A 56784-nucleotide genomic window follows, 5' to 3' on the forward strand; every position below is an offset into this window, starting at 1 on the left:
TCGGCGTCCACAACCGGGTGGAGCTGGCGCTGGTCTGGGAGTCGCGGGACGAAGGTTGAGGAATGCGGCGCGGAGCGCGGACACCACAGGGTCGCGGCGTCCGCGCTCGGCATCGCGTCCTCAGTGCCGTTGCAGCGGGCTCTTCGTCTTCGGAAGCGCCTCGACCAGCTCGCGCGGCACGTTGATCGTGTCCGCGACCACCTCCGGCGGGATGTTCGCCAGCCACTGCGCGAGGGACACGTCCTCGAACTTCGCGGTCCGGAACAGCTCCAGGTAGACGAAGGGCTTGTCACCGATGTTCTCGATGTAGTGACCCATCGAGATCGGCACGTAGCCGACGTCGCCGGTCTCCATGTTGAAGGTGCGCGCGGTGCCGTGGTTGGCGAAGACGCCCATGCGTCCCTTGCCCGAGATCACGTACTGCATCTCCGCGCCGTTGGGGTGCCAGTGCAGTTCCCGCATCGCGCCGGGTTCGATCTCCACCATGGCGACCGTGGTGGTGATCGCCGCGGCGAAGTTGCTCGAGTCGGCGATGCGTACGCTGCCGCCCTCGAACTTCTCCGGCGTCTGGGCGAGCAGGCTGTGCTTGAACGTCCGGGGCACGTCGCCGGTGGGGCTGAAGACCCGGTCCTCGGCCAGCGGCGGCGGGCTCTGCCCCGGGAAGATGTACCGCTCGGACTCGGGCGGGAAGTTGGCCATCTGCTGCATCGTCCAGCCGAAGTTCTTGGCGATGACCTCCTTCGGCACGTGCGAGAAGAAGTCCGTGAGCTGGAACGTGGCGTCCTCGGAGTAGCAGCCGTCGTCGAAGACGAGCAGGAACTCCACGCCCTCGTCGTGCGCCTGGATGTGGTGCGGGATGCCGGCCGGGAAGTACCAGAGGTCACCGGCCTTGACGTCCTCCAGGAAGTTGCGGCCCTCCTGGTCCACGGCGGCGATCCGGCAGCTTCCGGTGAGGACGAAGGCCCACTCGGACTGGATGTGCCAGTGCAGTTCCCGGTACGCCCCGGGGTTCAGCTTCATGTTCACGATCGCCAGGTCGTGGGCGATCGGCAGGAGAAGGTTGGTGACCTCCCGGGTCCAGCCGCCGCTCTCCTGCCGGGTGTGCGCCAGCGAGAACGGGAACACCAGGTTCGGCATGAGCCCGTTGTCCGTCGACGGCGGATGCACCAGGTCGGGGTGTGACTGGTCGATCGCCGGATTCCGCGGAACCGTGCCGACCATCTGGTGGTCCTTGGGCGATCCCATTCCGGCACGGTCATTGGATCGGGGCATGACGTATTTCCTTCCGGGTGTGGACCGCCGATTCGGCGGCCCGGGACGGGACGAACAACGCCCGCAGGTGTTCCGGGCCCTGGAAGGCCACCGCGAGCGGAATCGCGACACAGAGGAACAGCGACGCCGCGATGCTCCAGACCGGAGCATTCGTGGCGATCCCGGCGACGGCCAGCGCCGCGATCGAGTAGAACGTGACGCGGATTCTGGCGACGGGGAGCACGAACATGCGCTCGGCCTCCTTCGACTTCGGGTCTCGCCGTCGAGACGCAATTTCGATGCTGCCGAACCGGATCCCCCAGGTGAATAACGCGATCGCGCCATTCACCGGAAAGGACGGGAAACCATTTTCCCGGCACTTCTGCGCATCGCGCGCCGTACCCGTTTCACGGGCGCAGCCAGGGGTAGGGAGGGCGATGTCCAACAACGCGGAGGATCGCTGGCGGGTGGGGGAATACGACTTCCACATGCCCTTTCTGGCACTTGCGCTCTCCACCGGCCTCGCCGGCGTGGTCGACGCCTTCTCGTTCCTCAAGTACAAGGTTTTCGTGGGTATTCAGACCGGCAACGTGGCGTTCGTCGGAATGGGTGCCGCCGATCACTTTCCGCCCTGGCCGGCCGCGGTGGCGTCACTTGTCGCGTTCGGCCTCGGCGGCCTGCTCGGCGCCGGGATCCGCCGCGTGCGCCCGGCCGGCCCGCTCACCCCGCCGGGCATGGAACTGCTCGCCATGCTGGCGCTGCTCGTGCTCTGGGGGCTGGTGGACCGGTCCCTCGACTCGGGACGCGACTCGCTGACCGAGCGCACGATCCTGACCGCGCTGCTGGCGTTCCCGGTCGGCATCCTCGGCGGGCTCGTCGTCCGCACGTTCGGCGTGCAGACCGCCACGTCGTACCAGACCGGCACCGTGCTGCGCACCACGAAGGGCATCGCCGACTGGGTGTTCGAGCCGGAGGGCCGCAGCGCGGCCGGGCGGCTCGCCGCGACCGGCCTGCTCTGCCTGGTCAGCTACGCGATCGGCGGGTTCGTCGGCGCGGCCACCGAGACCCGCCCGATCTGGACGATGATCGTCACCTGGGCGCTGGCCGTGGTGCTCATCGCGTTCACCTGGGGCAAGCGGCCACCGGCGACGGCGACCCGGCGCCGCTGACGCGCAGCGGCGTCACCCGGCCTCGCGGCGGGCCTTGGCACGGCGCTTGCCCTCGTGCATCGCCTGCACCCGGGCCACCGGGATGGTCCGCCCCTGCTCGACCAGGTCCGCCGGCAGGCGCTGCGGCGCGGGCAGCGCCTCCGCCCAGGGATCCCGGTCCCCCAGCAGGCCCGGCACGGTACGCACGGTGAAGTCGGCCGGCCTCGCGCTCTCCAGGTCGGTCCAGCCCACCGGGTACGACACCGGGGCGCCGGGCCGGATCCGAGGGCTGTACGCGGCCACCACCATCGCGCCGTACGCCCGGGTGGAGTCGACGAAGACGCGGCCGCCGCGGTCGGCGACGATGAACGCGGTGGTCGCGGCCGCCGGGTCGAGCCGTTCGGTACGGGCGGCGAGCGCCCGGGTCGCGGCGGCGGCCTCCTCCGCCGTGGTGGCCGGATCCACCGGCACGATCACGTGCAGCCCCTTGGCGCCGCTCGTCTTCACCGCGCCTGCGAGCCCGGCGTCGGCGAGTGCCTGCCGCACCAGCAGCGCGACCCGCACCACGGCGCCGAACGCGTCCCCCTCCGGCGGGTCCAGGTCGAGCACCAGGTGGGAAGGGTGCTCGGGCGCACCGGCGCGGGCCAGCGTCGGGTGGTACTCCACCGCACGCTGGTTGGCGAACCAGAGCAGCGTCCGCCGGTCGTCGCAGAGCGCGTACGAGATGCGCCGGTGCGAAGCCTCCGCCCACACCTCGGTGCGGCGCACCCAGTCGGGCGTGTACTTCGGCAGGTTCTTCTGCATGAACGGTTCCTGGCCGGGCCGCACCCGCAGCACCGACAGCGGCCGGTCCCGCAGTTCCGGCAGGATCCGGTCAGCCATCGCGTCGAGGTAGTCGACCAGGTCGCGTTTGGTCGCCCCGGCGCCGTCGAACAGCGGCTGGTCGAGGTTGGTCAGCGACACTCCGGCCCGGGTCTCGTCGGCGGCGCCCATCGGACCACCATCCCGGGCCGGGCCCGGCTCGGCAACCCCGACATGGCGCCCGGCGCGCCGCACCGGCCGGCACCTGGGACGATCGGGGCGTGGGTGAGGCGGAGGCGGACCGGTGCGGACCGGACGCGGCGGGGCAGGCGAGCGCCTGCACCGTGCGGGAGGCGCTGGACCGGGTCGGCGGCAAGTGGGCCATCGGCATCCTGATCGCCGCCTCGGCCGGCCCGGTCCGCTTCACCGAGCTGGAGCGCCGGGTGGAGGGGATCAGCCGGCGGATGCTCACGCTGACGCTGCGCAACCTGGAGCGGGACGGGCTGCTGGACCGGCACGTGCATCCCACGGTGCCGCCGAAGGTCGAGTACACGGCCACGCCGATGGCCCGGGAGCTGTACGAGTCGCTGGTGGCGCTGACGAGCTGGGCGGAGCGGCACCGCGAGGCGATCAGCGCGGCCCGGGCCGAGTACGACCGCAGGCACGGTGGCCCACCGGCCTGACTCAGTCCCGTACCCGCCCGGCCCAGTTGCTCCGCGCCGAGCTGGACTGGGTACGCGGACTCGTCGCCGACCTGCACTCCGGCGCGCTCACCTGGTCCGGGGAATGGCTTGCCGACTGGACCGGGACATCGGCCTGACCTGCGGAGACAGGAAGTTGTGGCGAACGCCACGCGGCGGATCTGACCGATCGGTCAGCACCTGACCGATCGGTCAGGCATGCTGGAGGACATGGCGCGACCCACCACCGCCACCCACGACGAGCTGCTGGCCGCCGCCGCTCGCCGCTTCGCCGTCACCGGGTACAAGGGCACCTCGCTGCAGGACATCGCCCGCGACGTCGGCTGCTCCAAGGCCACGGTGCTCTACCACTTCGCCAGTAAGGACGCCCTGCTCTGCGAGCTGATGGCCCCGGCCATCACGATGCTGGAGGAGCTGGACGTCCGCATCGCCGCGCACACCGGCGCCGAGGCCCAACGCGTCGCGGCGGAGGGCTTCGTCGACCTGGCGGTCCGCTTCCGCCGGGAGATCGCGTTGCTGCGGGGAGAGTTCCCCGACCTGCTCCAGCAGCCCGCGTTCGCCCACATCCAGCAGATCTCCGAACAACTCATCGCCGCCTTCTCCGGCTTCTCCGACCGTCCGGAGGCACGCGTCGCGGCGCTCGTCGTGCTCGCCGGCATCGCCGAGACCTGCGGCGAGTTCCTGGACATCCCCGACGAACAGCTGCGGCCCGCGCTGCTCGCCGTGGCGTACCGCGCGCTCGAAGTCACCACCTGAACCGAACCTGCGAGGACAAGGAAGGTCCATGGCGACCCTGCTGTACCGGCTCGGCCGGGCATCCCTGCGCCGGCGGCGACTCGTCGCCGTCGTCTGGCTCGTCGTACTCGTCGGACTCGGCCTGGCCGCGGCCACGCTGAAGGGCCCGACGGCGAGCAACTTCACCATGCCGGGCACCGAGTCGCAGAAGGCGATCGACCTGCTCGCCGACCGCTTCCCGGCGGCCAGCGGCGCGACCGGCACCATCGCGATCAAGGCGCCGCAGGACGGCGCGCTGACCTCACCCGCCGGACAGGCGGTGGTCAAGCAGGTCACCGAGGAGGCGGCCACGCTGCCCGGCGTGGTCGGCGCAGTCGACCCGTACCAGGCGCAGGCGCTCACCCCGGACGGCCGGTACGCGCTGATCCAGGTGCAGTTCGCCGGCGGCGCGGACGAGGTCACCGACGAGCAGCGCGACGCGTACGAGAAGGTCGGCGCGCAGGCCGAGGCGCAGGGCTGGCAGATCGCCCCCGGCGGCGAGGTACTGAACGGTGAGCCGGAGGTCGGCTCGACCGAGGCGATCGGCGTGCTGGTCGCGGCGATCGTCCTGGTGATCACGTTCGGTTCGCTCGTGGCGGCCGGGATGACCATGCTGAACGCGCTGATCGGCGTCGGCGTCGGCATGGCCGGTCTGTTCGCGCTCAGCGGCGCGGTCGAACTGACCAGCACCGCGCCGATCCTGGCGCTGATGCTCGGCCTCGCGGTCGGCATCGACTACTCGCTGTTCATCACCTCCCGGCACCGGCAGAACCTGCTCGACGGGCTCTCCCCGGAGGAGGCGGTCGGCCGCGCGGTCGGCACCGCCGGCTCGGCAGTCGTCTTCGCCGGCGCGACGGTCGTGGTGGCGCTCGCCGGCCTGGCCGTGGTGGGCATCCCGTTCCTCACCGTGATGGGTCTGGCCGCCGCCGGCACCGTGACGGTGGCCGTGCTGGTGGCGATCACGCTGGCCCCGGCGCTGCTCGGCTTCGCCGGCCACAAGGTGCTGCCGCGCAAGCTGCGTGACCGCAAGGCGGTCGAGGATCCGACCACCGGCTCGGAGGACCGCTCCGGCTTCGGCTTCCGCTGGGCGCGGTGGGTGACCAAGCTGCGCGTCCCGGTGATCCTGGTCGGCCTGCTCGGCCTCGGCCTGCTCGCGATCCCGGCCCAGGACATGCGCCTGGCGCTGCCGGACGCGTCCGCCGCCGCCGAGGGCACCCCGGCCCGGGTCAGCAGCGACCTGATCCGCGAGGGCTTCGGCCCCGGCTTCACCGGCCGGCTCGCGGTCGTGGTGACCGCGGACTCGCCGCAGGACACGCAGGCCGCCATCCCGCAGGTGACCGCGCTGGTCCAGAAGACCGACGGGGTGCTGGCCGTGGCCCCGCCGCAGGTCGACCCGTCGGGGCGTACCGCGTTGATCGGGGTGATCCCGAAGACCGGCCCGACCGACGAGGCCACTGAGACGGTGGTGCACGACATCCGCAAGCAGGTCTCCGGCATCCAGAACGCCGACGTGCTGCTCACCGGCGTCACCGCTGTCGGCATCGACGTGTCGGAGAAGCTCTCCGACGCGCTGCCGGTCTACCTGCTGCTGGTGGTGGGCCTGTCGATCCTGCTGCTGATGCTGGTGTTCCGGTCGATCCTGGTGCCGGTCAAGGCGGCGCTGGGCTTCCTGCTCACCGTGGCGGCCACGTTCGGCATCACCGTCGCGGTGTTCCAGCAGGGCCACCTGGCCGACCTGGTCGGCCTGGACACCCCGGCCCCGCTGGTCAGCTTCCTGCCGATCCTGCTCATCGGCATCCTGTTCGGCCTGGCCATGGACTACGAGGTCTTCCTGGTCTCCCGGATGCGTGAGGACTTCGTGCACGGCGACACCGCCCAGCAGGCCACCATCAACGGCATGGGGCACGGCGCCCGGGTGGTCACCGCCGCCGCGCTCATCATGATCTCGGTGTTCGGCGGCTTCGTCTTCCTGGAGGACCCGATCATCAAGTCGATGGGCTTCGCGCTCGCGATCGGTGTCGCCATCGACGCCTTCGTGGTCCGGATGACGATCGTGCCGGCGGTGATGTCGTTGCTGAACAACGCCGCCTGGTGGCTGCCGCGCTGGCTGAACAAGATCCTGCCCAACGTGGACGTCGAGGGTGAGGGCCTGCGCGCCCACCTCGCCGAGAAGCAGCACGCGAACGTGTGATCGGTGCGGGTGGGGCCCGTCCGGGCCCCACCCGTCACACACCCGCCGGGTACGTCTCCATCTCGCCCGGCGTCACGGGCGTCGGCAGCGGGTGCAGCGCCGTCGTCTCGTCGCACCAGATGAACGCGTCGTAGCGCTCGCCCAGCCGGGTCGGCACGTAGTTGCCCCAGGACTCGAAGCTCGGGTCGTACACCACCCCGATGGCCCGGTGGTCCGCCTCGCCGGTCACCCACTCCGGCTGGTCGTCGCCGCCGAAGACGAGCACCGCCCGGTCCGGCATCAGCTCGTGCAGCCGGTGCTCCACCGAACCCTCCCGGGCCGGCGGCACCACCATCGTCTCGGCCGGTGAGCCCCAGCGCGGCGCGGCGACCACACTGCCGTGCCAACTGCCGAACCCGATCAGCGCCACCGCGTCCCGGCCGTACCGTTCCCGGCCCAGCTGCCCGATGTTGACCATGCCGTCCGCCGCCATGTCGGTGGCCCGGGCGTCCCCGACATGCGTGTTGTGCGCCCACACGATGCCCCGCGAGTCCGGCCCGTACCGGTCCAGCAGCCGGTCGAGCGTGTCGGCCATGTGGACGTCGCGGACGTTCCACGACTCTGGGCCGCCGCCGACCATGGCCCGGTAGTACCGTTCCGCGCCGGCCACCACCTCCGCGTTCTGCCAGGCCGAGAAGCGGTCCGGGCCGTCCGCGGCGGCCTGTTCCCGGGTACGCGCCAGCAGCCGGACCACCTCCTCCTCGCACCGGGCGGAGACGAACCGGCTGGCCATCGCGTACTCCTCGGGCCGCTTGCCGTACGGCTCGAAGCAGCGGTACGCCTCCTGGGCGGCCTCCAGCGAGGCCGGATCCTCCTCACCGAGGTAGTCGAAGATGGCCTGCATCGACTCCCAGAGGGAATACACGTCCAGCCCGTGGAAGCCGGCCCGCTCCCCCTCGGGGCGTTCCAGGTTCCACGCCCGCAGCCAGCGGCAGAAGCGGGCCACCTCGGCGTTCGCCCACATCCAGGTGGGCCAGCGTTCGAACCGTTCCAGCGCCACCAGCGGATCGGCCAGCCCGCCCGGCGCGCCGACCACCGACCGGTGCACCCGGTCGCAGTCCGGCCAGTCCCCCTCCACCGCCACGAAGTCGAACCCCTGTTCGGCGATGAGCCGCCGGGTCAGCTGCTCCCGCAGCCGGTAGTAGTCGTAGCTGCCGTGCGTCGCCTCGCCGATCATCACCACCCGGGCGTCCCGTACGCGGTCCAGCAAGGGGTCGAAGTCGCTCGGCGCGCCGAGCCGCTGTACCAGCATGTCCGCGGCTACCCGGGGCCCGTCGGGGCAAACCGCCGCCGCTGGGCCCGGCGGCGGGCGTACGGCGGCGGGTACGGCCCGAGTCCGGCGGGGCGGGCGTGCGGCGGACCCGGCCCGGTCCCGGTGGCGGGCGTGCGGCGGACCCGGCCCGGTCCCGGTGGCGGGCGTGCGGCGGACCCGGCCCGGTCCCGGTGGCGGGCATGGTGCCGGGCTCAGTGGGTAGCCGGGCGGCATGACGGTCACCGGTGCGCAGTTGCGGGAGTTCCTGGCCGGGCTCGACTACCCGGTCTCGCGGGAGGACCTGGTCCGCTGGGGCCAGGAGAACGGCGCCGGCACCGAGGCGCTCCAGGCGTTGCGGTCCCTGCCGGCCGAGGAGTTCCACACCCCCACCGAGTTGGGCGAGGCGCTGGTCACGCTGGCCGACGCCTGACCGGCGGGTGTTAAGCAGGGGCCCCTCCTCTACCCGAGGCGTTAAGAAGGGGCCCTTCCTTACATCTCGACGGTGCGGGCCTGGGCTCGGGCGGTCTGCGCGGCGTCCAGCACCGCCACCACCTCGCGGCCAAACCGCACGTCGCAGCGGTGGTCGCGGGTGCCGGCGTCGACCTCCTCCAGCAACTGGTCGAGCGCGGCGCCGAACGCCTGGAGCGCGCTGCCGTCGCCGGGCGGGACGATCTCGGTGCCGTTCTCGCCGAAGAAGACGAAGTCCCGGGTGACCGCCTCGGACGGCGCGTCCAGGGTCAGCGAGAGCGAGCTGGTGGCGCCGCCGTCGTGGGTGAGCAGCAGGTGCACCAGGCCGCTCGGGCCGTCCATCGCGGCGACCCGGGTGACCCGGCCGAGCACGGGCAGGATCAGCGACAACGCGTGCGGGCCGATGTCCCACAGCGCGCCGCGCTCCCGCCGCCAGGTCGAGTCGCCGTACGGGTTCCCGGGCTGGAAGATCGACGCGAACATGGTGGCGCGGGCGTGCTGCCAGCCGCCCGCGGCGGCGGTCGAGGCGAGGAACCCGGTGACGTTCGGGTGGAAGCGCTGGGTGAAGAAGACCACCGAGGCCACCCCGGACGCCTGTGCTGCGTCGACCACCCGGTCGGCGTCGGCGAGGTCGAGCGCCAGCGGCTTGTCCAGCAGCAGGTGCCGCCCGGCAGTGGCGGCACGGACGGCGATGTCGGCCTGCACGTCCGGCGGAAGCGCCACGGCGATCGCGTCGCAGGCGTCGATGAGCGCGTCCGCGTCGGTGAAGGCCGGCACGCCGTGCCGGGTGGCCAGTTCCTCCGCCTTCGCCGGGTTGCGCCCCCAGACGCCGGCGAGCCGTGCCCGCGGGTGCGCCTCGATGGCCGCGGCATGCGTCTCCGCCGCCCAGTAACCGGTGCCGAACAACCCGAACCGCACCCCGACCCCCTGCCGTCGACGTCTGCCACCGGCGTACGCCGGGACCGTGATCCACGCTAGTCCCCCGGTCCGTCCGGCGCGCCCCGACCCGGCGGGGCGAACCGCTACTACACGGATTAGTAGGCTGTGCCGGTGAACGACACCGTGTCGACGACCAGCGCGGCGGCCGCCTCCGCCTCCCCGGTGGACGGGCCGCTCGCCACGGTCGCGATCGTGATCTCGCTGGCGCTCGCCGTCTGGGCCCTGGTGGCGGCGGTACGCCACCGGCCGCCGGACCGGATCCAGTTCGTCGGCCTGGCCGTGCTGGAGGTGGCGCTGCTCGCGCTCACCGTGACGGCTCTCGTCGCGCTCGGCGGCGGCGAGCGGCCGGGCGAGCCGGGCGCGTTCTTCGGCTACCTGGCGACGCTCGTCTGCCTGCCGCCGCTGGCCTGGGTGCTGGCCCGGATGGAGCCGACCCGCTGGGGCTCGGGCATCGTCTGCGCGATCTGCCTGGTCACTCCGGTGGTGGCGGTACGGCTCCAGCAGACCTGGGAGGTCCTCGGTGGCTGACACCACGACCGCGCACGAGCAGCGCGCCACCAACCGCGGCCCGGGGCGGCTGCTGATCGCCGTCTACATCGTGTTCGCCATCGCCGCGACCTCGCGGGCGGGCCTGCAGATCGCCACGAAGTTCGACGAGGCACCGGTGGCGTACCTGCTGTCCGCGCTCGCGGCGCTGATCTACATCGTGGCGGCGGTCGGGCTGGCCCGGGCCGGGCACGCCGGCCGCCGGGTCGCGCTCGCCTGCTGCACAGTCGAACTGGTCGGCGTGCTCGGCGTGGGCGTGCTGAGCATCGCCGACAAGGAGCTGTTCCCGGACGAGACGGTCTGGTCCGACTTCGGCAGCGGCTACGGCTACGTGCCGCTGGTGTTGCCGGTGCTCGGCCTGTTCTGGCTCTGGCGCACCCGGCGCGACCCCGCCTGAGCGGGCCCGCGCCGGGTCCGGCCGGTCAGTCCTTCGGGCCGCCGGCGACGTAGATGACCTGGCCGGAGACGAAGGATGCGCCCTCGCTGGCTAGGAACGAGATGGTGTGCGCGACGTCCTCCGGGCGGCCGGGGCGGCGTACCGGGATCTCGGCGGCGGCGTGCTTCTGGAGGTCGTCGAAGTCGACCTTCATCCGGGCCGCGGTGGCGGCGGTCATGTCGGTGACGATGAAGCCCGGCGCGACCGCGTTGACGGTGACACCGAACGGGCCCAGCTCGATCGCCAGCGTCTTGGTGAAGCCCTGGAGGCCGGCCTTGGCGGCCGAGTAGTTCGCCTGGCCCCGGTTGCCGAGCGCGGACGTGCTGGACAGGTTGACGATCCGGCCCCACTTCGCCTCGACCATGTGCTTCTGCGCGGCCTGGCTGAACAGGAACGCCCCGCGCAGGTGCACGCCCATGACCGTGTCCCAGTCGCTCTCGGTCATCTTGAACAGCAGGTTGTCGCGCAGCACACCGGCGTTGTTGACGAGCACCGTCGGCGCGCCGAGTTCGGCGGCGATCCGTTCCACGGCCGCCTCGACCTGGGCCCGGTCGGACACGTCGGCGCCGACGCCGAGCGCCCGGCCGCCGGCCGAGCCGATGGCGTCCACCGTCTCCTTGGTGGCGGACTCGTCGATGTCGACCACGGCGACGGCCATGCCGTCGGCCGCCAGCCGGCGGGCGGTCGCCGCCCCGATGCCGCGCGCGGCTCCGGTGACGATGGCGACGCGGGGCTCCTCCGACATGCTTACCTCCCGGTAACTTGTGGCTCGATCGAAGGAGCTTAACCCGCCGGTACGCGCCCCCTACCGCTCGTGGCCCCGGCAGAGCCGGATCCACCGGTAGCCGTACCCGGCGAGCTTGAGCCGGTCGAGCTTGCCCACGTCCTCGTAGTTACGGTCGCTGAGCACGTCGATCGGCAGGTCCGCCTCCGGCGCCAGCGTGCTCAGGTCCACCTCCACGTCCTCGGTGCCGAGGTTGTGCAGGAAGACCATGGTCCCGGTACGCCCGTCGGCGCGGTGCGCGAGCACTCCGTGCGGCATCGGCACGTCGATGTGGGTGGTGCTGCCCGAGCCGGTCTCCGGCGCCTCCCGCAGCGTCCGGATCATCCGCTCGAACCAGCCGAGCAGCGACCGCGGATCCTTGCGCTGTGCGGTCACGTTGACGTTCTGGTAGCCGTACTCGCCCTTGTCGATCACCGGGCGGATCAGCTTCTCCGGCTCGGCGGTGGAGAAGCCCGCGTTGTCCTGGTAGGACCACTGCATCGGGGTACGGATCGCGTCGCGCCCGTCCAGCGCCAGGTTCTCCCCCATGCCGATCTCCTCGCCGTAGCGCAGCACCGGCGTGCCGCGCAGCGAGAACTGCAGCGAGTACGCCAGCTCGATGTGCCGGCGGTCGTTGCCGAGCATCGGGGCGAGCCGGCGGCGGATGCCCCGGCCGTAGAGCTGCATGTTCTCGTCCGGCCCGAACTTCGCCAGCACGTCGTTGCGCTGGTCGGCGGTGAGCCGGGACAGGTCGATCTCGTCGTGGTTGCGCAGGAACGTGGCCCACTGCCCGCCGGTGGGCAGCTTCGGGGTGTCCCGCAGCGCGTCGATGATCGCCTCCGGGTCCTCCCGGGCGAACGCCAGCATCAGCCGGCCGTTGAGCATGAAGTCGAACAGCATGTGGATCCGGTTGCCCGAGCCGCTGCCGTCACCGAAGTAGACGGGCAGCTCGTCCGGCTCGACGTTCGCCTCCGCCAGCAGGACCGCGTCGCCGCGCCGCCACTGCACGTGCTGACGCAGGTCGGTGAGGAAGTCGAAGTCCTTCGGCGAGTTCGGGTTGCCCGGCTCGGTTCGCTCGATGATGAACGGCACGGCGTCCATCCGGAAGCCGGAGACGCCGAGCTGGAGCCAGAACGAGGTGATCTTCTTGATCTCCGCGCGGACCTTCGGGTTCTCGATGTTCAGGTCCGGCTGGAACTTGTAGAAGCGGTGGTAGAACCACGCCTTGGCGGTCCGGTCGTAGGTCCACGTCTCGTGCTGCTCGCCCGGGAACACCATGCCCTGGCGGCGGTCGGCCGGCTCGTGGTCGGCCCAGACGTACCAGTCCCGGTACGGCGAGTCCGGCGACGAGCGGGCGGACTGGAACCACGGGTGCTGGTCCGAGGTGTGGTTGACCACCAGGTCGATGATCACCCGGATGCCCCTGTTGCCCGCCTGGTGCAGCAGTTCGGCGAAGTCGCCGAGCGTGCCCAGGCGCGGGTCGACGTTGTAGAAGTCGGTCGCGTCGTACCCGTCGTCCTTGTTGGGCGAGGGGTGGATCGGGTTCAGCCACAGGCAGGTCACGCCGAGCCGGGCCAGGTAGTCCAGCCGGCCGATGAGCCCTTGGAAGTCACCCACCCCGTCGCCGTCGGAGTCCGCGTACGTGTCGACGTCGAGGCAGTAGACGACCGCCTCCTGATACCACCTGTCACCCATGCGAGGACTACTTCTCCGAACGCGTGCGACGGCAAACCCGGTACGGTGCTCCGATGAGCGAGGAGGCGTACGACTGGTCCGCCGGCACCTGGCTGAACCGGCCGGAGCGGGCCGAGCCGGTCGGCGGCGGCGGCCTTCTGGTCGAGCCGCGCGGCGGCAGCGACTTCTGGCGGCGCACCAGCTACGGCTTCGTGCACGACGACGGCTCGGCGCTGCTCGCGCCGTTCCCGGCGGGCAGCGCCGTGGAGGTGTCGTTCGTGCTCGACTACACGGCCCAGTTCGACCAGGCCGGCGTGCTGGTGCGGGTGGACGAGCGGCGGTGGACCAAGGCCGGGGTGGAGGTGAGCGACGGCGCGCCGCAGGTGGGTGCCGTGGTCACCGACGAGTTCTCGGACTGGTCGGTGGCGCCGGTGCCGCAGTGGTCGGGCCGGGAGGTGACGGTCCGGGTGAGCCGGGCCGGGGACGCGCTGACCGTACGGGCCCGGTGCGCGGACGAGCCGTGGCGGCTGGTCCGGGTCGCGCCGCTCGACCCGGCGGCGGAGGCGTCGGCCGGGCCGTACTGCTGCTCGCCCAGCCGGGGCGGGCTGCTGGTCCGCTTCACCGGCTGGCGGCGGGGTCCGGCGGACGCCGCGTTGCATCCGGAGGCCTGAGTCACAGGTGTGACACCGGCCGGTCCGGGTAACACCTTCGGATCTCCGGCTCTCGCGTGGAAGGACCGCCATGGCCCTGGCCCAGGACGTCGACCCGAACCAGTTCACCGGGCTGACCGGCTGGGTGGCGAGCGTGATCGACTCGCTCGGCGCGGTCGGTGTGGCGCTGCTGGTGGCGCTGGAGAGCATCATCCCGCCGATCCCGAGCGAGATCGTGCTGGCGATGGCCGGTTACCTGTCCGCCGAGGGCCGGTTCAACGTCGTGGTCATCGTGGTCGCCGCGACAGTCGGTTCGCTGATCGGCGCGCTGGTGCTCTACTGGCTCGGCGCGGCGCTCGGCGAGGACCGGCTCAAGCGCTGGCTGGACCACATCCCGCTGGTCGACCTGGAGGATCTGGAGAAGGCCGACCGCTGGTTCGAGCGGCACGGCCGGTGGGCGGTGCTGATCGGCCGGGTGGTGCCTGTGGTGCGCAGCCTGGTCTCGATCCCGGCCGGCGCCAACCGGATGCCGCTGGGCGAGTTCATCCTGCTCACCACGCTCGGCAGCGGGGTGTGGAACGCCCTGATCGTCGGCGCCGGCTTCGCCCTCGGGTCGCGGTGGGAGGACGTCGACAGGTACAGCCAGTGGTTCAACTACGCGATCTTCGCCGTCTTCGGCTTCATGATCGTGAGCTGGGCGGTGAAGAAGGTGCGCCGGCGGCGCGCCCGGCAGTCGGTGACCGCCGGGCGCTGACCACCGCGCGGGCTCAGAAGCCCGCGGTGATGCCGGTGAACTCCCAGGTGTTCTGCGCGATGCCGGAGCAGTTGGCGACCACGCCGCCGCCCGGGCAGGGCCGGTCCCGGTTGACCGACCAGCGCGGTCTTCAGGCCCTCGGCCGCGTTCACGTTTCTGTCCAGCACCGGTTCGACGCGACCCGGACCGAGGTCCGGGCCGCGTCCCGGCCGCGCCTCAGCGGCGGAAGGTGAACCAGTTGACGTTGACGAAGTCGGACGGCTGGCCGCTGCTGAACGTCAGGTACACGGTGTGCCGCCCGGTCACCGCGCCGACGTTGCCCGGAACCGAGCGCCAGGTCTGCCAGCCGCCGGTGTTGCCTACCGCGAAACTGCCGATCGGCGGCGCGGCCGGGCTGTCCACCCGGACCTCCACCAGCCCGCTCACCCCGGACGCCGCGCCGGAGGCGACACGGGCCACGAAGTCGCGCGGCGGCGTGGAGCCGAAGTCGACGTTGTCGTAGCGGGCCCAGTCGCCGTTGGCGAGCCAGCCGATGTCCTGGCCGCCCTCGGAACACGTCTCCACCTGAACGCCGTTCTGCGCGTTGAACGACTCGGCCTGGATGGTGGCGTACGCGTCCCGCACCCCGCCCGGCGGCGGCGTGGTCGGCGTGGGCGACGGGTTGCTCCCGCCACCGCGGGTGTAGACGGCCACGTAGTCGACGAGCATCGACCGGCCGGGCACGGTCGCCGCGGTCGGCGTCGCCGACCCGGCCACGCCGTCCGGGAAGCCGCCGCCCATCGCCACGTTGAGCAGCAGGAAGTAGCCGGCGTGGTTCGTCATCTGACTCCAGTACGGCTCACCGATCTGGTTCTGCCCGACGGTGTGGAAGAGCTGGCCGTCGACGTACCAGCGAAGTTGCTGCGGGCTGGTGGAGGCGTCCCACTCGAACCGGTAGGTGTGGAACGCCGACTGGCAGGTGCTGCCCGGGCAGGCCCGGGAGGCGCCGATGCCGTTGAACTCCCCGCACGGGCCGCCCGGCGCGACGCCGCAGTGCAGGACGCCCCAGACCGAGTTGATCCCGTTGACGTTCTCCATCACGTCGAACTCGCCGATGCCCGGCCAGTTCTGGTAGTTGCCCCGGTACGGCGAGCCGAGCGCCCAGAACGCCGGCCAGTACCCGGACGCCGCCGCCCCCGTCACGTTCGGCATCTGGATCCGGCCCTCCAGGGCCAGCACGCCGCCCGACGGCGGCTTGAAGTTCGCCCGTACCGTCTCGATCCGGGCCGAGGTCCAGCGGCCGGCGGAGTCCCGCAGCGGCGTGATGCGCAGGTTGCCCGAGCCGTCGTGGGCCAGGTTGGCGGTGCTGGAGGTGTAGGTCTGGATCTCGCCGGTGCCCCAGTTTGCGGGGCCACCCGGGTAACCGGTGCCGGTGTCGATGATCCAGTTGGCGGACGAGGGCAGCGTGCCGGCGGAGCCGGTGAAGTCGTCGCTCCACACCAGGTTCCATCCGGACGGCGTCGGGGGCACGGCGGCCTGGGCGGTCATCGAGACGCCCGCGAGCGCTGTGGTGAGCGCGAGGACGCCGGCGGCCAGGGCGAGCCGGCGGCGTGATCGGGGCACGGTGGCGGAGGCGGCCGGAGCCGCCGGGATCGGGTTCATTCGGGGTGCCTCTCTGCGGGGACGGGTCCGGGAGAGCGCTCTCTGAGAGCGATTTCTACGCGCCCGCCCCCGCACTTGTCAACGCTTGTCGATGGCCTTCGCCGGCTGCGGCCGGCGCAGCACCACCTGCTCCAGCGCCGTCCACGCCGTGGTGGTGACCAGATAGAGCACCGCCGCCAGCGGCACCACGAGCGCCACCAGCACCGTGCCGTACGGCAGCAGCGGCAGCACCCGCCCGAGCACCGCCGCGCCCGGACCCTCGGCCGGCGCCCCGGCCACGGTGCCGCTGGCGGCCGCCGCCCGGCGCATCCGCCGCGACGACCACCAGGCCAGCGCGAGCAGCGCCGCCAGCAGCACGCCGAACACCAGGGGCACCGGGCCGGCCAGGCCGTCGCCGAGGTGCCACCCCAGCGGCACGCCGGCGAGCCGCTCCCCCAGCAGCTCCGGCGCGCCGTCACCGGTGGCGAACAGGCGGTACATGACCAGGAAGAACGGTGCCTGCAACAGCGCCGGCAGGCAGCCCGCCACCGGGCTGGCACCGGCGTTTCGGTAGAGCGCGAACAGCTCGCTCTGAAGGCGGGCCGGATCGTCGGCGTACCGGCGCTGGAGTTCCCGTACCTCGGGGGCGAGCGCGGTGCGGCGCCGCTCCCCGCGGACCTGGGCCACCGTCAGCGGCGAGATCAGCAGCCGGACGGCGACGGTGAACAGGACGATGGCGGCCGCAGTGGCGGCGCCGCCGGTGAGCGGGGCGAGCACGTCGGCGAGCCAGGTGACGACGGTGGCCGCGGCCGAGGCCGCGGAGTGCAACGGTGCGAAGGAGAGCATGGGTGGACCCCTCGATGGCGATTCCGGGTGTCCCGGGCGGCGACGTGCCGCACGGCGGGACGGATGACGACGGAATCGGCCGCGGAAGCCGGGGATGGAGGGATCTTCCGGCCCGCCGGAACGGGCCGGGAGGTGGCTACGCGGCCGAGGGGCGCAGACCGGGTGCGCGGGGCCGCGGACGGCCCGGCGCATCCGGGTCGGCCTGCCGGGGCACGCCGCGACGGCGGGCGCGGGCACGCAGCGCGGCGGCGAACCGGGTGCCGGGCGGCGTGGGCAGCGCGCGGACCCGCAGCGCGAGCAGGGTGGCGAGCAGCAGCGCGGCGACGACCGCCGCACCGGCGAGCAGCCCGGCCGGGCGGTCGGCGAACAGGGCGAGGGCGTACGCCCAGGCTCCCGTCAGCACCGCCAGCATCCCCGCCACACGGCCACCCTAGCCCGCCCTGTCACGCCCGAGGGCCCCACGCGCCCGCGCCGGTCCTGCGCGCGGCGGGTCTGCGGCCGTCCGGCACGCGGCGAGCCGGTGGTCCGGACGACCCGAACGGGCGAATCGCGCCGACACGCCGCCCGGCGCGTTTTCCGAAACGGACACGGTGGGTAACAGATCCTCGACCACGCGGCACGGTGCCGCGAGCGGTCCGGAGGAGACGGTGGTGACGATGAGTGGCTCAGTGGCGGAGCGGGAGCGGAGCGCCGCACCGGGCGGGACCGACCTGCTGACAGTCGGCGTCGAGGAGGAGTTCCTGCTCGCCGACCCGCACACCGGGACCGCCGTACCCGCCGTCGACCTGGTCATGGAGCAGGTGCCGGCCGAGCTGCGCGGTCAGGTGGAACGCGAGTTCCAGACCAGCCAGATCGAGATCGGCAGCCCGCCCGGACTGGACCTGTCCTCGATCCGGCACTCGCTGTCGATGCTGCGCGCCGAACTGGCAGACGCGGCCGAGCGGGCCGGCGTACGGCTGCTCGCGATCGGCACCGGGCCGGTCGACGGGCCGGTGCCGCCGGTGGTGGACAAGCCGCGCTTCGACCGGATGATCGAGCGGTTCCGGCTGCTGGTGCCCGGTCCCGGCAACAACGGCATGCACGTGCACGTCGGCATCCCCGACCCGGACACCGGCGTCAAGGTGCTCAACCACGTCCGGCCGTGGCTGCCGATCCTGCACGCGGTCACCGCCAACTCCCCGTTCTCCCGGGGTGAGGACACCGGGTACGCGAGCTGGCGCTCGGTGGAGTGGGAACGCTGGCCGTCGGTCGCGCCCACCCCGTTCCTGGAGTCGCACGAGCACTACGAGCGGCTCATCCGGCAGCTCATCGCCAGCGGCGTGATGCTGGACGAGGGAATGCTCTACTGGTACGCCCGGCTGTCCGCCAAGTACCCCACGGTGGAGATCCGCATCGGCGACGTCTGCCCGTCGGTGGACGACGCGGTGCTGGTGGCGGCGCTGGTTCGCGCTCTCGTCGCGACAGCGCTCACCGACATCGCCGCCGGCCGTCCGGCCGTCAACACCGACCACCACCTGCTGGTGGCGGCGCACTGGCGGGCCGCCCACGACGGGCTGGAGGGCGAGGGCGTCGACCTCACCGACGGTGAGCTGCGCCCGGCCTGGGAGCTGCTGGACCGGCTCGTCGACCGGCTGCGCCCGGAACTGGAACGGCACGGCGACCTGGACCGGGTGACCGACCTGCTGGGCGGGCTGCGGCGGCACGGCAGCGGCGCGGCGCGGCAGCGGGCGGTGTTCGCGCGTACCGGACGGCTCGTCGACGTGGTCGCGGACGTGGCACGGCAGACCCGTGGCTGAGCGGCCGTACGGCCGCGGCCCGGCGTGACAGGATGGGCGACGTGGCCGAGCGCATGATCGTCATCGGTGGCGACGCCGCCGGCATGTCGGCGGCGTCGCAGGCGCGGCGCCGCCGCCGCGACCGCTCCGACCTGGAGATCGTCGCGTTCGAGCGAGGGCACTTCACCTCCTACTCGGCCTGCGGCATCCCCTACTGGGTGAGCGGCCTGGTGGAGGAGCGGGACGAACTGGTCTCCCGTGACCCGCAGACCTTCCGCGACGACTTCGGCATCGAGGTCCGTACCCGGCACGAGGTCACCGCCATCGACCTGGACCGCCGCGAGGTCCTCGCGCGGGACCTCGACGGCGGCGGCGAGGTCCGTGCCGGTTTCGACACCCTGGTGTACGCCACCGGCGCGTCCCCGGTGCAGCCGGACTGGGCACGCGACGACGTGTCGGGCGTGTTCGGCGTGCAGACGCTGGACGACGGCGCGGCGCTCATCGGCTGGCTCGAACGCGAGCCCCGGCCCCGGCGCGCGGTCGTCGTCGGCGGCGGTTACGTCGGCGTCGAGATGGCCGAGGCGCTCGTGCAGCGCGGGCTCTCCGTCCAGCTCGTGGAGCAGGCCGACCAGCCGATGTCGACAGTGGACCCGGACATGGGCGAGCTGGTGGCCGACGCGATGCGCGGCACCGGCATCGGTGTCCGTACCGGCCTCACGGTCACCGGTCTCCAGGAGCGGGACGGCCGGATCTCCGGCGTGGTCACCGACGAGGGGCCGATCCCGGCCGACGTCGTGGTGCTGGGTCTCGGCGTACGCCCCAACACCGCGCTCGCCGAGGCCGCCGGCCTGCCGATCGGCCCCTCCGGCGCGGTGCGGACCGACCGCCGGATGCGGGTACCCGGCGTGCCGGGCGTCTGGGCGGCCGGCGACTGCGTGGAGTCGCTGCACCGGGTCAGCGGCATGCCGGTGCACATCCCGCTCGGCACGCACGCCAACAAGCAGGGCCGGGTCGCGGGCATCAACATCGGCGGCGGGTACGCCACCTTCCCCGGCGTCATCGGCACCGCCGTCACCAAGGTGTGCGAGCTGGAGGTGGGCCGCACCGGGCTGCGCGAGCGGGACGCGCGGGACGCCGGTTTCGAGTTCGTGACGGTGCTGGCCCAGTCGACGAACCGGGCCGGTTACTACCCGGGCGCGCGGCCGATGACGGTCAAGCTGATCGCCGAACGGCCCAGTGGGCGGCTGCTCGGGGCGCAGATCGTCGGCTGGTCCGAGGCGGCCAAACGGATCGACGCGCTCGCGGTGGCATTGTGGAACGGCATGACGGTGGACGAGATGACGGCGCTCGACCTGGGGTACGCGCCGCCGTACGCCCCGGTGTGGGACCCGGTGCTGATCGCCGCCCGCAAGGCCGTCGACGCCCTCGCCGCCGTGTAAGGAAGGGCCCCCTATTAACGCCTCCGGTAGAGGAAGGGCCCCTTCTTAACACCGGCACCCGGGTTTGTCGGTGGCGGGGGTTAGCGTGTGCGCGTTGCCGGTCCGGCATTTCCCCTCGGAGGTAAACCCCCATGTCCCAGGAGACGACCTACCTCGAACTGTCCGAAGTGGACGGTGGAGCGCACAAGTTCTACGAGGTGGTGGTCGACGACACCGCGATGACCGTGCGCTACGGGCGGATCGGCGACCAGGGCCAGGTGAAGACCAGCACCTTCCCGGACAACGCCCGCGCCCGCGCCGCCGCCGCCAAGAAGATCGGCGAGAAGGTCCGCAAGGGGTACGCCCCGGCGGTGCCGGGCGTACGCCAGAAGCGCACGGTGTCGCGCCGGCAGATCGTCAGCACCCGCTCGACCGCCCGCACCGCCCCGGTCCTGTGGCGGTACGCCTCGGGCGCGCCCGCCTTCGGCATCTTCGTCGACGACAGGCACTGCATGGTCGGCAACGAGCACGGCGTGATCACCACGCTCGACCACGACGCCCGGCTGGTCAACCAGGTCCGGCTCCCCGACGGGGTGAAGTGCATCGTCGCCGACGACGCCTGGGTCTACGCCGGCTGCGACGACGGCAACGTCTACGACCTGTCCGGCAAGGTGCCGCGCGCGGCGTACGCGATCGCGCCCGAGATCGACATCTACTGGCTGGACATCCACGACGGCGTGCTGGGCGTGTCCGATCGCGACGGCGGCATCTCGGCGATCGACCACGAGGACGAGTTCCTCTGGCGTCGGCCGGGGCGGGGCCGGTCGGCGTGGATGGTGCGCTGCGACGCCGACGCGCTCTACCACGGCCACTCGCAGGGGGTCACCGGCTACGACTGGCGTACCGGGCGCGAGCTGTGGCACACCGGCACCGGCGCGGTCCTGTTCGGCTGGCAGGAGCGGGACGCCGTCTTCGCCGGCACGGGCACCCGCGAGGTGGTGCGCCTGCGCAAGGACGGCCGGGCCGAGCAGGTCTACCGCTGCGACTCGGCGGTCTTCTCCTGCGCCACCGCCGAGGGCGGCCGGTACGTGTTCGCCGGCGACAGTGCCTCCTCGATCTACTGCTTCGACCAGGCCGGCAACCGGCTGTGGAAGCTCGGCACCGGCTGCGGCTCGGCGTACTCGATGCAGTATCACGACAACCGGCTCTACGTGGTCACCACGAGCGGCTACCTGGCCTGCATCGACGCGAGCGAGGCGGCGATCCGGGCGGCCGAGGCGGGCAGCGTGCCCGACGTGGTCGACGTCAAGGCGCCGGCCCGGATGCCCGAGACGGCCGCCTGGACCTCGGTCGAGGTGACCACCGACGACCGCGACGGCGTGCTGGTGCAGTGCGTCGAGCAGGGTGGCCGGCTGCGCGTGCACGTCCTCGCCGACGGCTACCGGCGGGACTGGTCGGTGCAGTTCCCCAAGGGCATCCGCGAGCCGGGCGCGCGCTACCTGGTCACCGAGGTCCGCGAGTCCGGCCGCGGCGGTTTCTACCGGGCGTACGGGGACATCCGCAGGCTGCGCTGACAGGGCCGGCGGGCACGGGCCGCACCCGGCGACGCGGGGGCGGCCCGGCAGGGCGAGGGCCGGGCCAGCCGGGCGAGAGCGGCCCGGCGAGGCCGGAGGATCGGGCCGGGACAGCGCATGGTCGCCCTACCGGTCAGGATGTCCGGATGCGGTGCGACATTCCCGAAGGGCTGCGCTGGGTCGAGCGGACGGAGGCCGGCCGGGCGTGGCTCGCGGAGCTGCCCAGCCGGCTGGCCCACTGCGTCGCGCGGTGGGAGCTGACGGTCGGCCCGCCGTTCGCGTACGCGTTCGCCTCCCTGGCGCTGCCCGCGACGCTGCCCGACGGAACCCGGGTGGTGCTGAAGCTCCAGTACCCGGACGACGACAGCGTCCACGAGGCCACAGCGCTGGCGCACTGGGACGGGCGGGGCGCGATCCGGCTGCTCGCCCACGACGCCGACCGGCGCGCGCTGCTCGTCGAGCGGTGCGACCCGGGTACGCCGCTGCACGCGCTGGCGCCCGACGCGGCGCTCGACGTCGCGGTCGGCCTGCTGCCGGGGCTCGCGGTGCCGGCCGGTGCGCCGTTCACGCCACTCGCCGAGGAGGCGGCCGGCTGGGCGGAGCGGATGCCGGGTAACTGGCGACGGGCCGGCCGCCCGTACGAGCGGCGCCTGCTCGACACCGCGCTCGGGCTGCTCGCCGACCTGGCGCCGAGCCAGGGTGAGCAGGTGCTGGTCAACCAGGATCTGCACGCGGGCAACATCCTGGCCGCCGGGCGCGAACCGTGGCTGGTGATCGACCCGAAGCCGCTTGTCGGCGAGCGGGAGTTCGCGGTGGTGCCGCTCGTGCGCGGCGCGGAGCTGGGTCACTCCCCCGCGGCGGTGCGGCACCGGCTCGACCGGCTCAGCGCCGGGCTGGGCCTGGACCGGGAGCGGGTACGCGGCTGGGCGATCGGCCAGACGGTGGCCTGGAGCGTCGGCGGCGACCAGGTCTTCCCGGGCAACGTCGAGGCAGCCCGCTGGCTGCTCGACGAGATGTGACAGCGCCGCCGCACCCGGGGCGGGCGCGGCACGCGAGGCCGACGCGACACGCGAGGCCGACCCGACAACCGACGCGACACGCAAGGCCGACCCGACAACCGACGCGACACGCAAGGCCGACCCGACAACCGGCGCGACACGCAAGAGGCGCGGCGGGCGGAGCGGCGAGGAGTCAGCCCGCCTGGCAGGTGGGGCACCAGTACAGGTTGCGTCCGGCCAGCGCGCCCCGGCTGACCGGGGTGCCGCAGACGTGGCAGGGCGCGCCGGGGCGGCGGTAGACGTACACCTCACCGCCGTGCCTGTCGACGCGCGGCGCGCGGCCGGTCACCTCCGGCAGGTCGGCGTCGCGCACCGTGTCGATCCGGCCCCGCTCGACCGCGCGGGTCATCAGCGTCACCAGATCCGCCCAGAGGTCGGCCCAGCCGGCCGGCGTCAGCTCCCGCCCGGGCAGCAGCGGCGGCAGACCGGCCCGGAACAGCGCCTCGGTCACGAAGATCAGGCCGGTGCCGGCCACCACCGACTGGTCGAGTAGCAGCGCAGCCAGCGGGGTGGGGCTGCGGCGGATCCGCGCGTACGCCCGGTCCGGGTCGGCGTCGGCGCGCAGCGGGTCCGGCCCGAGCCGGCCGCGCAGCGCCGCCACCTCGGGCGGGGTCAGCAGCTCGCAGGCGGTCGGGCCGCGCAGTTCCAGCCAGTGCCGGTCGCTGTGCAGGCGCAACCGCACCTGCCCGACCGGGGCCGGCGGCTCCCCCGGCCCGTCGGCGAACTTGCCGTACAGACCCAGGTGTACGTGCAGCGTCAACTCGCCCGCGTAGTGGTGCAGCAGGTGCTTGCCGTACGCCTCGGTGCCGTCCAGGACGGTGCCGCTCAGGCGGGCCGCGCCCTCGGCGAAGCGCCCCTGCGGGCTGTCGGCGTGCACCTTGTCGCCCGCGAACAGCTCGGCGTGCCGGGCGGCGAGGCGGTGGATGGTGTGTCCCTCTGGCACAACGACCAAGCGTAGCCAGCGGATCGGGCCGCCGGCGACGTCGGGTCCTGGGACGACATTGAATCGATGTTCGTCGACTGAAAGACTGGCGGCGGCAGCGCTCGGGAGCCAGTGCGAGCAGCTCGATCCCACCGGAGGGACAAGCGCGGGGTGATACGCCACCCCGGTGCCGGGCAGTCGTCTCCGGCGCTCCGCCGTGCCGGCACGGCGGCGACATCGCGGTCCACCACCACTCCGGCGCCGACCGCCCCCGGCGCCCCCATCTCGGGAGAGACAGATGCTCCGTACGCTCGGCGCGGCACTGGCCGCCGCCCTCGCCCTGACCGGCCTGGCCGCCTCGGCCGGCGCCGACCGGCCGCCCGCCACCACGACGACGCTCGCCACGGCGGCGACGCCGGCCCCGACGCCCACGTTCGCGTGCCCGCCGGCACTGCCGGTCAGCGGCCAGGTGACCGGGGCCACCACGACCAGCATCACCATCACCTACTGGATGGTGCTCAGCCCGCCCTGCGGCTACGACCCGCCGCTCGTCGTCAGCCTCTTCGCCAGCCGGGAGGACGCCACCGCGTGGCGCGATCCGGTGGCCGAGGCGGTCACCGGGCCGGAACGGTCGGGGAAGGTGACGATCGGCGGCCTGGCCGCTGGTACCGAGTACTGGTTCCGGTTCGGCGACACCAAGGGCGCGCGGGATCCGTACGTGATCGGCGGACCGGCGCGGACGCTGTCGCTCTGTTCCGCGACGGCCACCATCGACAGCCGGTGGGGCAGCGGCTTCGTCGCCACGGTGACGGTGCGCAACGACGGCACCGAGCCGGTACCGGGCTGGCTGGTCTCGTGGCGGTGGTCCGGTGACGAGCGCATCCAGTCGATCTGGGGCGGGGTGGCCGAGGGCTCAGGCCAGGACGCCGCGGTCCGTAACGCCTCCTGGAACGGGACGCTGGCGCCCGGCGCGTCGGCGACGTTCGGCCTGCTCGTGGCGAGCAGCGCGACGCCCGCCGCGATCACGCCGGTCTGCGGGCGGTGACCGGCGTGGGACGGGCGAGGCGACAAGGCGGCGGCAGGCTCGTGGCGGCCGGGCTGGCGCTCGCCGTGGCACTGGCGGCGACGGTGCTGGGACCGGCGGCGAGTGCGCTGGCGGCTCCGGTGACCGTCCCGAACGGCACCCAGTTCACCGATACGAGCGGCGCCGTGGTCCACGCCCACGGTGGCGGTGTGCTCAAGGTCGGCGACTACTACTACTGGTTCGGCGAGAACCGCAACCCGGACAACACGTTCCGGGCGGTGTCCGTCTACCGCTCCACGGATCTGCGCACCTGGGAGTTCCGCAACCACGTGCTCACCCAGTCGTCGGCGGCGGAGCTGCGGGTCGCCAACATCGAGCGGCCGAAGGTCGTCTACAACGCGGGTACCGGCCGGTTCGTGATGTGGATGCACAAGGAGAACGGGTCCGACTACAACGAGGCGCGGGCCGCCGTCGCCTCTTCGGCCACAGTGGACGGGAACTACACGTACCACGGCAGCTTCCGGCCGCTCGGGCAGCACATGTCCCGCGACATCACGCTCTACAACGACAACGGCACCGCGTACATGATCTCGGCGGCCGACGACAACTACGACCTGAACATCTACCGGCTCACCTCGGACTACCTCAACGTGGCCGCCCTGGTGGGCAACTTCTGGGACGGCGCGCACCGCGAGGCGCCGGCGATGTTCAAGCGGGGCTCGACGTACTTCCTGCTGACCTCCGGGGCGACGGGCTGGAGCCCGAACCAGGCCCGGTACGCCACCGCGCCGAGCATCTCGGGACCGTGGAGCGGCTGGACCGACGTCGGCAACGGCACCACCTTCAACTCCCAACCGGCCTTCGTGCTGCCGATCCAGGGCACGTCCGGCACCAGCTACCTCTATCTGGGTGACCGCTGGGCGGGCGCGTGGGGCGGACCGGCCAACGACTCCCAGTACGTGTGGCTGCCGATCGCCTTCCCGACCGCCACCAGCATGAGCCTGACCTGGTATCCGTCAGTCACCATCGACGCGGCGGCGGGCACCGTCACCGGCAACTCGCCCACGTACCACCGCGTCACCGCCCGGCACAGCGGCCGGGTGCTCGACGTGATCAACGGCTCCACGGCGAACAACGCCGAGGTCAAGCAGTGGGGCTGGAACGGCGGCGGCAACCAGAGGTGGGAGTTCCAGGACGCCGGTGGCGGCTGGTTCCGCCTCGTCAGCGCGGCGAGCGGCAAGTGTCTCGACGTCGCGAACGCGTCCACCGCCGACGGCGCCAACATCATCCAGTACACCTGCGGCAGCGGCACCAACCAGCAGTGGCAGTGGGCCGCGCTCGGCGGCTGGTTCCAGCTGCGGGCCCGGCACAGCGGCAAGTGCCTGGACGTGGTGAACGCCGGCACCGGCGACGGCGCCGACGTCCAGCAGTACACCTGCGGTGCGGGCACCAACCAGCAGTGGTCACGCACGGTGTCCTGAACGGGCGGCGCGCTTGAGTGTGCGGAGCGGACCCAGGGGTGTCGATTTCGGCACACCTGGGTACTTCCTGCTTGTCACGCGCGGCCTCCGCGCCTGGATCAGGAGGTGCCATCGTGAAGATCCTGTCCCGCCGGAACCCTCCGGCGACCAGTACCGATACCAACGGCGACGGTGTGGTCGACGAGCGCGACCGGACCGCCGAGCAGCCGGCCGACCGGCCCGTGGTCACCGACCGCGACGTGGAGCGGACCACGTACCGCAGCGCCGCCACCGCGACCGACGACGAGCGCGCCCGGGACGCGGCGACCGACCGGGACGCACGCGGCCTCGGTGCGACCACGGCCACCGACGGCCGGATCGCGGCGGCCGACGACGAGCGGGATGCGGAGGCCCGGCGACGGGCGGCGGACCGGGGCGCGGCGGCACGCGCGGTCACCGGCCGCCGGGTCGACGCCGACACGCGGACCGCTCCGGTGACCGACGCCCGGACCGCCGGCGCGACGCCCGCCGCCGCGCCCACCGTGGACCTGGACCGCGACGGCCGTCCGGACCGCACCGACCTCGACCGGGACGGCCGCCCCGACGGTACGGACACGAACGGCGACGGCCGGGTGGACCGCCCGGAGCCGTACACGACCAAGCGTCCCCGGGCCAGCCTGCTCGCCACGCTCGGCCTGATCGTCTCCGTCGTCGGGGCGATGTTCGTGCTCTCCGGCACGCTCGCCGGGTACGGCATCGGCGTCGGCGCGGTCGGCGCCGTGCTGGCGGTGCTGGGCCTGATCGCCACCCGTCGGCGGCACGTGGCCGGCAAGACCGACGCACTGATCGGCATCGCGGTCGGCCTGGCCGCCGTGGTGCTCGGCATCGTGGCGATGACCGGCCAGTTCGACTGGCCGACCACCGACGGCGAGTGGGTCGGCCGCTTCCGCGAGTGGCTTGACTCACAGTTTGGTGCCTGGTTCTGACGGGCACTGTCCTGATCGCCGGCAGGGCCGGCCAGCCCGATCAGTTCCGGTGGTTCACCGGCCGGGCAACACCTCTTTCGGGGGCGGCGGTTCGCCGCCCCCGAAGTGTGTCCGGCGTCGGCGCAACGATCGCTCGTCGGTGACCGATTCAACGCAACGATCCGCTGCCGGACGCAACTTCCCACGGTGGATGTCGTCTACCCGGGCCGCATAACGTTGGACCACGGCGCCAGCCCGTGGGCCGACGGTGGCCGGGCGCGCCCGACCCTGGGAGCACGACATGACGATGGACGCCATCCGCCAGCGCTTTCTGATGTGCCGGCCGACGTACTTCGCCGTCGACTACGCGATCAACCCGTGGATGGACCCCACCGCGCCGGTCGACGCCGACCTGGCGATCCGGCAGTGGGAGCAGCTTCGGCGCACGTACCTGGACCTGGGCCACGAGGTCGACCTGATCGAGCCGGTCGCCGGCCTGCCGGACATGGTCTTCGCCGCGAACGGCGGCACCGTGATCGACGGCAAGGCCATGGCGGTGCAGTTCCGCGACCCGCAGCGCGCCGACGAGGCGCCCGCGTACCGGGCCTGGTTCGAGGGCGCCGGCTTCGAGATGTACGACCCGAAGCACGTCAACGAGGGCGAGGGCGACGTCCTGCTGGCCGGTGACCACCTGCTCGCCGGCACCGGGTTCCGCACCGCGCACGCCTCGCACGCACAGCTCCAGGAGGTCTTCGGCTACCCGGTGATCACCATGCAGCTGGTGGACCCCCGGTTCTACCACCTGGACACCGCGCTGACAGTGCTCGACGAGCGCACCGTGGCGTACCTGCCGGAGGCGTTCTCCCCCGGCAGCCGGGCGGTGCTGCGCCGGCTGTTCCCGGACGCGATCCACGCCACCATGACCGACGCCGAGGTGCTGGGCCTGAACGCGGTGAGCGACGGCCGGCACGTGGTGCTGCCCGCGCAGGCCACCGACCTGGCCGCGAAGCTGCGCGACCGGGGCTACGAGACCATCGGGATCGACCTGTCCGAGCTGCGCAAGGCCGGCGGCGGACCGAAGTGCTGCACGTTGCGACTCCGTCAGGGAAAGGCGAGCAAGTGATCATCGACGACATGCTGCGGACTCCGTCCGCGGTCCGGGACGCGGAGCGTCACACGGCGCACAACTACCACCCGCTGCCCGTGGTGATCTCGTCGGCCGAGGGCGCCTGGCTGACCGACGTGGACGGCCGCCGCTACCTGGACTGCCTGGCGGGATACTCGGCGCTGAACTTCGGCCACCGGCACCCGAAGCTGATCGAGGCCGCGCACAAGCAGCTCGACCGGCTCACGCTGACCAGCCGCGCGTTCATCCACGACCAGTTCGCCGACTTCTGCCGCGAGCTGGCCGCGCTCTGCGGCAAGGACCTGGTGCTGCCGATGAACACCGGCGCCGAGGCGGTGGAGACCGGCATCAAGGTGGCCCGCAAGTGGGGCTACCAGGTCAAGGGCGTCACGCCGGGCCAGGCCAACATCGTGGTGGCGGAGGGCAACTTCCACGGCCGTACGACCACCATCGTCAGCTTCTCCACCGACTCCGACGCGCGCGCCGACTTCGGGCCGTACACCCCGGGTTTCACGGTGGTCCCCTACGGCGACCTGGACGCGCTGACCGCGGCGATCGACGAGAACACGGTGGCCGTTCTGCTGGAGCCGATCCAGGGTGAGCAGGGCGTCGTGGTGCCGCCGGAGGGCTACCTGCCGGGCGTGCGCCGGGTCTGCACCGAGCGCAACGTGCTGTTCGTCGCCGACGAGATCCAGTCGGGTCTGGGGCGTACCGGCGCGACGTTCGCCTGCGAGCACGAGGGCGTCGAGCCGGACATGTACCTGCTGGGCAAGGCGCTCGGCGGCGGCATCGTGCCGGTGTCGGCGGTGGCCGCGAACCGCGACGTGCTGGGCGTTCTCCAGCCGGGCCAGCACGGCTCGACGTTCGGCGGCAACCCACTGGCCTGCGCGGTCGCGACCGAGGTGGTCCGGCTGCTGGCGACCGGCGAGTTCCAGCGCCGCTCGGCCGAGCTGGGTGAGCGGCTGCACGCCGGCCTGCGCGGCCTGATCGGCAAGGGCCTGGTGGCGGTACGCGGTCGCGGGCTGTGGGCCGGGCTGGACATCGACCCGGCGCTGATGACCGGCCGGCAGGCGTGCGAGCGGCTGATGGAGCGGGGTGTGCTCGCCAAGGACACGCACGGTTCGACCATCCGGCTCGCCCCGCCGCTGGTGATCACGGAGGAGGAGATCGACCACGCGGTGGCGCAGCTCGCCGCCGTGCTGGCCGGCTGAGGCCGTACGCGAGAAGGCTCATTCCGTACGCGAGAAGGCGCCGGGACCACGACGGCCCCGGCGCCTCTCATGTGCCCGTCACTGACGCGGCAGCCGCATCGCCATGGTCGGCGCCTCGGCCATCACCGAGTTCGGCGCGTACTTCGCGTCGCTGGTCATGTCGTCGGCGCGGCCGACCTGCACGCCCGGGTACAGCTCGATCAGGTCGCCCTCGGCGAGCACCCGGGACTGCTGCGGCGGCAGCGCGATCCGCTCGTGCTCGGCCATCGAGCCGCCGGGACGTACGCCGGAGCCGTTGGTGCTGGTGTCGGTGACCACCACCTCGCCCACCCGCAGCTCCAGGCGGATGTGGCTGCGGCTGATCCAGCGGCGGGCCTCGTCGTTGAGCCACTGGCCGAGCGTCACCCCGCCCGGGCCGTCCGGCGCCCGGCCGATCGCCACCGGCTCGGTCTCGGTGAGCACGAACCGCTTGCGGACCAGGCCGCCGATGCGCGCCGCGAGCACCGCGGTACGCGGGCGCGGGCCGGCGTCGGAGAGCCGCGTGCCGTGCCGGGGGCAGGTCGGCGCGCCGGTCCGCAGCGTGGGCGGCGGCTGCTCGGCCGGTACGCGGTCCACGGCGGCCAGGTCGGCGAAGGCTCCGCCGCCCCCACCGCCGCCGAACAGCGCGCAGCCCGGCTCCGGGCACCGCCACTTCCGGGAGAGCACCTTGACGCCGGCGGGTGAGCGGCTGCCGCTGGCCGGGTCCTGGCCGCCACCGACGTGCGCGATGAAGACCGGGCCGCCGGCGCCGGGCACCGGGGCGAGCACGCGGCCCGCCTGCCCGATCCACGGGTACCGCCCGACGAGCCCGTCGAGCCGCGCCCGGGTGAGCACGGGCAGGCCGAGCAGGTCGGCCACCTCCAGCATCCGGTCACCGGGCTGGTCGAGCACCTCCACCAGGCCGTCGTCGGCCCACCGGCGCACCACCATCCGCTCGTTGGACGTCAGGTCGGCGTCGGACAGCAGCGCCCGGTGCACGATCGCGTAGACCGGGACGCTGTCCTCGCCGATCTGCCGGGACAGCGCGTCGATCACCATGCCGAGCCGCAGCAGGCTGGCCGGTCGGCCGCCGTCCAGGTTCTGCCAGCGGATCACCTCGGCCAGGTCGACCACGGCCCTGGCCAGCGACGGATCGGTGCAGACCCGCCCCTCGATGGCGTCGAGCACCTTGCTGATCTCGAATCTCATGCCGCAGCTCCGCACGATGTCGTCCCGTGACGCGGCCGGGCCGTTCACCCCGCCGCGCCGCGCGCCACCACCGCGACGCGCCCTCCACCATGCGACGACCCTACCGGCCACCCCCGCCGGCGGCTTCGCCGCGCACGCCGGAAAAGGGGCGCACGCCACTGGGCGGCCGCCGCTACATTGATCGTCCGGCCCCGGTGGGGCCCTTTTCGCGGAGGAACATCACTGATGACGAAACGACGGCTGGCGACCACGGGGGTCGCGCTCGTGGCGGTGCTCGGCCTCGGTCTGACCGGATGCGGCGACCGGCCCGGCAAGGACGCGCCGGCCGAACGGGCTGCCGCCACGGGCTCCGCGAGCCCGGCGACGACGCCGCGTGACGAACTGACCGCCGCCATCGAGAAGCTCAACGAGCAGACGCTGCGGGTCAAGCTGGACTCGGCCATGCTCACCGCGCACGGGGTGAGCGATCCGCGGGCCCGCACCATGCAGACCACCCTGACGATGGCCGCCTTCGGTGAGGTGCGCATGCTGGTCATCGGCGCCGACACCTGGGTCAAGTTCGACGGCGAGCTGGGCGAGCAGCTCGGCGGTTCCCGGAAGTGGCTGCGCATGGACACCGGCGACGGCGTGATGCCGGTGGACGACCCGGGCGGGGTGAAGAAGCTGCTCGCCGCAGTGGTCGACGTCCGCAGCTCGGGTGACCGCTCGTACGCCGGGACGCTCGACTACACGCGCAGCGGCGCCACCGGGAAGGCGCTCACGGCGGCGGGCGACAAGGCGAAGGCGCTGCCGTTCACCGCGACGCTGGACGAGCAGGGGCGTCTGCGCACCTTCACGCTGGACATGACGCCCATCGACGCGTCGCTCGACCGGATGTCCGTCACCTACTCCGACTTCGGCACGCCGGTGCGGCTGAGCCCGCCCGCGCCCGGCGCGGTGGAGGAGGCGCCCGCCGCGATCGCCGCGGCCTTCTCCGGCACTCCGATCTGACCCGGCGCCGGGCGGGGCGTCCACTCGCCCCGCCCGGCTCACCCCGTTCAGGCCGCGCGCAGCGGGCGGCCCACGTCGTGCAGGTGCGCCAGCGCCTGCCGGTACGACTCGACCAGCCCGGTCTCCGCGTACGGGACGCCCTGCTCGGCGCAGTACGCCATCACCAGCGGCCGGGCCCGGCGCAGGTTGGCACGCGGCATGTTCGGGAACAGGTGGTGCTCGATCTGGTAGTTGAGCCCGCCCAGCGCCAGGTCGACGAACCGTCCACCACGGACGTTGCGCGAGGTCAGCACCTGCTTGCGCAGGTAGTCCAGCTCGTCGTCGGCGGTGGGCATCGGCATGCCCTTGTGGTTCGGGGCGAACGAGCAGCCCATGTAGAGGCCCCACAGCCCCTGGTGCACGGCGACGAACAGCAGCGCCTTGGCCGGGGACATGACCGCGAACAGCAGCCCGAGGTAGCCGGCGGCGTGCGCGGCGAGCAGCAGCGCCTCCACGGCCCGGTGCCGCATCGGCACCCGCCACCGCCCGTCCGGCTCCCGGCCGATGAGCGCCTGCACGCTCGCCACGTGCAGCGCCAGCCCTTCCAGCAGCAGCAGCGGGAAGAACAGCCACGCCTGACGGCGGGCCATCCACCGGCTCAGGCCGCGCGTCGCCATCGCCTGCTCGTACGTCCAGACCAGCGCGCCCGCCCCGACGTCCGGGTCCTCGTCGGTGTGGTTCGGGTTGGCGTGGTGCCGGTTGTGCTTGTCGACCCACCAGCCGTAGCTGAGCCCGACCGCGAGGTTGCCGGCGACCAGCCCGGCCGCTTCGCTCGGCCCGCGCCGGCGGAACATCTGCCGGTGCCCGGCGTCGTGGCCGAGGAACGCCACCTGTGTGGTCGCCACCGCCATCACCACCGCCAGCGGCATCTGCCACCACGAGTCGCCGACGAGCGCCACCACGATCCAGCCGGCCAGGAACGCGCCGAGCGTGAGCGCGATCCGCAGCGCGTACCGGCCGGGCCGCCGCTCGAGCAGTCCCGCCTCGGCGATCCGGCGGGACAGCCGCGCGTAGTCGCTGCCCCGCCGTGCCGCGCGTTCCGTGGACGTGGAAGTGGTCATGTCGCCCCCGATGCCGCGAGCCACGCTCCGTACGCGACTCTCCGTCACCGATTCTGGCGATGATCGTCGCCGTGGGTAATCCCGCAGACCCCCGGCTCGGGGGTGGTGCTGTCCCTACCCCTCCGGGCCGGAGCGGCGCAAACGATCTTCGTCACACCGCGGCGAGCCCGCACGACGGTGGGCGCACCCCCTCTGACCAGCTAATCTGTACGTAAAGATGAGCGCCACTCATCCGAACGGCCAGGGTGCAGGCTGCACGGTCATCGACAGACGGGAGACAGCGCGGTGCGTGGATTGACGGACAAGGTGGTGCTGGTGACGGGCGGCGGCTTCAGCCCGGACCAGGTCGGCTCCGGACTCGGCATGTCCATGTGCGTCGAGCTGGCCGCCGAGGGAGCGAAGGTGGTCGTCTCCGACCTCTCCCCGGAACGCGCCGAGGCGACAGTCACGCGCGTCGAGGAAGCCGGCGGCGACGCGGTGGCGGTGGCTGCCGACGTCACCGACGAGGACTCGGTACGCGCCATGGTGAGCGCCGCCCTCGACGCGTACGGGCGCATCGACGTGCTGGTGAACAACGCCGGGGTGTTCGGCGCGTACGTGCCGCTGCTGGAGATCGAGAACAGTCAGTGGGACCGCGTGATGGAGGTCGACCTGAAGGGCGTCTTCCTCGCGACCAAGGCGACGCTGCCGCACATGCTGGAGCGCGGCAAGGGCGTCGTGATCAACGTGTCCTCGGCGTCCGGCGTGGTCGCCAGCGAGGTCGGCGCGGAGTACACCACCGCCAAGCACGGCGTCATCGGGCTGACCAAGCAGATCGCCTACGACTACGGCCACCAGGGCATCCGCGCGGTCGGCATCGGCCCCGGCGTGATCAAGACCGCCGCCTTCGAGGGCGCGGAGATCACCAGCGACTTCCCGTTCTACGACCTGACCATGCAGGCGCCCGCCGGCCGGTACGGCGAGCCGCACGAGATCGCCCGCGCGGTCTGCTTCCTCGCCAGCGACGACGCGTCCTTCATCCACGGCCACACCATCCCGGTCGACGGTGGTTCGCCGATCAGGTGAGGCGAAGGGATCGGCCCGGGCCGGGATCGTCTCCCGCCCGGGCCGCATCCCCGCCGGGTCAGCCGAGCCGGGCGACCGCGTCGCGCAGCCGGACCAGGTCGCGCCGGCGCCGCTCGTAGGTGGCGGCCAGCCCGATCAGCAGCAGCCCACCCACTCCCAGGAAGATCCAGCGGGGCAGCAGGTCCCAGCCCCGGGCCAGCTCGTGCAGCGCCAGCGGCACCAGCGTGGCCGCGCCCAGCACCACAGGCGCCTGCCAGCGCCGGGTCGCCCCGCCGAGGACGACGGCGAGCGCCGCCGCGCCGAGTGCCAGCCGCCGCCACGGCTGCGGCTCACCGGAGACCAGCACCGACACGAGGCTCGGCAGGAACGCCGCACCGAGCCCCGGGCCGAGCGCCGGCCAACTGGTCAGCCCGGGTCGGCGCCGCAGCGCCAGCAGCCCGGCACCCAGGGCGAGCGCCGCCGCCGGCAGCGTGTACGCCTCCAGCACGACCACCCCGCCCGCGGCGAGCAGCAACCACGCCCCGACCAGCTCGCTGCCGGCGGCCACCGCCGCCAGCACGCGACGCCCGGCCGGCGACTCGCCCCGGCGTGACACCCGGACCGCGACGGCCACGCCCCACAGCACGCAGACCGCCGCCGCGTACCGCAGCGAGCCGCCGGTGAGCAGCAGCGCGAGCAGCGCCACTGCCTGCGCCGCCGCCTCCAGCGCCCACACACCGGCCCGCCCCGCGCCGAGACCGCCCGGCCCGCGAACCACGCGCAGCAGCGGCGCCGCGTGCAGCGTCACCGCCGCGACGGCCAGGGCGGCGAACGCCGCGGTACGCAGCGGCAGCCCCGCCGCCAGCGACGCGGTGACCGCGAACCCGGTGGCAGTCGCGACCGCGCCCAGCCACCCCGCGATCCGGACCACCGCCGGCCGCCCGGCCGCCCCGGTCACGGCACCGGCCACCACCAGCGCCCCGAGTGCGGCGAGCGTCAGCGCCCGGGTGGCGAGCAGGCCACCGAACCCGGGTACGGCGAGCACCGCCCCGAGCGGCACGAGCACCGCCGGACGCGCACCGGTGAGCGCGGCGACCAGCAGCGCGGCCAGCCCGACGCCGAACGCGACCGCCGGCACCACCGGCCAGGGCGCACCGGCCGCCTCCGCCAGCACGGGCAGCGCGACAGCGCCGAACGGCAGCGCGGCGACCCACCAGGCGAGGCGGCGATCCGTGGCGGCGTACGCCCCGGCGGCGACGCCCAGGAGCAGCAGCACCAGCCCGGCGCGGGCGGTCCCGGCGGACGCCGCCACGGCGGCGGGCACCCCGGACCAGGGTTGCACCGGCAGGTCCACGAGCAACGTCAGCACCACCGGGGACACGGCCAGCAACGCCACGACGGCCAGCGCGCTGCCGACCGCGCGCAGCGCGACCACCGGCCGGGAGCCGGCCCCGGCGGCGAGCGCCAGCAGCACCCCCGCCGTGGCGTACGGCGCCACCGGTTCCCCGCCCGGCGCGACGAGCGGCACGAGGCCGGTCCCGGCGAGCGCCACGGCGAGCCCCGTCGAGGCGTACCCACTCAGATCGGTCCACAGGCGACGGACGGCGAGGACGACGACGACCGGCACCACGACGGCGGCGAGGGCACCCCGCAGTTGCCACCAGAGCGGCGCACCGAGGCCGAGCAGCGCGACCGCCACCGCCGCCGGTACGGCGAGCAGCGCCACCGCCAGCGCCGTGCCGCCCACCACCGGCTGCGCGTCCCGCCCGCGCCGGCCCAGCGCGGCGAGCGCCACGCCGAGCACCGCGGTCACGGCGAGCACTGCGACGGCCGCGCCCGGGGCGGCGCAGCCGACGAGCAGCGCGTGCCCGAGCAGTACCGCCCCGGCCGACGCGGTGACCGGCACGACGACCCGTCCCCCGCGCGGCCGGGCCACCGCCGCCAGCAGCAGCACGGCGGCGGTCGCGAGGTCCACGACCAGCACCATCGGCCACGGCGTCGCCGTCACGGCCGGCGCGGCGAGGGCGACCAGCCCGGCGGCGGCCACACCGGTGAGCGGCCGGACGGCCCGGGGCGTCAGCAGTGCGACCGCCCCGGCGGTCAGCAGCAACGCCACCGGAAGCTGCCAGCCCCAGGACGGGACCGGCACGTCCCGCCCGCCCTGCCAGGCCGGGAAGCCGACGCTCGCGGTGGACGCGCCGACCAGGCCGGTGAGCACGACCGCCACCTGACCCAGCACGGCGGCCACGGCGAGCGCGCCCACGAGCGGACCGGTCCGGACCGGCGCCGGCAACGCCCGGACCGCACCGGCGAGCGCCGCCACCACCAGGCCGGCGGCGATCAGCAGCAGCCCGGGCCGCCACTCGGCGACCGGCCGGATCAGCGCGAGAGCGAGCACCGGCACCAGCAGCCCGGTGGTCGACGCGCGCCAGAGGCGGCCACCCGCGGCGAGCGCGCCGGCGACCAGCGCCAGCGCCACCACCAGCAGCGGGCCGCCGGCCAGCAGCGGGATGCCCGCCGCGTGGCCGACCGTCAGCGGCACCAGCGCGCAGCCGGCCGCCAGGACCAGCGCCGTGCCGTGCCCGGTCCAGCCCAGCACCCGCCCGGCCGCGAGCGCCGTGCGACTGCCGGAGGTACGGCGGCGCAGCACGACCACGACCGCGAGGTCACCGAGCGCCACGGCGGTCAGCACCAGCGCCCAGCCGGCGGCGGTGGGCCGGGACGCGGCAGCGGCCAGCGGCAGCACCGGCTGCGCGAGCAGCCACGCCGCGAACCAGGGTGCGGTGAGGCGGCTGACCAGTGCGTACCCGGCCGCCACCGCGGCGCTGCCCGCCGCCACCAGCGCCGCGTACCGGCTGCCGGGCAGGCCGGTCACCCCGAACAGGTCCACCGACCAGGCGGCGGATCCGTCCAGGACCACCAGGAGCAGCGCCACCGAGGCGAGCGTCTCGGCGGTGCCACGCAGCCCGCGTGCCCGGGCGACGAGCGGCGCGACCAGTGCCAGCGCGGTGACCGCGAGCAGGATCAGCGCCCGGCCGGCCACCCCGAACGTGCTCCAGGCGACGGCGGTGAACACCACGGCGGCGGTGCCGAGCAGCAGCCCGCCGAGGACGAACAGCAGGCCCTGGACCGCGCGGGTGGAGGTCTCCGCGCCGCCGGGGCGTACCGGGACGGGGGCCTGCGGAATTCGACGCGGCGGCGGCGCCGGGAGCGGCGCGGGACCGGCGGCGCGCGGCGCGGGGATCTCCTGACGGACCCGGGCGGCCAGCGCCGCCCGCCGCTGCCGGGCCGTGACCAGCCGGACGGACAGATCCTGGTACGCGAGCCGGGCCGCCTCGACGCGCGGCACCAGCTCGGTGATCTCCCGGTCCAGCCGGACCACCTCGGCGGCGGGCGGGTAGGGCGGACGGCCGCAGCCGCGGCATCCGGCGACGAGGTCGGCCGGGGCGCCGCAACCGGGGCAGGGGTAGCCGGTGTTCTCCACCCGGCCAGCTTCGCGGGCGGCGGAGCGGACGGACAGAGTAGGAGTACCTAGGGCCGGGTCTGCTCGCGCACCCAGGCGGTGTAGCCGGGGTTGCCGCTGTCCTCCCGGCTGACCAGGATCTCCGGCACCTCGTACGGGTGGTTGGCGCGGAGCTGGTCGACCAGGGCGTCCACCCGGTCCGGCGCGGTCTTGAACCGCACCTGCCACTCGGCGGTGGTCTGGATCGCCGACTGCCACCAGTAGGTGCTGTCGACCGGGCCGCCGACCTGGGCGCAGGCCGCCAGCCGGCCGGCGACGGCCGCGGCCGCCAGCACGTCCGCGACCCCGCGGGCGTCCACCACAGTCGTCACCACGCAGATCTGCTCCACGAGCGCACCCTACGCGGCCCGCTGCCACCGCGCCGAGCAGGCGCGGGGAATCGGCTCAGGCGTCGACGGTGCCGTCGCGGTTGTCCGCGATCCACCTATCGATGCGGGCCCACCAGTCGAACAGCCAGTCGACGCGTTCCTGCTTGCCGGCCGGGATCTCCTCCGGCGGCACCGACCAGAACCGCATCACGATCCGCTTGTCCATCGGCAGCTCACGCCACACGTCCGCGACGGTGAGCATCTGGTCCAGCCCGGTGTGTGCCACGAAGATCACGCCGGCGTCCGGCGCGGCGTCGAGCGCGGCGAGCAGCCCGCCCGGCTGCGGGGCGAGCACGTGCCGCATCCGCTCGGCGCGGCGCGCCATCCGTTCCAGGCCGAGCGACCGGAGCCGGTCGATCGCACGCAGCCGCCGCGCCGGGGTGAAGTTGCCGCCCTCCGGGAAGATCACGAAGGCGTCGTCGTCGTCCAGGCCGGTGGCCAGGTGCCCGACCTGCCGGGCCACCGACTCACGCCCGTCCGGCCCGGCCGCGATGAACCGGTTGGGCAGCCGGTTGAGCAGCACGTCGATCGCCGGATCCCACTGGAGGGTCTCCTTGAGCACGATCCGGGGTTCCCGGTTGAACCAGTTCACCAGCGCGTGGATCAGGATGAACGAGTCGCCGGGCCCGGCGTGCCGGCAGACCACCAGTTCGGGGCGGCCGGGCAGGGCGGTGTCCGGGTCGGTGCCGACCACGTCGATGCTCAGCCGCAGCGTCCACCGGGCCTGCCAGAACATGATCCGCAGGAACCAGCCGGCCAGCACGTAGTGGGCCCGCTGGAAGGCCGGCGCGCGCTTGTACACGCCGAAGCCGGAGGCGAGCCAGAGCAGGAACAGGGCGAGCAGCGCGGCGGCGTCCCAGACCAGGTAGACGGTGCCGATCCAGAGCAGCCGCAGCGGCCGGAGCCGTCCCGGCACCAGCGGCGACGCGGCGAGCGCCAGCAGCGCCCAGCCGGGAAGCGTGGTCACCACGAGGAAGGCGAGCAGCACCACACCAGGGGCGAGCACCAACCGGCGTAGCCAGCGGGGTGGCAGCGGCATTCAGCGCTCCAGCGCGGTGTCCAGGTATCGGCGGGAGGCAGTGTACGCGCGACTGATCCGCCGTCCCACCGCCGCCGTGTCCCGGTACGCCCACGGGCTGTCGTCGCGCGGCTCCAGCCCGCCGGTGGGCAGCACGTGCACCTCGACGTCCTCGGGCAGCGCCGCCATCTCCCGCGCGAACCGGTGCCGGCGGGCGATCTCGAACGCCACCTGGGCGATCTCCCAGGGGCGGCGCGGCGGAGTCAGCTCGCGTTCGATCCGGCCCACCTGGAGTACGAAGATCTGCTTCGCGCCGAGCAGCACCGCCTCGCCGACCGGGATCGAGTTGACCACCCCGCCGTCGATGTAGTGCTGGCCGTCGATCTGGGTCGGGGGCAGCAGCCCGGGCACCGAGGCGGAGGCGAGCACCGCCGGCACCAGCGGTCCGGTGTGGAACCAGTGCTCGGCCGCGCGCTCGATGTTCGCGGCGCAGCAGCGGAACGGCACGGCCAGGTCGGCGAACGTGGTGTCCTCGCCCAGCGCGCTCTCCAGCAGGCGGTACAGCGGGCGGGGCGAGTGCAGGTGGGTACGTGCCGCGAACCGGCGTAGCTGCCGGGCGACCGAGTCACCGTACACCTCGCTGGCCTCGGGCGAGGCCCAGAGCCGGACCAGCCGGTCGGTGACCGCCTCGGTCGGGTCGGCGGCGACCAGGGCGCCGTTGACCGCGCCGATCGACGTACCCAGCACCGTGTCGGGTGTGATCCGGGCACGGAACAGGGCGCGCAGCATGCCCACCTCGACCGCGCCGAGCACTCCCCCGCCGCCGAGCACGAACGCCACCGGACCTGCTGCCATGCCGTTCATCCTGGCACGCGGCCCACACCCGGCCGGCCGGCTGCCCCGCCCGTGACCGGACCGTCACGCGACACCGGCCGAGTCGTGACGCAGCGCGATCGTCAACCGGACGACTGTTGACAGGTCAGACACATTCCCGCAACCTGATAGCGCTCCCGAGCACAGGCAGGTGCGAGCTGATGGCGACACTCCAGGCCGGCCGTCTGCTGGCCCGGCGGTACCGGCTCATCGACCGGATCGGTGCCGGTGGCATGTCGGTGATCTGGCGTGCCCGCGACGAGGTGCTCGACCGGATCGTGGCGGTCAAGGTGCTCGCTCCCTCGCTCGCCGCCGACGCCCGGTTCCGCGACATGGTGCGCGAGGAGGCCCGCTCCGCCGCCCAGCTCGACCACCCGCACGTCACCGCCGTGCACGACTACGGCGAGACGGTGGCCCCGGACGGCTCGATCACCTCGTTCGTGGTGATGGAGCTGCTCAGCGGCGAGGAGTTGGAACACCGGCTCAGCGAGGGGCCGCTGCCCTGGCCGGCGGCGGTGGAGACGGGCGCGCAGGTGGCCGAGGCGCTGGCCGCGGCGCACCGGCTCGGCATCGTGCACCGCGACGTCACACCGGCCAACGTGATGATGACCGGCACCGGCGCGAAGGTGCTCGACTTCGGCATCGCCACCCGGATCGGCGCGCCGGACGACGACGAGGACGGCGGCACGTTCGGCACCCCGGCGTACGTGGCGCCGGAACGGCTCGACGGCGCGCCCGCCCAGCCGGCCACCGACGTCTACTCGCTGGGCGTGCTGCTGTTCGAGACGCTGACCGGGCACCCGCCGTACCCGGCGGAGACCTGGGAGCAACTGAGCGCGGCCCTCGCGGACTGTCCGGAGCCGACACTGGACGACGTACCGGGACTGCCCGGTCCGGTCGCTGACATCTGCCTGCGCTGCCTGGACCGCGACCCGCGCCGGCGGCCCACCGCGCACCGGGTCGCCGCCGTGCTGCGCGACCAGTTGCTGCCCGCCGACCCGCAGGCCGCCACCATGCTGGCGCCGACCATGACGCTGCCCGCGCTGACCTCGCCGCCGCCGACCGGCCCGGAACCGGCCGGGCCGCCCGCCCCGGGCCCGGCCCCCGCCGCGCAGCCGCGCCCGGAGCCGGGGCAGGAACCCGCCGCGCAGCCGGCGCCGAGCCGGCGCCGCACCCTCACGCTGGCCGCCGTCGGCGTGACTGTGGTCGCCGCCGCGGCGCTGCTGGCGCCCGCGCTGACGCCGGACCGGACCACCGACCCGCGGGTGCTGCCGACCGCCGGGCCGGTGCAGCCGTCGCCCGCCGACCCGCCGGTGGCCGAGGAACCGGCCACCACGCCGCCGGCCACGCCGACGTCGGTGCCGCCGAGCGAGGGCGCCCGCCCGCCGGCCGCCGGTCAGGCCGACGCCGCCGAACGGGTGGACGGGCTGATCGAGGCCGGGCTGACCGAGGGCCAGATCCGCGAGGACGTCGGGGTGGACCTGCGCAACCTGCTGCGCAACGCGGTCGCCGCGAACGGCGAGGGCGAGGTGACCGCCGCCGTGGACCGGCTCCGCGGCAAGATCGACGAGCGTCGCCGGGAGGGCAGCATCAGCCCCGGGTACGCGCGGCGACTCGACGCCGCGGCGGCGGAACTCGTGGCCGGGCGGACCTGACCGGTCAGCCGGCCACGGCGGGCGCGACCGCGCGGGCTGCCCGGGCGGGTGCCCGCGCGGCCAGGAAGCCCCGGTAGACCGCCTCGTAGTCGGCGGCCATCCGCTCCACCGAGAAGTTCTCCGCCACGTGCGCGACGCAGTCCTCCGGATCCAGGTCCGCCGCCGCCCGCAGCGCCGCCGGCAGCTCGCCGGGGTGCTCGCAGACGAAACCGGTGATCCCGTCGCGGACCAGCTCCGGCACCGCGCCCCGGCCCAGCGCCACCACCGGCGTACCGGTGGCCATCGCCTCCACCATCACCATGCCGAACGGCTCCGCCCACTGGATCGGCATGATCAGGCAGCGGGCGTCCAGCAGCAGCCGCAGCGCGGTGGCACGGTCCGCGTTCACCACGAGTGTCACGTCGTCGCCGAGCAGCGGCCGGACCACCTGCTCCAGGTAGCGGCGCTCGGCCGGCTCGTTGCTCTTGCCGGCGAGCGTGAGCGGCAGCCCGGCGGACCGGCAGGCCGCGATCGCCACGTCCGGGCCCTTGTCCGGGCTGAACCGGGCCAGCCAGAGCACCGGGCCCGCGCCCGGGCTGCGCTTGCGCGGGATGTCCCGCAGCGGCATCGCGTTGTGCACGGTGCCCGCCCAGGGCAGTCCCGGGTTCGCGCGGCGCTGGGCGTGCGAGATCGCGACCAGCCCCACCCCCCGGTCGGTGTTGCCGAGCACGGTGCCGTACTCACCGACCGGGTTGCCGTGCACGGTGGCCACTGTGGGCACACGGCGGCGGCCGGCCACCATCGGGCCGATCGTGGTGTGGTCGTGGATCAGGTCGAAGCCGGCCGGGTCGACCAGGCGGTCCACGTGGGCCAGGTGCGCCAGTTCGGGCAGCGACTCGCCCATCCGCTCGTACTGGAGGTCGTCGCAGGTGGAGACGAAGTCGGCGGCGGTGCCGTGCTCGCTGCCCGCGCCGAACAGCGTGACGCGGTGCCCCCTGTCGACGAGCGCGTCGACGAGGCCCGCCACCACCGTCTCCAGTCCGCCGTAGCCGGGCGGCGGCACCGACAGCCACGGCGGCACCACCATGGCGATCCGCAACGGCCCGGCCCAGGCGCGCTCCGGGGACTGCTGGTTCACGGCCACGAGTCCTCCCCGTCGGTCCCCGGCGTACCCGCTGCCCGCGCGTTCCCGGCCCGGCCCGCGGTAAACGACGGGCGGTCAGCCGGACACCACGATCCCGACGTGCACCTCCCGTACGCCGGGCAGCGCCCAGGCGGCCCGTTCCGCGTCCTCGCGCTGCCACCAGGCGCTCACCACGCCGTCGAGCACCACCGTGTCGCCGTCGACCCGCGCGTCGATCCGCTCGGTGCCGGTACGCCGCAGCAGCAGGGCGCGCAGGTCGAGTCGTCTCTGCTCGTCACTCGGCGGCGTCGGGGGCCGCACCTCGACCAGGTTCGTCACCCCGCGTACGCCGCGCAGCCGGCGCAGTTCCCGCTCGGCGGTACGGCGCTGGAAGCCGAACTCGACCTCGCCGCGCAGCATGATCCAGCCGTCGGCGACGGTCACGTCCAGCCGCTCGGCGGGCACGAAGCTGTCCCACTCCAGCGCCCGGCTCGCCGCGATCGCGATGTCGGCGTCGGTACGCAGGTCCGTGGCGGGCAGGTCGACCGCCAGGTCGCTGGCGACCGCCCGGACGCCGCGTACCCGGTGGGCGCAGCGCTCGGCGGCCCACCGCCGGGCGTAGCTGTCCACCCGGCCGGTGAGCGTCACGACGCCCCGCGAGACCGTCACGCCGATCTCGGTGGCCCGGGTCTGCGCGTCCCAGTCCAGTTCGGCGAGGACGTCGCGCTGGATCTGCTGGTCGGTACGCACGGCGGACGTGGTGGTCATGCCCCGACCCTCCCGCCGGTACGGGTGAGGCGCGCTCACCCGGACCGGGTGAGAAACGAGGAGGGGCGGCGGGTGACGGAGCCAACCCCCTTGGCTCCGTCACCCGCCGCCCGGGAGGGAGGCAGGTCCTCGGGACTATGACGTCTCGGCGAGCGTCACGGTTGCGCTCTCGCTGGATCCGTTTCGCTTGTACTGCACCTCGACCCGGTCGCCGACCTTGCCGGCCTGCACGGCGCCGACCAGGTCGTTCGAGTCGTTGATCACCTTGTCGCCGAACTTGGTGATCACGTCGCCGCGCTGGAGCCCGGCCTTCTCGGCGGGGCTGCCGGGCGTGACGGCGGCGACGAGCGCCCCGCCGTCCTCGGCGCCGTTCACGCTCACCCCGAGCGAGGGGTGGCTGATCTTCTCGCCGCGCTGGAGCTTCTCGGCCACGTTCTTGGCCTTGTTGCTCGGGATGGCGAAGCCCACACCGATGTTGCCGGTGCTGCCCTGCCCGGCGGTGGCGATGGCGGTGTTGATGCCGATCACCTCGCCGCGGGTGTTGACGAGCGCGCCGCCGGAGTTGCCCGGGTTGATCGGGGCGTCGGTCTGGAGCAGGCCGGAGATCGAGCTGGCGCCCTGCTGCGGGTTCTGCTGGCCGCCCTCGCCCGCCTGGATGGTGCGGTCGCGGGCGCTGAGGATGCCGGCGGTGACCGAGCCCTGGAGGCCGAGCGGGCTGCCCAGGGCGAGCACCTGGTCACCGACCTGCATGGCGTCGCTGTCGCCGAACTTGGCCGCCTTCAGGTTGCTCACGCCACTGGCCTGGACCACCGCGAGGTCGGTCTTCGGGTCGGTGCCGACGATCTTCGCGGAGGCGCTCTTGCCGTCGGCGAAGACCACCCGCACGGTGTCGCCGCCGGCGCCGGCGACGACGTGGTTGTTTGTGAGCACGTACCCGTCGGCGCTGAGGATCACCCCGGAGCCCTCACCGCTGTTCGTCATGATCGTGACGATGCTGTCCTGCACGGACGCCGCGATCTTGGGCAGGTCGGCGCTGTTGATCACCGGGGCGGCGGAGTAGGTGCGGGTGGGGCCGTCCCCGTCGAGCGCGAGGGCGAGCGCGCCACCGGCCACGCCGGAGCCGAACATCAGGGCCAGCGCCAGCGCGCCCGCGCCGACGAACTTCCCGGCCCGGCTGGGGCGGGCCGGCTGCTGCGGGCCCCACTGCGGCATCTGCTGCCCGGGCTGGTACGGCTGGTAGCCCTGCTGCGTCTGGTACGGCTGCGCCTGGTACGACGGCACCGGCCCGCCGTGCTGCGTGGACGGGTAGCCGGTGGTGGACTGCTGGTTCCAGCCGGCCTGCTGGTGCTGCTGCCCGTACCAGGGGTGCGGCTGCCCCGAGGCCGGGTACGGCGGCGCGGACGGTGTCGCCGGCTGCGGCGGGTACGGCCCGGCGGGCGCGGCGTCTCCGGCGCTGCCGGCCGGGTTCGTGTGTCCGGCGGGGGTGCCGGTTCCGGCGGCCGGGGAGTCGGCCGGAACCGACGCGGGGGCCGGGGTGCTGGAGGAGTCCGACGTCCCGCTCTCGACGCGGGGCAGCTCGGCGGTGTGGTGCGACGGCTCGGCGTCGGCGGGAGCCGGCGACCGCTGCGGATCGGTCTCGTGGTCGGTCATGCAACCAGCTTTCCCCGTGGCACTGTCACCAGCCTGGATTCCGCCTGGAAGTTTTCTGAATGTCACTCGCCGGGCTCGGGCTCCTCGGGCAGCAGCGGCAGCTTCACCCGGAAGGTCGCCCCGCCGCCCGGTGTCTCCGCCACCTCGACGGTGCCGTGGTGCGCGGCGACGAGCGCGGCCACGATGGCCAGGCCGAGGCCGGTGCTGATCGGCCCGCCGGCCCGGCGGGTACGGGCGGCGTCCACCCGGTAGAACCGCTCGAAGACCCGTTCGGCCTGCTCCGGGGTGAGGCCGGGACCGGTGTCCGCCACCTCCACCACGGCGAGGTTGCCCGCCTCGGCCCGCAGCCGCAGCGTCACCGAGGCGTCCGGCGGCGTGTGGGTGAGCGCGTTCGTCATCAGGTTGCCGATCACCTGGCGCAGGCGCGCGTCGTCGCCGAGCACCACGAGCGGCCCGGCGCCCGGTTCCCGCTCCAGCTCGATCCGCCGGTCCGGGGCGATCACCCGGGCCGCCTCGACCGCGTCGGACGCCAGCACCGGCAGCTCGACCGGGGCCAGCGCGATCGGCCGTTCCCGGTCCATTCGCGCCAGCAGCAGCAGATCCTCCACCAGCAGACCCATCCGGGACGCCTCGTCCTCGATGCGGCGCAGCAGGTCGGCGGTCTGCTCCGGCGCCCGCGCCGCGCCCTGGCGGTACAGCTCGGCGAAGCCCCTGATGGTGGTCAGCGGCGTGCGCAGCTCGTGCGAGGCGTCGGCGATGAACTGCCGCATCCGCTCCTCGGACCGGCGGGCCCGCGCCTCCGACGCCTGCGCGTACGCGGCGGCGTCCCGGGCGCCCATCTCGGCGCTGCGCGCCGCCGCCTCGGAGGCGGCCCGCGCAGTGAACGCGGCCTCGATCTGCGCCAGCATCGCGTTCAGTGCCCGGGACAGGCGGCCCAGCTCCGAGGTCGGGCACGCCCGCCCCTCCTCCGGGTCGGGCACCCGCCGGGTCAGGTCGCCGCCGGCGATGGCCGCCGCCGTCCGCTCGATCTCCACCAGCGGCTTCAGGCTGGTACGGACGATCCCGGCGCCCACCGACGCCAGCGAGATCAGCACCGCGCCACCGACCAGCAGGTCTATCCACACCAGCCGCCCGACCGCGGAGTCGACGCCGGTGAGGTGCTGCCCGAGCGCGATGATCCGCCCGTCGGGCAGGGCGGTGTAGAGCATCCGCCACCGGCTGCGGCCGTCCTCGGAGCGCACGGTGAACGGGTCGCCCACCCGCTCCTGGTAGCCCGCGTAGTCGGCGGGGAACCGGGGCAGTTCCTCGTCGCGCAGGCCCTCGTAGCGCGTCGGCTCCTCCGGCAGCTCCCCGGGCGCCATGACGGACGCCACGTAGTCCGACGGAATGGTGATCTTGATAGGGCCGCCGCCGGCCTTGTCGAGCGTGTTGGCAACCGTGTACGCGCCGCCGCGGAGCTGGTCGTCCGCCTGCCCGATCAGATAGTTCCGCAGCAGGAACGCGGTCAGGCCGCTGATCACCACCAGCGCCACAGCCACGAGCGCGAGGACCGCGGCGACGAGCTTCAGCCGGAGCGGGACGCTGCGCAGCCTGCCCTTCGCGTCGTGGACGACGTTCACGCCGCCGGCTTGCGGAGCACGTATCCCACTCCCCTGAGCGTGTGGATCAGCCGGGGCTGGGTGTTGTCGACCTTGCGCCGCAGGTACGAGATGTAGGACTCCACGATGTTGTCGTCACCGCGGAAGTCGTAGTTCCAGACGTGGTCGAGGATCTGCGCCTTGCTGAGCACCCGGTTGGCGTTGAGCATCAGGTAACGCAGCAGCTTGAACTCGGTCGGCGACAGCTGCACCCGCTGGCCGGCCCGGTGCACCTCGTGGGTCTCCTCGTCCAGCTCCAGGTCGGCGAAGGTGAGGCGGGACGGGGCCTGCTCACCGCTCGCGGTACGCCGCAGCACGGCCCGGATCCGGGCGGTCAGCTCCTCCAGGCTGAACGGCTTGGTGACGTAGTCGTCGCCGCCCAGGGTGAGCCCGCGGATCTTGTCGTCGGTGGCGTCGCGCGCGGTCAGGAACACCACTGGGGTACGCGTACCGCCCTCGCGCAGCATCCGGATGACCTCGAAGCCGTCCAGGTCGGGCAGCATCACGTCGAGCACCACCAGGTCGGGCCGGTGGTCCTTGGCGGCGTTCAGGGCGGCGCTTCCGCTGGTCGCGGTGGCCACGTCGAAGCCCGCGAAGCGCAGGCTCGCGGAGAGCAGTTCGAGGATGTTGGGATCGTCCTCGACGACGAGAAGCCGTGCCTCGGTGTGGGTAGCCGCCATGTCACCCATCATCCGCGCTGCGGCTGCGGCCACGCTGGGTGCTCCCTGGAAACAACCTGAGAGATCAGCGGAGCAGTCGCCGCAGCCCTTCCAGCGCGCCGTCGAGCAGCCGGATCGCGGTACGGAGCTGGTTGTCGCTCAGCCGCCGGGCCCGGACGAGCGCACCGACCTCGACGGTGAACGCGGCCAGCCGCTCGTCGAAGTCGGCGAGCAGCGGTGAGTCGTCCGGACGGGCCGCGCCCTCGCGGGTCGCCGGACGGGCGGTGGCGGACGCCGCCCAGCCGCCCTGGCGGGTCTGCCGGGCCACCTCGCGCAGTTCCCGCTTCAGGTCGCGCACAGATCCGCGCACCTCGGTGCGGATCTCGCCGGCCAGCGCGGAGAGATCCTCGACGGCGGCGCCGATGTCGTTCTCCAGCGTCGACAGCTCGTCGGCGCGCTGCCGCAGTTCGGCGCGGCCCGCCTCGGTGATCTCGTAGACCTTGCGGCCACCCGCGGCGGTGTGCGTGACCAGCCCCTCCGCCTCCAGCCGTTGCAGGCGCGGGTAGATGGTGCCGGCGCTCGGTGCGTACAGGCCGAGGAAGCGCTCCTCCAGCAGGCGGATCAGCTCGTAGCCGTGCTTCGGGCCGTCGTCGAGCAGCTTCAGCAGGTAGAGCCGGAGCCGGCCGTGGCTGAACACCGCGGTCACGGCACGTCCTCCACATGGTCGGCGGGCGCGACCGGGCGGGCGAGCAGCGCGATGCTGCCGGAGGTCGCGGAGGCCCAGAGCCTACCCGCACCCCCGCCGAGCACGCCGTGGCTGTCCTTGATCGAGCCGAGCCCGCGTCCACCGCTGTCCACCTGGGGAAAGCCGCTGGTGATCTTGCCGGACGTGGTGTGCAGGTGCACGGTGAGGTCGCTGTCCTCGCGGACCCGGACGGTGATGCTGCCGGAGATGGCGCTGAGCCGGATCTCGCTGCCGCGCGGGTTGTCCAGGTCGCAGGTGATCGAGCCGGAGACGGCGTGGGCGCGGACCCGGTCGGGCGCGCTGTCGGCGAGGATCAGCTCACCGGAGACCGTCTCCAGGTCCAGGTCACCGCCGATGCCGAGCGCCTCGACCGGCCCGGAGATGACCTTCGCGCTGGTGCGTCCTCGCAGCCCGCGCAGCGTGACCTGGCCGGAGGTGACGTCGACCCGGGTCTCCCGGCGCAGCCCGGAGGCGACCAGCGCGCCGCTGACCACCGACAGGGTGGCGAGCACGTCCGGCGGGACGGCCACCGACACCTCGGCCCGGATCCGGTTGCCGAACCAGGAGAAGATGCCGAACAGGCCGGGCTTGCGCTTGTGCCGGATCGTCAGCCGCCCGTCGCGTACCTCGACGAGGAGCGGCCGGCTGCTGACCCGGGTCACGTCGACCCGGGCCGGACCGTCGGCGCCGACCACGTTCAGCCGGCCGCTGATCAGCTCGGCGTCGAGCCGGGTGATGGGCTCGTCCAGCGTGATGCGCTGCGGGTTGTCGACCGTCCAACTGGCCATGACACGCTCCCCTCGTCGGCGCGCCGACCCACGGCGTGCCAGGTGTTGCGAGGAGCGTAACGCGATACATCGCGACTTAACAAGACACTATCGCGACTGTGTCGCGTCCCCGACGGCGGAGCGGGTCAGGCCGCCAGGTCGAGCTGGGCCGCGAGCACGGGACGCGGGGCCGGGTGGACGGCGGCCTCGGCGATCCGGGCCAGCGCGCGGCGGTCCGCGCCCTCGGCCGGGTGCAGCGCCGCGCTCACCGTCACCGACACGGTCAGGCCCCGCGCGGCGAGCACCCGGCGTACCGACGCCCAGAGCGTCTCCTCCCCCAGGAAGGCGGGCAGCGTGCTCGGGTCGCCCGCGTACCGGTAACCGAGGCTCAGCGGCACCACCGGCGCGCCCGCCGCCACGGCGGCCTCGAACATCGCCGGGCGGAAGCCGCGGCTCGGGCGGCAGTCCGTCGCGGCGCCGCACCAGGTCGTACCCTCCGGGAACACCGCCACCGACCGCCCGGACCGCAGCGCGCCGGCCACCCGCGCGACGGTGGCCGGCAGGTCACGCGGCCGGGACCGGTCCACGAAGACGGTGCCCGCCGCGGCGGCCAGGGCACCGACCAGCGGCCAGCTCCGGACCTCGCGCTTCGCCACCATCCGGACCGGCGACACGGCGAGCACCGCCAGGATGTCCAGCCAGGAGACGTGGTTGGCGACCAGCAGCGCGCGCCCGCGCGGCGTCCGGCCGCGGACCAGCAGCCGGACCCCGAGGGTACGCAGCGTCCACCGCGCCCAGCCGCGCGACGCGGCCCGGCCCCGGGCGGCGGACAGCAGCGGCAGCAGCACTGCGAGGCCCGCCCCGGCCAGCAGCATGCCGAGTACGCCGAGCAGCCGTCCCGCACGGCGCAGCCGCGACACGTCCGGGGCTGCGGTCGGCGGAAGGCAGTCCGGCCCGCAGCCGGAGGTCGGCCGCCACAGGCCCTCCCCGGCACCCGGACCGGCCGCCCACGGCTCGGCGGCGGTCACGACCCGGCCTCGCCGAGGAAGTGCCGCAGGTAGCGCGGGTTCATCCGGTCCAGCGAGAACAACACGTAGAAGTCGGCACAGCCGAAGTCCGCGTCGTACGCGGGCTCGCCGGCCACCCAGGCGCCCAGCCGCAGGTAGCCGCGCAGCAGCGGCGGCACGAGCGCCCGCCGTTGCGCCGGGGTGAGCGCGGCGAGGCCGGCGGCCGGCGCCTCGGCGAACCAGGGCCGGCGCGGGGTGACCCGCAGCAGCGGCGGGGCGAGGTGCCGGGCGGTGACCTCGGCCCACACCTGCGCGGCGGCGGTCCCGCCGTCGGCGACCGGCACCGAGGCGCAGCCGCCGAGCCAGCGGGCGCCGCGCAGGTGCAGGTAGCGGCAGATCCCGGCCCACATCAGGTTGATCACCGCGCCGGTGCGGTGATCGGGGTGGACGCAGGAGCGGCCCGCCTCGACCAGGTGGTCGCGGAGCGGGGCCAGCGGGCTCAGATCGAACTCGGCGTCGGCGTACCGGCGTTCGGTGCGGCCGGGCGGCAGCAGCCGGTACGTGCCGACGACCTCCCCGGTGCCCTCGCGCAGCACCACCAGGTGGTCGCAGTACGCGTCGAACCCGTCGGTGTCGAGCCCGGTGGCGGCGGTCGGCAGGGTGGCGCCGAGTTCGCCGGCGAACACCTCGTGGCGCAGGCGTTGCGCGGCCGCGACCAGAGTCGGGTCGTCGGCGATCAGCAGGGTGTAACCGCTGGTCGTGAGCGGTGCGCCAGCGGCGTGCAGAACGGCCATGACTCCTGTGTAGGTGCCCCGGGTTGCCGCCGGACGGGATGAGTGGTGTCGATCCGGTGAACGCCGGTCGGCGGCGGCGTGCGAACCGGGACGGCCGGGACGGGACCGGCGTGTGCGAGGCTGCCGGGCGGACCGCCCGCGACGGCGCAGGCGGAGGGGAACCCGGAGGTGCACATGCTGGTCGAGGCCCGCTTCCAGGGGCCGGACGGCTCCGGCAACGGCGGCTGGAGCGCCGGGATCTTCGCCGCGCTGATCGACGACCGGGGCCCGGTGGAGGTCACCCTGCGCCGGCCGCCGCCGCTGGACACGCCGCTGACCGCCGCCGACGGCGAGGTACGCGACCCGGGCGGTCACCTGATCGCCCAGGTACGCCGGGTCGAGCCGGTCGACGCGGTGGTGCCGCCGGTGGACCCGGCGACGGCGGCGCAGGCCGCGCGGGCGTACCCCGGTCTGGTCGACCATCCGTTCCCCCGCTGCTACGTCTGCGGCCCGGCGAACCCGGACGGGTTGCGGATCTTCCCCGGCCGGCTGCCGGACGGGCGGACCGCCGCGCCGTTCCGCGCGCCGGCCGAGGTGGTGCCCGCCACGGTGTGGGCGGCGCTGGACTGCCCGGGCGGCTGGGCGGTGCTCGCGCCCGGTCGGCCGTACGTGCTGGGGCGGATCGCCGCGCAGGTCACGGCGCTGCCCCGGCCCGGCGACGAGTGCGTGGTGACCGGCGTGGCGGTGGGCTCCGAGGGGCGCAGGGCCGAGGTGCACACCAGCCTGTACGGTGCGGACGGCGCGCTGCTCGGCCGCGCCCGGGCCACCTGGGTGGCGCTACCGAGCCGGTGATCTCCTCCCTGAGGAGGACGGCGCGTACACGTCCCGCCTGATTGACCCGCTTGCGCCGGGTTGGAAGGCTGTTGTCGGGTGCCCCCGCAACGGCGCCCCCACCGGCGCGCGACGAGCCCGCCGGGGCAGGAGAGGAGAATGATGTCCGACGGGCAGCCACGCCCCAGTGCCGGGACCGGCCAGATCATCGTGTCCGGCCTGACCAAGCAGTACAAGACCGTCCGCGCGGTCGACGATCTGTCGTTCACCGTCGAGCCGGGCCGGGTCACCGGCTTCCTCGGCCCCAACGGCGCGGGTAAGACGACCACGCTGCGCATGCTGCTCAACCTGGTGACGCCGAGCGCCGGCACGGCCACCATCGGCGGCAGCCGGTACGCCGACCTGCCCGACCCGCTCCGTACCGTCGGTGCGGTGCTGGAGGCGTCCAGCGCCCACAAGGGCCGCACCGGCATCAACCACCTGCGGGTGATCTGTGCCGCGGCGGGCCTGCCGAAGGAGCGCGCCGACGAGGCGCTCGCCCTGGTCGGGCTCTCGCCCGCGGCCAAGCGCAAGTTCAAGGGCTACTCGCTCGGCATGAAGCAGCGGCTCGGCATCGCCGCCGCGATGCTCGGCAACCCGCAGGTGCTGATCCTGGACGAGCCGGCCAACGGCCTGGACCCGGAGGGCATCCGCTGGATGCGCGGCTTCCTCAAGGGGCTCGCCGCCGAGGGACGGACGGTGCTGGTCTCCAGCCACCTGCTCTCCGAGATGCAGCTGCTCGCCGACGACGTGGTGATCATCGCGGCCGGCAAGCTGGTCCGGCAGGGGCCGGTCGACCAGGTGATGGCGTCGATGACGCACGACGTGCGGGTGCGGGTGCGCACCCCGCAGGCCGACGAACTGACCGCGGCGCTGCGCGAGCAGTCCGCCGTCGTCGACACCGACCCGCACGGCGCGCTGCTGGTGACCGGCGTGGACGCGCCGGCTGTGGGCCGGGTCGCGCTGGCCGCCAAGGTGGAGCTGCACGAGCTGACCACCGAGCGCCCCGACCTCGAAGGGGTCTTCCTGGAGCTGACGGCCGGAAAGGCGGAGATCCGATGACGCTTGTCCGATCCGAACTGCTCAAGATCCGTACCACCAGCACCTGGTGGATCTTCGGGCTGATCAGCCTGGCGCTGTGGGCGCTCACGCTGTTCTTCAACTGGTTGCAGACCGAGGCGCTGGCCAGCGGGAACTTCGGCCAGGCGCCGGAGGACCAGACCGACCAGTTGCAGGCCATCGCGGCCGCCGACAACCTGGCGGCCAACCTCTACACCAACGGCCAGTTCTTCGGGCTGCTCATCGTGCTGCTGCTGGGCATCGTGGTGGTGACCAGCGAGTTCTTCCACCAGACGGTGACCACCACGTTCCTCACCGCGCCGCACCGCACCGCGGTGATGCTGGCCAAGCTGGCCGCGGCCGGCGTGCTGGCGCTGCTGTTCTGGCTCGTCACCACCGTGCTGAACCTGGTAACCGCGCCGCTGATCCTCAGCGCGGTGGACGTCGGCTCGCAGCTCGACAGCGGCGCCGTGTGGCGGGCGATCGCGCTCAACGGCCTGGCGTACCTGCTGTGGTCGGTGCTCGGCGTCGGCCTCGGCGTGCTGATCCGCAGCCAGATCGGCGCCACCGTGACCGGCATCCTGTTCTACCTGGGCGGCGCGATCGGCGCGGTCATCGTGCTGAGCCTGCTCGCCTCGCGGTACGGCGACTGGATCAACAAGCTCCAGCTGCTGGTCCCGTCGCTGGCCTCCGGTCTCATGGTCGGCGGCGACACCGACATCCCGGGCAACCCGCCGCAGTGGGCGGGCGCCCTGGTGCTGATCGGGTACGCGGTGGTGGCCGGCGCGATCGGCGTGGCCACGATCCGCAAGCGCGACATCTCCTGACCTCGCGGTCCGGACGGACCCCGGCCGGTGACGGACGTCATCGGCCGGGGTCTCGCTCGTCTAGCAGGAGTCGGCGGATCACGCAGCGTTTGCCGAACTTCTGGCATCTTCTGTGAAACGGACCACCAGAAGGAGGCGAGAATGCCTGCGCGCAACGCACGGCGTAGCCTTGGCATCGGTTTACCCAGCGTCGGCAACCGGGGGTCACCGGGGGCCACCGTGACATTCACAACCGCGTGAAAGAGGCGATTAGCGGCCGTGTCGACCCAGCAGACTTCGCAGGAGAACCCACTGGCGGGTTTCGGCCCGAACGAGTGGATCGTCGAGGAGATGTACCAGCGTTACCTCGCCGACCCCTCGAGCGTCGATTCGGCCTGGCACGACTTCTTCGCCGACTACCGGCCGGCCCCGGGCGCCGCCACACCGCGCCCGGACGGGCAGGCCAAGCCGGCCGCGAAGCCGGAGCCGGCCGAGCAGCAGGAAGCAGTGGCCACGGTCAAGGAGCAGCCCGCCAAGACCGAGCCGAAGGCCGCCCCCAAGGCCGCGGCCGCCCCGGCCAAGCCCGCCGCCAAGCCGGCGGCGAAGGCGCCTGAGCCGGCCAAGAAATCCGCCCCGGCCAAGCCGGCCGCCAAGGCGCCGACCGCGAGCGCCGCGGGCACCACGCCGCTACGCGGCGTCGCCGCCAAGATCGTGCAGAACATGGACGCGTCGCTGTCGGTCCCGACCGCCACGAGCGTGCGCGCCGTCCCGGCCAAGCTGCTCGTCGACAACCGCATCGTGATCAACAACCACCTGGCCCGCGGTCGCGGCGGCAAGGTCAGCTTCACCCACCTGATCGGGTACGCGCTCGTCCGCGCGGTCGTCGAGCACCCGGAGATGAACAACTCCTTCGCCGAGGTCGACGGCAAGCCGGCGATGGTCCGCCCGGAGCACGTCAACCTGGGCATCGCGATCGACCTGGTCAAGCCGGACGGCTCGCGCAACCTGGTGGTGCCGTCCATCAAGGGCTGCGAGCAGATGGACTTCCGGCAGTTCTGGCAGGCGTACGAGGACGTGGTCCGGCGCGCCCGTCGCAACGAGCTGACCATGGAGGACTACTCCGGCACCACGATCTCGCTCACCAACCCGGGCGGCATCGGCACGGTGCACTCGATCCCGCGCCTGATGCAGGGGCAGAGCGCCATCATCGGCGTCGGCGCGATGGAATACCCGGCCCCCTACCAGGGCATGAGCGAGGCCACCCTGGCCGAGAACGCGGTCAGCAAGGTCATCACGCTGACCAGCACGTACGACCACCGGATCATCCAGGGCGCGCAGTCCGGCGAGTTCCTCAAGGTCATGCACGAGCTGCTGCTCGGCGAGCGCGGCTTCTACGACGACATCTTCACCTCGCTGCGGATCCCGTACGAGCCGGTGCGCTGGATGCGCGACGTGGCCGTCGACAGCGAGGGCCAGATCAACAAGACCGCGCGGGTGCACGAGCTGATCCACGCGTACCGGGTCCGCGGCCACCTGATGGCCGACACCGACCCGCTGGAGTTCAAGATCCGGAAGCACCCGGACCTGGACGTCCTCCAGCACGGGCTCACGCTGTGGGATCTCGACCGCGTCTTCCCGGTCAACGGCTTCGCCGGCCAGCAGCGGATGAAGTTGCGCTCGATCCTCGGCGTGCTGCGCGACTCGTACTGCCGCCGCGTCGGCATCGAGTACATGCACATCCAGGACCCGGAGGAGCGGCGCTGGATCCAGGAGCGGGTCGAGCGCAAGTACGAGAAGCCCAGCTCCGACGAGCAGAAGCACGTGCTGAACCGGCTCAACGCCGCCGAGGCGTTCGAGACGTTCCTGCAGACCAAGTACGTCGGCCAGAAGCGCTTCTCGCTGGAGGGCGGCGAGTCGCTGATCCCGCTGCTCGGCGAGGTGCTGGAGTGCTCCGCCGAGGCCGGGCTGGACGAGGTCGTCATCGGCATGGCCCACCGCGGCCGGCTCAACGTGCTGGCGAACATCGTCGGCAAGCCGTACGAGAAGATCTTCTCCGAGTTCGAGGGGCACCTCGACCCGCGGTCCACGCAGGGCTCGGGCGACGTGAAGTACCACCTCGGCCAGAACGGCAAGTTCACCACCCCGGACGGCGAGCACGCGGTCAAGGTGTCGGTGGTGGCGAACCCGTCGCACCTGGAGGCCGTGGACCCGGTGCTGGAGGGCATCGTCCGGGCCAAGCAGGACCGGATCGACCTCAAGCTGGAGGGCTACACCGTGCTGCCGCTGGCGGTGCACGGTGACGCCGCCTTCGCCGGCCAGGGCGTGGTGGCCGAGACGCTCAACCTCTCCCAGCTGCGCGGCTACCGCACCGGCGGCACCGTGCACGTGGTCGTCAACAACCAGGTCGGCTTCACCACCGCACCGGAGTACAGCCGGTCCAGCCTCTACAGCACCGACGTGGCCCGGATGATCCAGGCGCCGATCTTCCACGTGAACGGCGACGACCCGGAGGCAGTGGTCCGGGTGGCCCGGCTCGCGTTCGAGTACCGGCAGGCGTTCAACAAGGACGTCGTGATCGACATGGTCTGCTACCGCCGGCGTGGGCACAACGAGGGCGACGACCCGTCGATGTCCAACCCGGAGATGTACAAGATCATCGACTCGAAGCGGTCCGTCCGGAAGCTCTACACCGAGGAGCTGATCGGGCGCGGCGACATCACCGTGGAGGACGCGGAGGAGCTGCTGCGCGACTACCAGGGGCAGCTGGAGCGGGTCTTCAAGGCCACCCGGGACGCCGCGACCACCCCGCGTCAGCTCAGCCGCCCGGCGCGGGAGGAGGAGCCGGAGCCGCAGGTCGACACCGCCACCGACGCCGCAGTGGTCAAGGCGATCGGCGAGGCGCACGTCAACCTGCCGGAGGGCTTCACCCCGCACAAGCGGATCCAGCAGCTGCTGGAGCGGCGCCGCAAGATGTCCGTCGAGGGCGGCATCGACTGGGGCTTCGCCGAGATCATCGCGTTCGGCACGCTGCTGCACGACGGGGTCACCGTCCGGCTCGCCGGGCAGGACTCGCGCCGCGGCACGTTCGTCCAGCGGCACGCCTCGGTGGTCGACGCCAAGACCGGCGAGGACTACCTGCCGCTGAAGTCGCTCACCGCCGACGGCGAGCGGTCGCGCTTCTTCGTCCACGACTCGCTGCTCTCCGAGTACGCGGCCATGGGCTTCGAGTACGGCTACTCGGTGGAGAACATCAACGCGCTGGTGGCCTGGGAGGCCCAGTTCGGTGACTTCGTCAACGGCGCCCAGTCGGTGATCGACGAGTTCATCTCGTCCGGCGAGGTGAAGTGGGGTCAGCGCTCCGCGGTGACGCTGCTGCTGCCGCACGGCCACGAGGGCCAGGGCCCGGACCACACGTCCGGCCGCCCGGAGCGGTTCCTCCAGCTCTGCGCCGAGGACAACATGCGGGTGGCCATCCCGACCACCCCGGCGAACTACTTCCACCTGCTGCGCCGCCAGGCCCTGTCGCCCAAGCGCAAGCCGCTGGTGGTGTTCACGCCGAAGTCGCTGCTGCGGCACAAGCTGTGCGTGTCGCCGGTGGAGGACTTCACCACCGGCACGTTCTCCCCGGTGCTGGCCGACACCGCGGCTCCGGCGCCGGAGCAGGTGAAGCGGGTGCTGCTCTGCTCGGGCAAGGTCTACTACGACCTGTTCCAGGCCCGGCAGGAGCGGGGCGTGACCGACACCGCGATCATCCGGA

Annotated in this window: 51 protein-coding genes and 2 pseudogenes (2 of these 53 cut by a window edge); 26 read left to right on the plus strand and 27 right to left on the minus strand. The window is 73.3% G+C overall.

The window, feature by feature from the left end:
* A protein-coding gene (locus NMK34_RS25460) for a helix-turn-helix transcriptional regulator (RefSeq protein WP_318335505.1) crosses the window boundary here: on the plus strand, nt 1–59 show its 3' portion. It extends 1939 nt beyond the left edge of the window; only the last 59 of its 1998 coding nucleotides appear in the window; its start codon lies beyond the left edge, outside the window; it ends in the stop codon at nt 57–59.
* A 61-nt stretch (nt 60–120) separates the two neighbouring features.
* Here NMK34_RS25460 and NMK34_RS25465 read toward each other — a convergent pair whose 3' ends face one another.
* Entirely contained in the window at nt 121–1245 is a 1125-nt protein-coding gene (locus NMK34_RS25465) for a cupin domain-containing protein (RefSeq protein ID WP_318335506.1), read from the minus strand.
* Between the two features lie 10 nt (nt 1246–1255).
* Entirely contained in the window at nt 1256–1696 is a 441-nt protein-coding gene (locus NMK34_RS25470; RefSeq protein WP_318335507.1) for a hypothetical protein, read from the minus strand.
* Here NMK34_RS25470 and NMK34_RS25475 point away from each other — a divergent pair.
* Nucleotides 1689–2420, plus strand: a complete 732-nt coding sequence (locus NMK34_RS25475) for a YoaK family protein (protein ID WP_318335508.1) — start codon at nt 1689–1691, stop codon at nt 2418–2420. The two genes, NMK34_RS25470 and NMK34_RS25475, sit on opposite strands and share 8 nt — an antisense overlap.
* A 12-nt stretch (nt 2421–2432) precedes the next feature.
* Here NMK34_RS25475 and ligD read toward each other — a convergent pair whose 3' ends face one another.
* Nucleotides 2433–3392, minus strand: a complete 960-nt coding sequence (gene ligD, locus NMK34_RS25480; RefSeq protein ID WP_318335509.1) for a non-homologous end-joining DNA ligase — start codon at nt 3390–3392, stop codon at nt 2433–2435.
* Nucleotides 3393–3481: 89 nt separating this feature from the next.
* Between ligD and NMK34_RS25485 the strand changes: the two genes are divergently transcribed.
* From NMK34_RS25485 to NMK34_RS25495, 3 genes are all read left to right on the plus strand, one after another.
* A complete protein-coding gene (locus NMK34_RS25485; RefSeq protein WP_318335510.1) occupies nt 3482–3883 on the plus strand; it encodes a helix-turn-helix domain-containing protein in 402 nt (133 codons plus the stop codon).
* Nucleotides 3884–4111: 228 nt separating this feature from the next.
* Nucleotides 4112–4657 carry a TetR/AcrR family transcriptional regulator gene (locus NMK34_RS25490; protein ID WP_318335511.1) on the plus strand — a complete coding sequence of 182 codons (546 nt, stop codon included), beginning with the start codon at nt 4112–4114 and terminating at the stop codon, nt 4655–4657.
* A gap of 28 nt (nt 4658–4685) precedes the next feature.
* The gene (locus tag NMK34_RS25495) at nt 4686–6866 is read left to right on the plus strand and encodes an MMPL family transporter (RefSeq protein WP_318335512.1); all 2181 of its coding nucleotides are present in this window, start codon (nt 4686–4688) and stop codon (nt 6864–6866) included.
* 34 nt (nt 6867–6900) lie between these two features.
* Here NMK34_RS25495 and NMK34_RS25500 read toward each other — a convergent pair whose 3' ends face one another.
* A complete protein-coding gene (locus tag NMK34_RS25500) occupies nt 6901–8157 on the minus strand; it encodes an erythromycin esterase family protein (RefSeq protein ID WP_318335513.1) in 1257 nt (418 codons plus the stop codon).
* Nucleotides 8158–8389: 232 nt separating this feature from the next.
* Between NMK34_RS25500 and NMK34_RS25505 the strand changes: the two genes are divergently transcribed.
* Nucleotides 8390–8587: a DUF2795 domain-containing protein gene (locus NMK34_RS25505; RefSeq protein ID WP_318335514.1), complete on the plus strand. Its 198-nt coding sequence runs from the start codon at nt 8390–8392 to the stop codon at nt 8585–8587.
* Between the two features lie 59 nt (nt 8588–8646).
* Here NMK34_RS25505 and NMK34_RS25510 read toward each other — a convergent pair whose 3' ends face one another.
* The gene (locus NMK34_RS25510; protein ID WP_318335515.1) at nt 8647–9543 is read right to left on the minus strand and encodes a Gfo/Idh/MocA family oxidoreductase; all 897 of its coding nucleotides are present in this window, start codon (nt 9541–9543) and stop codon (nt 8647–8649) included.
* A 132-nt stretch (nt 9544–9675) separates the two neighbouring features.
* Between NMK34_RS25510 and NMK34_RS25515 the strand changes: the two genes are divergently transcribed.
* Nucleotides 9676–10092, plus strand: coding sequence for a hypothetical protein (locus NMK34_RS25515; RefSeq protein ID WP_114921128.1), 417 nt, complete (start codon nt 9676–9678; stop codon nt 10090–10092).
* Nucleotides 10085–10560 (plus strand): annotated as a pseudogene (locus NMK34_RS25520) (hypothetical protein). Before NMK34_RS25515 ends, NMK34_RS25520 begins: the two are co-directional and overlap by 8 nt.
* Here NMK34_RS25520 and fabG read toward each other — a convergent pair.
* Nucleotides 10533–11291, minus strand: a complete 759-nt coding sequence (fabG, locus tag NMK34_RS25525) for a 3-oxoacyl-ACP reductase FabG (protein WP_318335517.1) — start codon at nt 11289–11291, stop codon at nt 10533–10535. The pseudogene NMK34_RS25520 and the gene fabG sit on opposite strands and share 28 nt — an antisense overlap.
* 60 nt (nt 11292–11351) lie before the next feature.
* Complete coding sequence (locus NMK34_RS25530; protein ID WP_318335518.1) at nt 11352–13004, minus strand: alpha-amylase family protein; 1653 nt, start codon at nt 13002–13004, stop codon at nt 11352–11354.
* A 53-nt stretch (nt 13005–13057) separates the two neighbouring features.
* Here NMK34_RS25530 and NMK34_RS25535 point away from each other — a divergent pair, with 53 nt between their 5' ends.
* The gene (locus NMK34_RS25535; protein WP_318335519.1) at nt 13058–13654 is read left to right on the plus strand and encodes a DUF1349 domain-containing protein; all 597 of its coding nucleotides are present in this window, start codon (nt 13058–13060) and stop codon (nt 13652–13654) included.
* Between the two features lie 70 nt (nt 13655–13724).
* Nucleotides 13725–14387, plus strand: coding sequence for a DedA family protein (locus tag NMK34_RS25540; RefSeq protein WP_318335520.1), 663 nt, complete (start codon nt 13725–13727; stop codon nt 14385–14387).
* A 13-nt stretch (nt 14388–14400) separates the two neighbouring features.
* On the opposite strand, the pseudogene NMK34_RS30950 reads toward NMK34_RS25540, so the two are convergent.
* From NMK34_RS30950 to NMK34_RS25555, 4 genes and pseudogenes are all read right to left on the minus strand, one after another.
* Nucleotides 14401–14508, minus strand: a pseudogene (locus NMK34_RS30950) (glycosyl hydrolase); the annotation flags it as partial.
* Between the two features lie 95 nt (nt 14509–14603).
* Nucleotides 14604–16028: a carbohydrate-binding protein gene (locus NMK34_RS25545; RefSeq protein WP_318335521.1), complete on the minus strand. Its 1425-nt coding sequence runs from the start codon at nt 16026–16028 to the stop codon at nt 14604–14606.
* Nucleotides 16029–16106: 78 nt separating this feature from the next.
* Nucleotides 16107–16853 (minus strand): YidC/Oxa1 family membrane protein insertase, encoded by a 747-nt coding sequence (locus NMK34_RS25550; protein WP_318335522.1) that lies wholly within the window; start codon nt 16851–16853, stop codon nt 16107–16109.
* 136 nt (nt 16854–16989) lie between these two features.
* Entirely contained in the window at nt 16990–17265 is a 276-nt protein-coding gene (locus NMK34_RS25555) for a DUF6412 domain-containing protein (protein WP_318336421.1), read from the minus strand.
* Between the two features lie 235 nt (nt 17266–17500).
* On the opposite strand from NMK34_RS25555, the gene NMK34_RS25560 reads away from it, so the two are divergent.
* From NMK34_RS25560 to NMK34_RS25575, 4 genes are all read left to right on the plus strand, one after another.
* Complete coding sequence (locus NMK34_RS25560) at nt 17501–18649, plus strand: glutamate--cysteine ligase (protein WP_318335523.1); 1149 nt, start codon at nt 17501–17503, stop codon at nt 18647–18649.
* 41 nt (nt 18650–18690) lie between these two features.
* Complete coding sequence (locus NMK34_RS25565) at nt 18691–20067, plus strand: FAD-dependent oxidoreductase (protein WP_318335524.1); 1377 nt, start codon at nt 18691–18693, stop codon at nt 20065–20067.
* Between the two features lie 131 nt (nt 20068–20198).
* Complete coding sequence (locus NMK34_RS25570; RefSeq protein WP_318335525.1) at nt 20199–21620, plus strand: WGR domain-containing protein; 1422 nt, start codon at nt 20199–20201, stop codon at nt 21618–21620.
* Nucleotides 21621–21766: 146 nt separating this feature from the next.
* Entirely contained in the window at nt 21767–22639 is an 873-nt protein-coding gene (locus tag NMK34_RS25575; RefSeq protein WP_318335526.1) for an aminoglycoside phosphotransferase family protein, read from the plus strand.
* Between the two features lie 172 nt (nt 22640–22811).
* Here the strand turns inward: NMK34_RS25575 and NMK34_RS25580 are convergent, their stop codons facing one another.
* Nucleotides 22812–23621: an Fpg/Nei family DNA glycosylase gene (locus NMK34_RS25580; RefSeq protein WP_318335527.1), complete on the minus strand. Its 810-nt coding sequence runs from the start codon at nt 23619–23621 to the stop codon at nt 22812–22814.
* A gap of 277 nt (nt 23622–23898) precedes the next feature.
* On the opposite strand from NMK34_RS25580, the gene NMK34_RS25585 reads away from it, so the two are divergent.
* From NMK34_RS25585 to rocD, 5 genes are all read left to right on the plus strand, one after another.
* Nucleotides 23899–24645, plus strand: a complete 747-nt coding sequence (locus NMK34_RS25585) for a cellulose binding domain-containing protein (RefSeq protein WP_318335528.1) — start codon at nt 23899–23901, stop codon at nt 24643–24645.
* 41 nt (nt 24646–24686) lie between these two features.
* Complete coding sequence (locus NMK34_RS25590) at nt 24687–26105, plus strand: RICIN domain-containing protein (RefSeq protein ID WP_318335529.1); 1419 nt, start codon at nt 24687–24689, stop codon at nt 26103–26105.
* Between the two features lie 113 nt (nt 26106–26218).
* Nucleotides 26219–27070, plus strand: coding sequence for a DUF4190 domain-containing protein (locus NMK34_RS25595; protein ID WP_318335530.1), 852 nt, complete (start codon nt 26219–26221; stop codon nt 27068–27070).
* A 286-nt stretch (nt 27071–27356) separates the two neighbouring features.
* Complete coding sequence (gene ddaH / locus NMK34_RS25600; protein WP_318336422.1) at nt 27357–28172, plus strand: dimethylargininase; 816 nt, start codon at nt 27357–27359, stop codon at nt 28170–28172.
* Complete coding sequence (rocD, locus tag NMK34_RS25605; RefSeq protein ID WP_318336423.1) at nt 28172–29386, plus strand: ornithine--oxo-acid transaminase; 1215 nt, start codon at nt 28172–28174, stop codon at nt 29384–29386. Before ddaH ends, rocD begins: the two co-directional genes overlap by 1 nt.
* 78 nt (nt 29387–29464) lie before the next feature.
* Here rocD and NMK34_RS25610 read toward each other — a convergent pair whose 3' ends face one another.
* Entirely contained in the window at nt 29465–30613 is a 1149-nt protein-coding gene (locus NMK34_RS25610) for an FHA domain-containing protein (protein WP_318335531.1), read from the minus strand.
* Nucleotides 30614–30838: 225 nt separating this feature from the next.
* On the opposite strand from NMK34_RS25610, the gene NMK34_RS25615 reads away from it, so the two are divergent.
* On the plus strand, nt 30839–31603 hold the full coding sequence (locus NMK34_RS25615; RefSeq protein ID WP_318335532.1) for a hypothetical protein: 765 nt from the start codon (nt 30839–30841) through the stop codon (nt 31601–31603).
* A 47-nt stretch (nt 31604–31650) separates the two neighbouring features.
* Here the strand turns inward: NMK34_RS25615 and NMK34_RS25620 are convergent, their stop codons facing one another.
* Nucleotides 31651–32703 (minus strand): acyl-CoA desaturase, encoded by a 1053-nt coding sequence (locus NMK34_RS25620; RefSeq protein ID WP_318335533.1) that lies wholly within the window; start codon nt 32701–32703, stop codon nt 31651–31653.
* Nucleotides 32704–32988: 285 nt separating this feature from the next.
* Here NMK34_RS25620 and NMK34_RS25625 point away from each other — a divergent pair, with 285 nt between their 5' ends.
* Nucleotides 32989–33768, plus strand: coding sequence for a glucose 1-dehydrogenase (locus tag NMK34_RS25625; protein ID WP_318335534.1), 780 nt, complete (start codon nt 32989–32991; stop codon nt 33766–33768).
* A gap of 58 nt (nt 33769–33826) precedes the next feature.
* On the opposite strand, the gene NMK34_RS25630 is transcribed toward NMK34_RS25625, so the two are convergent.
* The 4 genes from NMK34_RS25630 to NMK34_RS25645 are packed head-to-tail and all read right to left on the minus strand — an operon-like array spanning nt 33827 to nt 39511.
* Nucleotides 33827–37231, minus strand: a complete 3405-nt coding sequence (locus NMK34_RS25630; protein ID WP_318335535.1) for an SCO7613 C-terminal domain-containing membrane protein — start codon at nt 37229–37231, stop codon at nt 33827–33829.
* A gap of 47 nt (nt 37232–37278) precedes the next feature.
* On the minus strand, nt 37279–37599 hold the full coding sequence (gene cutA / locus NMK34_RS25635) for a divalent-cation tolerance protein CutA (RefSeq protein WP_030503202.1): 321 nt from the start codon (nt 37597–37599) through the stop codon (nt 37279–37281).
* Nucleotides 37600–37654: 55 nt separating this feature from the next.
* Nucleotides 37655–38677, minus strand: a complete 1023-nt coding sequence (locus NMK34_RS25640; RefSeq protein WP_269697596.1) for a 1-acyl-sn-glycerol-3-phosphate acyltransferase — start codon at nt 38675–38677, stop codon at nt 37655–37657.
* Nucleotides 38678–39511, minus strand: coding sequence for a patatin-like phospholipase family protein (locus NMK34_RS25645; RefSeq protein ID WP_318335536.1), 834 nt, complete (start codon nt 39509–39511; stop codon nt 38678–38680).
* Between the two features lie 179 nt (nt 39512–39690).
* On the opposite strand from NMK34_RS25645, the gene NMK34_RS25650 reads away from it, so the two are divergent.
* The gene (locus NMK34_RS25650) at nt 39691–41184 is read left to right on the plus strand and encodes a serine/threonine-protein kinase (RefSeq protein ID WP_318335537.1); all 1494 of its coding nucleotides are present in this window, start codon (nt 39691–39693) and stop codon (nt 41182–41184) included.
* A gap of 4 nt (nt 41185–41188) precedes the next feature.
* On the opposite strand, the gene NMK34_RS25655 is transcribed toward NMK34_RS25650, so the two are convergent.
* From NMK34_RS25655 to NMK34_RS25695, 9 genes are all read right to left on the minus strand, one after another.
* Nucleotides 41189–42250: a glycosyltransferase family 4 protein gene (locus tag NMK34_RS25655; protein ID WP_318336424.1), complete on the minus strand. Its 1062-nt coding sequence runs from the start codon at nt 42248–42250 to the stop codon at nt 41189–41191.
* A 132-nt stretch (nt 42251–42382) separates the two neighbouring features.
* A complete protein-coding gene (locus NMK34_RS25660; RefSeq protein ID WP_318335538.1) occupies nt 42383–43054 on the minus strand; it encodes a BON domain-containing protein in 672 nt (223 codons plus the stop codon).
* A gap of 135 nt (nt 43055–43189) precedes the next feature.
* Nucleotides 43190–44704 carry a S1C family serine protease gene (locus tag NMK34_RS25665; RefSeq protein ID WP_318335539.1) on the minus strand — a complete coding sequence of 505 codons (1515 nt, stop codon included), beginning with the start codon at nt 44702–44704 and terminating at the stop codon, nt 43190–43192.
* A gap of 62 nt (nt 44705–44766) precedes the next feature.
* Nucleotides 44767–46323, minus strand: a complete 1557-nt coding sequence (locus tag NMK34_RS25670; protein WP_318335540.1) for a sensor histidine kinase — start codon at nt 46321–46323, stop codon at nt 44767–44769.
* Nucleotides 46320–47021 carry a response regulator transcription factor gene (locus tag NMK34_RS25675; protein WP_318335541.1) on the minus strand — a complete coding sequence of 234 codons (702 nt, stop codon included), beginning with the start codon at nt 47019–47021 and terminating at the stop codon, nt 46320–46322. The genes NMK34_RS25670 and NMK34_RS25675 overlap by 4 nt, the downstream gene beginning before the upstream one ends.
* Nucleotides 47022–47085: 64 nt before the next feature.
* On the minus strand, nt 47086–47706 hold the full coding sequence (locus tag NMK34_RS25680) for a PadR family transcriptional regulator (RefSeq protein ID WP_318335542.1): 621 nt from the start codon (nt 47704–47706) through the stop codon (nt 47086–47088).
* Nucleotides 47703–48533, minus strand: a complete 831-nt coding sequence (locus tag NMK34_RS25685) for a DUF4097 family beta strand repeat-containing protein (protein WP_318335543.1) — start codon at nt 48531–48533, stop codon at nt 47703–47705. The genes NMK34_RS25680 and NMK34_RS25685 overlap by 4 nt, the downstream gene beginning before the upstream one ends.
* A gap of 125 nt (nt 48534–48658) precedes the next feature.
* Complete coding sequence (locus tag NMK34_RS25690; RefSeq protein WP_318335544.1) at nt 48659–49540, minus strand: lysophospholipid acyltransferase family protein; 882 nt, start codon at nt 49538–49540, stop codon at nt 48659–48661.
* Nucleotides 49537–50313 carry a GNAT family N-acetyltransferase gene (locus NMK34_RS25695; RefSeq protein WP_318335545.1) on the minus strand — a complete coding sequence of 259 codons (777 nt, stop codon included), beginning with the start codon at nt 50311–50313 and terminating at the stop codon, nt 49537–49539. Before NMK34_RS25695 ends, NMK34_RS25690 begins: the two co-directional genes overlap by 4 nt.
* A 174-nt stretch (nt 50314–50487) precedes the next feature.
* Here NMK34_RS25695 and NMK34_RS25700 point away from each other — a divergent pair, with 174 nt between their 5' ends.
* The 4 genes from NMK34_RS25700 to NMK34_RS25715 form a co-directional block, all read left to right on the plus strand.
* Nucleotides 50488–51144: a hypothetical protein gene (locus tag NMK34_RS25700; protein ID WP_318335546.1), complete on the plus strand. Its 657-nt coding sequence runs from the start codon at nt 50488–50490 to the stop codon at nt 51142–51144.
* A gap of 138 nt (nt 51145–51282) precedes the next feature.
* Nucleotides 51283–52224: an ABC transporter ATP-binding protein gene (locus NMK34_RS25705; protein WP_396881172.1), complete on the plus strand. Its 942-nt coding sequence runs from the start codon at nt 51283–51285 to the stop codon at nt 52222–52224.
* Nucleotides 52221–53048, plus strand: a complete 828-nt coding sequence (locus NMK34_RS25710) for an ABC transporter permease (protein ID WP_318335547.1) — start codon at nt 52221–52223, stop codon at nt 53046–53048. The genes NMK34_RS25705 and NMK34_RS25710 overlap by 4 nt, the downstream gene beginning before the upstream one ends.
* Before the next feature lie 258 nt (nt 53049–53306).
* Nucleotides 53307–56784, plus strand: partial view of a multifunctional oxoglutarate decarboxylase/oxoglutarate dehydrogenase thiamine pyrophosphate-binding subunit/dihydrolipoyllysine-residue succinyltransferase subunit gene (locus NMK34_RS25715; RefSeq protein ID WP_318335548.1) — the 5' portion only. 266 nt of this gene lie beyond the right edge of the window; the window shows 3478 of its 3744 coding nt (coding positions 1–3478); the start codon lies at nt 53307–53309; its stop codon lies off the right edge, out of view.

The organism is Micromonospora sp. BRA006-A (assembly GCF_033433935.1).
GTDB classification, from domain to species: domain Bacteria; phylum Actinomycetota; class Actinomycetes; order Mycobacteriales; family Micromonosporaceae; genus Micromonospora; species Micromonospora aurantiaca.

Excerpts from the sequence above, each read along its gene's own strand:
- NMK34_RS25500 (WP_318335513.1), bottom strand. The coding sequence starts at position 8,157 with ATGCTGGTACAGCGGCTCGGCGCGCCGAGCGACTTCGACCCCTTGCTG.
- NMK34_RS25495 (WP_318335512.1), top strand. The coding sequence starts at position 4,686 with ATGGCGACCCTGCTGTACCGGCTCGGCCGGGCATCCCTGCGCCGGCGG.
- NMK34_RS25490 (WP_318335511.1), top strand. The coding sequence starts at position 4,112 with ATGGCGCGACCCACCACCGCCACCCACGACGAGCTGCTGGCCGCCGCC.
- NMK34_RS25615 (WP_318335532.1), top strand. The coding sequence starts at position 30,839 with ATGACGAAACGACGGCTGGCGACCACGGGGGTCGCGCTCGTGGCGGTG.
- NMK34_RS25585 (WP_318335528.1), top strand. The coding sequence starts at position 23,899 with ATGCTCCGTACGCTCGGCGCGGCACTGGCCGCCGCCCTCGCCCTGACC.
- NMK34_RS25555 (WP_318336421.1), bottom strand. The coding sequence starts at position 17,265 with ATGCTGGCGGTGCTGACGGGAGCCTGGGCGTACGCCCTCGCCCTGTTC.
- NMK34_RS25640 (WP_269697596.1), bottom strand. The coding sequence starts at position 38,677 with ATGCCGCTGCCACCCCGCTGGCTACGCCGGTTGGTGCTCGCCCCTGGT.
- NMK34_RS25700 (WP_318335546.1), top strand. The coding sequence starts at position 50,488 with ATGCTGGTCGAGGCCCGCTTCCAGGGGCCGGACGGCTCCGGCAACGGC.
- NMK34_RS25550 (WP_318335522.1), bottom strand. The coding sequence starts at position 16,853 with ATGCTCTCCTTCGCACCGTTGCACTCCGCGGCCTCGGCCGCGGCCACC.
- NMK34_RS25465 (WP_318335506.1), bottom strand. The coding sequence starts at position 1,245 with ATGGGATCGCCCAAGGACCACCAGATGGTCGGCACGGTTCCGCGGAAT.
- NMK34_RS25620 (WP_318335533.1), bottom strand. The coding sequence starts at position 32,703 with ATGACCACTTCCACGTCCACGGAACGCGCGGCACGGCGGGGCAGCGAC.
- NMK34_RS25645 (WP_318335536.1), bottom strand. The coding sequence starts at position 39,511 with ATGGCAGCAGGTCCGGTGGCGTTCGTGCTCGGCGGCGGGGGAGTGCTC.
- NMK34_RS25530 (WP_318335518.1), bottom strand. The coding sequence starts at position 13,004 with ATGGGTGACAGGTGGTATCAGGAGGCGGTCGTCTACTGCCTCGACGTC.
- NMK34_RS25505 (WP_318335514.1), top strand. The coding sequence starts at position 8,390 with ATGACGGTCACCGGTGCGCAGTTGCGGGAGTTCCTGGCCGGGCTCGAC.
- NMK34_RS25650 (WP_318335537.1), top strand. The coding sequence starts at position 39,691 with ATGGCGACACTCCAGGCCGGCCGTCTGCTGGCCCGGCGGTACCGGCTC.
- fabG (WP_318335517.1), bottom strand. The coding sequence starts at position 11,291 with ATGTCGGAGGAGCCCCGCGTCGCCATCGTCACCGGAGCCGCGCGCGGC.
- NMK34_RS25545 (WP_318335521.1), bottom strand. The coding sequence starts at position 16,028 with ATGAACCCGATCCCGGCGGCTCCGGCCGCCTCCGCCACCGTGCCCCGA.
- NMK34_RS25610 (WP_318335531.1), bottom strand. The coding sequence starts at position 30,613 with ATGAGATTCGAGATCAGCAAGGTGCTCGACGCCATCGAGGGGCGGGTC.
- NMK34_RS25540 (WP_318335520.1), top strand. The coding sequence starts at position 13,725 with ATGGCCCTGGCCCAGGACGTCGACCCGAACCAGTTCACCGGGCTGACC.
- NMK34_RS25535 (WP_318335519.1), top strand. The coding sequence starts at position 13,058 with ATGAGCGAGGAGGCGTACGACTGGTCCGCCGGCACCTGGCTGAACCGG.
- NMK34_RS25665 (WP_318335539.1), bottom strand. The coding sequence starts at position 44,704 with ATGACCGACCACGAGACCGATCCGCAGCGGTCGCCGGCTCCCGCCGAC.
- NMK34_RS25685 (WP_318335543.1), bottom strand. The coding sequence starts at position 48,533 with ATGGCCAGTTGGACGGTCGACAACCCGCAGCGCATCACGCTGGACGAG.
- NMK34_RS25660 (WP_318335538.1), bottom strand. The coding sequence starts at position 43,054 with ATGACCACCACGTCCGCCGTGCGTACCGACCAGCAGATCCAGCGCGAC.
- NMK34_RS25575 (WP_318335526.1), top strand. The coding sequence starts at position 21,767 with ATGCGGTGCGACATTCCCGAAGGGCTGCGCTGGGTCGAGCGGACGGAG.
- NMK34_RS25705 (WP_396881172.1), top strand. The coding sequence starts at position 51,283 with ATGATGTCCGACGGGCAGCCACGCCCCAGTGCCGGGACCGGCCAGATC.
- ddaH (WP_318336422.1), top strand. The coding sequence starts at position 27,357 with ATGGACGCCATCCGCCAGCGCTTTCTGATGTGCCGGCCGACGTACTTC.
- NMK34_RS25570 (WP_318335525.1), top strand. The coding sequence starts at position 20,199 with ATGTCCCAGGAGACGACCTACCTCGAACTGTCCGAAGTGGACGGTGGA.
- NMK34_RS25655 (WP_318336424.1), bottom strand. The coding sequence starts at position 42,250 with ATGGTGGTGCCGCCGTGGCTGTCGGTGCCGCCGCCCGGCTACGGCGGA.
- NMK34_RS25475 (WP_318335508.1), top strand. The coding sequence starts at position 1,689 with ATGTCCAACAACGCGGAGGATCGCTGGCGGGTGGGGGAATACGACTTC.
- NMK34_RS25675 (WP_318335541.1), bottom strand. The coding sequence starts at position 47,021 with ATGGCGGCTACCCACACCGAGGCACGGCTTCTCGTCGTCGAGGACGAT.
- ligD (WP_318335509.1), bottom strand. The coding sequence starts at position 3,392 with ATGGGCGCCGCCGACGAGACCCGGGCCGGAGTGTCGCTGACCAACCTC.
- NMK34_RS25695 (WP_318335545.1), bottom strand. The coding sequence starts at position 50,313 with ATGGCCGTTCTGCACGCCGCTGGCGCACCGCTCACGACCAGCGGTTAC.
- NMK34_RS25710 (WP_318335547.1), top strand. The coding sequence starts at position 52,221 with ATGACGCTTGTCCGATCCGAACTGCTCAAGATCCGTACCACCAGCACC.